The organism is Kitasatospora sp. NPDC087314, assembly GCF_044744365.1.
Classification (GTDB): domain Bacteria; phylum Actinomycetota; class Actinomycetes; order Streptomycetales; family Streptomycetaceae; genus Kitasatospora.
Genome location: NZ_JBIUYE010000024.1, coordinates 1 through 57491, shown reverse-complemented (window position 1 = coordinate 57491; position 57491 = coordinate 1). Strand labels below are relative to the sequence as shown.

At 72.3% G+C, this 57491-nt stretch carries 48 protein-coding genes, 1 pseudogene and 1 riboswitch (1 of these 50 running past the window's edge); of the genes and pseudogenes, 36 read left to right on the top strand and 13 right to left on the bottom strand.

Features of this window, described 5'->3' with window-relative positions; translation table 11 throughout:
* On the bottom strand, positions 1 to 208 hold the beginning of the coding sequence (locus ACIO5E_RS37210) for a methyltransferase domain-containing protein (RefSeq protein WP_400676587.1). It extends 638 nt beyond the left edge of the window; 208 of the gene's 846 nt are visible here — the first part of the coding sequence; the start codon lies at positions 206 to 208; its stop codon lies off the left edge, out of view.
* Between the two features lie 186 nt (positions 209 to 394).
* On the opposite strand from ACIO5E_RS37210, the gene ACIO5E_RS37205 reads away from it, so the two are divergent.
* From ACIO5E_RS37205 to ACIO5E_RS37195, 3 genes are read left to right on the top strand one after another with little or no spacing between them, the layout of a single operon-like run.
* The gene (locus ACIO5E_RS37205) at positions 395 to 1663 is read left to right on the top strand and encodes a cytochrome P450 (RefSeq protein WP_400676585.1); all 1269 of its coding nucleotides are present in this window, start codon (positions 395 to 397) and stop codon (positions 1661 to 1663) included.
* A 29-nt stretch (positions 1664 to 1692) separates the two neighbouring features.
* The gene (locus tag ACIO5E_RS37200) at positions 1693 to 2958 is read left to right on the top strand and encodes an LLM class flavin-dependent oxidoreductase (protein WP_400676584.1); all 1266 of its coding nucleotides are present in this window, start codon (positions 1693 to 1695) and stop codon (positions 2956 to 2958) included.
* Positions 2955 to 3902 carry an LLM class flavin-dependent oxidoreductase gene (locus ACIO5E_RS37195; RefSeq protein WP_400676582.1) on the top strand — a complete coding sequence of 316 codons (948 nt, stop codon included), beginning with the start codon at positions 2955 to 2957 and terminating at the stop codon, positions 3900 to 3902. Before ACIO5E_RS37200 ends, ACIO5E_RS37195 begins: the two co-directional genes overlap by 4 nt.
* A 63-nt stretch (positions 3903 to 3965) precedes the next feature.
* Here the strand turns inward: ACIO5E_RS37195 and ACIO5E_RS37190 are convergent, their stop codons facing one another.
* Genes ACIO5E_RS37190 through ACIO5E_RS37180 form a run of 3 tightly spaced genes read right to left on the bottom strand, consistent with a single transcriptional unit; the run spans position 3966 to position 7021 of the window.
* Positions 3966 to 4766, bottom strand: a complete 801-nt coding sequence (locus ACIO5E_RS37190) for a tyrosine-protein phosphatase (protein ID WP_400676580.1) — start codon at positions 4764 to 4766, stop codon at positions 3966 to 3968.
* Positions 4763 to 6187 carry a carboxylesterase family protein gene (locus tag ACIO5E_RS37185; protein ID WP_400676578.1) on the bottom strand — a complete coding sequence of 475 codons (1425 nt, stop codon included), beginning with the start codon at positions 6185 to 6187 and terminating at the stop codon, positions 4763 to 4765. Before ACIO5E_RS37185 ends, ACIO5E_RS37190 begins: the two co-directional genes overlap by 4 nt.
* A 21-nt stretch (positions 6188 to 6208) precedes the next feature.
* Positions 6209 to 7021: a class I SAM-dependent methyltransferase gene (locus tag ACIO5E_RS37180; protein WP_400676576.1), complete on the bottom strand. Its 813-nt coding sequence runs from the start codon at positions 7019 to 7021 to the stop codon at positions 6209 to 6211.
* 205 nt (positions 7022 to 7226) lie between these two features.
* On the opposite strand from ACIO5E_RS37180, the gene ACIO5E_RS37175 reads away from it, so the two are divergent.
* The 3 genes from ACIO5E_RS37175 (at position 7227) to ACIO5E_RS37165 (ending at position 10334) form a co-directional block, all read left to right on the top strand.
* Positions 7227 to 8348: a CaiB/BaiF CoA transferase family protein gene (locus ACIO5E_RS37175; protein ID WP_400676574.1), complete on the top strand. Its 1122-nt coding sequence runs from the start codon at positions 7227 to 7229 to the stop codon at positions 8346 to 8348.
* Entirely contained in the window at positions 8345 to 9451 is a 1107-nt protein-coding gene (locus tag ACIO5E_RS37170) for a phenazine antibiotic biosynthesis protein (protein ID WP_400676572.1), read from the top strand. Before ACIO5E_RS37175 ends, ACIO5E_RS37170 begins: the two co-directional genes overlap by 4 nt.
* A 136-nt stretch (positions 9452 to 9587) precedes the next feature.
* Positions 9588 to 10334: an alpha/beta fold hydrolase gene (locus ACIO5E_RS37165; RefSeq protein WP_400676570.1), complete on the top strand. Its 747-nt coding sequence runs from the start codon at positions 9588 to 9590 to the stop codon at positions 10332 to 10334.
* Here the strand turns inward: ACIO5E_RS37165 and ACIO5E_RS37160 are convergent.
* Both ACIO5E_RS37160 and ACIO5E_RS37155 read right to left on the bottom strand, forming a co-directional pair.
* Positions 10328 to 10786 (bottom strand): hypothetical protein, encoded by a 459-nt coding sequence (locus ACIO5E_RS37160; protein WP_400676568.1) that lies wholly within the window; start codon positions 10784 to 10786, stop codon positions 10328 to 10330. The two genes, ACIO5E_RS37165 and ACIO5E_RS37160, sit on opposite strands and share 7 nt — an antisense overlap.
* A 744-nt stretch (positions 10787 to 11530) precedes the next feature.
* Complete coding sequence (locus tag ACIO5E_RS37155; protein WP_400676566.1) at positions 11531 to 12178, bottom strand: response regulator transcription factor; 648 nt, start codon at positions 12176 to 12178, stop codon at positions 11531 to 11533.
* 648 nt (positions 12179 to 12826) lie between these two features.
* On the opposite strand from ACIO5E_RS37155, the gene dnaE reads away from it, so the two are divergent.
* From dnaE to ACIO5E_RS37130, 5 genes are all read left to right on the top strand, one after another.
* Positions 12827 to 16429, top strand: coding sequence for a DNA polymerase III subunit alpha (gene dnaE, locus ACIO5E_RS37150; protein WP_400676624.1), 3603 nt, complete (start codon positions 12827 to 12829; stop codon positions 16427 to 16429).
* Entirely contained in the window at positions 16426 to 16809 is a 384-nt protein-coding gene (locus tag ACIO5E_RS37145) for a DUF6300 family protein (protein WP_400676564.1), read from the top strand. Before dnaE ends, ACIO5E_RS37145 begins: the two co-directional genes overlap by 4 nt.
* A 192-nt stretch (positions 16810 to 17001) precedes the next feature.
* Positions 17002 to 17937: a LysR family transcriptional regulator gene (locus ACIO5E_RS37140; RefSeq protein WP_400676562.1), complete on the top strand. Its 936-nt coding sequence runs from the start codon at positions 17002 to 17004 to the stop codon at positions 17935 to 17937.
* 260 nt (positions 17938 to 18197) lie between these two features.
* Positions 18198 to 20387 carry a DUF4157 domain-containing protein gene (locus ACIO5E_RS37135; RefSeq protein ID WP_400676560.1) on the top strand — a complete coding sequence of 730 codons (2190 nt, stop codon included), beginning with the start codon at positions 18198 to 18200 and terminating at the stop codon, positions 20385 to 20387.
* A 99-nt stretch (positions 20388 to 20486) separates the two neighbouring features.
* Positions 20487 to 21050, top strand: coding sequence for a YbaK/EbsC family protein (locus tag ACIO5E_RS37130; RefSeq protein ID WP_400676558.1), 564 nt, complete (start codon positions 20487 to 20489; stop codon positions 21048 to 21050).
* A gap of 31 nt (positions 21051 to 21081) precedes the next feature.
* On the opposite strand, the gene ACIO5E_RS37125 is transcribed toward ACIO5E_RS37130, so the two are convergent.
* Positions 21082 to 21924 (bottom strand): response regulator transcription factor, encoded by an 843-nt coding sequence (locus tag ACIO5E_RS37125; protein WP_400676556.1) that lies wholly within the window; start codon positions 21922 to 21924, stop codon positions 21082 to 21084.
* A gap of 396 nt (positions 21925 to 22320) precedes the next feature.
* On the opposite strand from ACIO5E_RS37125, the gene ACIO5E_RS37120 reads away from it, so the two are divergent.
* From ACIO5E_RS37120 to ACIO5E_RS37065, 12 genes are all read left to right on the top strand, one after another.
* Positions 22321 to 23913: a nitroreductase family protein gene (locus ACIO5E_RS37120; protein ID WP_400676554.1), complete on the top strand. Its 1593-nt coding sequence runs from the start codon at positions 22321 to 22323 to the stop codon at positions 23911 to 23913.
* A 45-nt stretch (positions 23914 to 23958) separates the two neighbouring features.
* Positions 23959 to 25152, top strand: coding sequence for an acyl-CoA dehydrogenase family protein (locus tag ACIO5E_RS37115; protein WP_400676552.1), 1194 nt, complete (start codon positions 23959 to 23961; stop codon positions 25150 to 25152).
* Positions 25145 to 26641, top strand: coding sequence for a class I adenylate-forming enzyme family protein (locus ACIO5E_RS37110; RefSeq protein ID WP_400676550.1), 1497 nt, complete (start codon positions 25145 to 25147; stop codon positions 26639 to 26641). Before ACIO5E_RS37115 ends, ACIO5E_RS37110 begins: the two co-directional genes overlap by 8 nt.
* Positions 26638 to 26946 (top strand): phosphopantetheine-binding protein, encoded by a 309-nt coding sequence (locus tag ACIO5E_RS37105; RefSeq protein WP_400676548.1) that lies wholly within the window; start codon positions 26638 to 26640, stop codon positions 26944 to 26946. Before ACIO5E_RS37110 ends, ACIO5E_RS37105 begins: the two co-directional genes overlap by 4 nt.
* Positions 26943 to 27971, top strand: coding sequence for a hypothetical protein (locus tag ACIO5E_RS37100; RefSeq protein WP_400676546.1), 1029 nt, complete (start codon positions 26943 to 26945; stop codon positions 27969 to 27971). The genes ACIO5E_RS37105 and ACIO5E_RS37100 overlap by 4 nt, the downstream gene beginning before the upstream one ends.
* On the top strand, positions 27968 to 28726 hold the full coding sequence (locus ACIO5E_RS37095; protein ID WP_400676544.1) for a 4-hydroxy-tetrahydrodipicolinate reductase: 759 nt from the start codon (positions 27968 to 27970) through the stop codon (positions 28724 to 28726). The genes ACIO5E_RS37100 and ACIO5E_RS37095 overlap by 4 nt, the downstream gene beginning before the upstream one ends.
* Positions 28723 to 29460 carry a 4'-phosphopantetheinyl transferase superfamily protein gene (locus tag ACIO5E_RS37090; RefSeq protein ID WP_400676543.1) on the top strand — a complete coding sequence of 246 codons (738 nt, stop codon included), beginning with the start codon at positions 28723 to 28725 and terminating at the stop codon, positions 29458 to 29460. The genes ACIO5E_RS37095 and ACIO5E_RS37090 overlap by 4 nt, the downstream gene beginning before the upstream one ends.
* A 56-nt stretch (positions 29461 to 29516) precedes the next feature.
* Positions 29517 to 31451 (top strand): AMP-binding protein, encoded by a 1935-nt coding sequence (locus ACIO5E_RS37085; protein WP_400676542.1) that lies wholly within the window; start codon positions 29517 to 29519, stop codon positions 31449 to 31451.
* On the top strand, positions 31451 to 37198 hold the full coding sequence (locus ACIO5E_RS37080; protein WP_400676541.1) for an SDR family NAD(P)-dependent oxidoreductase: 5748 nt from the start codon (positions 31451 to 31453) through the stop codon (positions 37196 to 37198). The genes ACIO5E_RS37085 and ACIO5E_RS37080 overlap by 1 nt, the downstream gene beginning before the upstream one ends.
* Positions 37191 to 38084, top strand: a complete 894-nt coding sequence (locus ACIO5E_RS37075; protein ID WP_400676540.1) for a 3-hydroxyacyl-CoA dehydrogenase family protein — start codon at positions 37191 to 37193, stop codon at positions 38082 to 38084. Before ACIO5E_RS37080 ends, ACIO5E_RS37075 begins: the two co-directional genes overlap by 8 nt.
* A 77-nt stretch (positions 38085 to 38161) precedes the next feature.
* Complete coding sequence (locus ACIO5E_RS37070) at positions 38162 to 38428, top strand: acyl carrier protein (RefSeq protein ID WP_280680428.1); 267 nt, start codon at positions 38162 to 38164, stop codon at positions 38426 to 38428.
* 25 nt (positions 38429 to 38453) lie between these two features.
* Complete coding sequence (locus ACIO5E_RS37065) at positions 38454 to 39638, top strand: acyl-CoA dehydrogenase family protein (RefSeq protein ID WP_400676539.1); 1185 nt, start codon at positions 38454 to 38456, stop codon at positions 39636 to 39638.
* A 34-nt stretch (positions 39639 to 39672) separates the two neighbouring features.
* Here ACIO5E_RS37065 and ACIO5E_RS37060 read toward each other — a convergent pair whose 3' ends face one another.
* A complete protein-coding gene (locus ACIO5E_RS37060; protein WP_400676538.1) occupies positions 39673 to 40878 on the bottom strand; it encodes an RNA-guided endonuclease InsQ/TnpB family protein in 1206 nt (401 codons plus the stop codon).
* 170 nt (positions 40879 to 41048) lie between these two features.
* Here ACIO5E_RS37060 and ACIO5E_RS37055 point away from each other — a divergent pair, with 170 nt between their 5' ends.
* The 3 genes from ACIO5E_RS37055 (at position 41049) to ACIO5E_RS37045 (ending at position 43738) form a co-directional block, all read left to right on the top strand.
* Complete coding sequence (locus tag ACIO5E_RS37055; protein WP_400676537.1) at positions 41049 to 42128, top strand: HAD-IIIC family phosphatase; 1080 nt, start codon at positions 41049 to 41051, stop codon at positions 42126 to 42128.
* Positions 42125 to 42979 (top strand): thioesterase II family protein, encoded by an 855-nt coding sequence (locus tag ACIO5E_RS37050; RefSeq protein ID WP_400676536.1) that lies wholly within the window; start codon positions 42125 to 42127, stop codon positions 42977 to 42979. Before ACIO5E_RS37055 ends, ACIO5E_RS37050 begins: the two co-directional genes overlap by 4 nt.
* Before the next feature lie 105 nt (positions 42980 to 43084).
* Complete coding sequence (locus tag ACIO5E_RS37045) at positions 43085 to 43738, top strand: LysE family translocator (RefSeq protein WP_400676535.1); 654 nt, start codon at positions 43085 to 43087, stop codon at positions 43736 to 43738.
* Between the two features lie 56 nt (positions 43739 to 43794).
* Here ACIO5E_RS37045 and ACIO5E_RS37040 read toward each other — a convergent pair whose 3' ends face one another.
* Entirely contained in the window at positions 43795 to 44823 is a 1029-nt protein-coding gene (locus tag ACIO5E_RS37040; RefSeq protein WP_400676534.1) for a helix-turn-helix domain-containing protein, read from the bottom strand.
* Positions 44824 to 45033: 210 nt separating this feature from the next.
* Between ACIO5E_RS37040 and ACIO5E_RS37035 the strand changes: the two genes are divergently transcribed.
* Complete coding sequence (locus tag ACIO5E_RS37035; RefSeq protein WP_400676532.1) at positions 45034 to 45732, top strand: G1 family glutamic endopeptidase; 699 nt, start codon at positions 45034 to 45036, stop codon at positions 45730 to 45732.
* Between the two features lie 92 nt (positions 45733 to 45824).
* Here ACIO5E_RS37035 and ACIO5E_RS37030 read toward each other — a convergent pair whose 3' ends face one another.
* On the bottom strand, positions 45825 to 46853 hold the full coding sequence (locus ACIO5E_RS37030) for a bile acid:sodium symporter family protein (protein WP_400676530.1): 1029 nt from the start codon (positions 46851 to 46853) through the stop codon (positions 45825 to 45827).
* A 158-nt stretch (positions 46854 to 47011) separates the two neighbouring features.
* Here ACIO5E_RS37030 and ACIO5E_RS37025 point away from each other — a divergent pair, with 158 nt between their 5' ends.
* The 3 genes from ACIO5E_RS37025 to gndA all read left to right on the top strand — a co-directional run bounded on the left by ACIO5E_RS37025 (position 47012) and on the right by gndA (position 49842).
* Positions 47012 to 47890 carry a LysR substrate-binding domain-containing protein gene (locus ACIO5E_RS37025; RefSeq protein ID WP_400676529.1) on the top strand — a complete coding sequence of 293 codons (879 nt, stop codon included), beginning with the start codon at positions 47012 to 47014 and terminating at the stop codon, positions 47888 to 47890.
* A gap of 146 nt (positions 47891 to 48036) precedes the next feature.
* Entirely contained in the window at positions 48037 to 48300 is a 264-nt protein-coding gene (locus tag ACIO5E_RS37020) for a co-chaperone GroES (RefSeq protein ID WP_280680438.1), read from the top strand.
* Positions 48301 to 48396: 96 nt separating this feature from the next.
* On the top strand, positions 48397 to 49842 hold the full coding sequence (gene gndA, locus ACIO5E_RS37015) for an NADP-dependent phosphogluconate dehydrogenase (RefSeq protein ID WP_400676528.1): 1446 nt from the start codon (positions 48397 to 48399) through the stop codon (positions 49840 to 49842).
* 76 nt (positions 49843 to 49918) lie between these two features.
* Here gndA and ACIO5E_RS37010 read toward each other — a convergent pair whose 3' ends face one another.
* Positions 49919 to 51022: an NADH:flavin oxidoreductase/NADH oxidase gene (locus ACIO5E_RS37010; protein WP_400676527.1), complete on the bottom strand. Its 1104-nt coding sequence runs from the start codon at positions 51020 to 51022 to the stop codon at positions 49919 to 49921.
* 208 nt (positions 51023 to 51230) lie between these two features.
* Here ACIO5E_RS37010 and ACIO5E_RS37005 point away from each other — a divergent pair, with 208 nt between their 5' ends.
* The 4 genes from ACIO5E_RS37005 to ACIO5E_RS36990 all read left to right on the top strand — a co-directional run bounded on the left by ACIO5E_RS37005 (position 51231) and on the right by ACIO5E_RS36990 (position 55421).
* The gene (locus ACIO5E_RS37005; RefSeq protein WP_400676525.1) at positions 51231 to 51551 is read left to right on the top strand and encodes a hypothetical protein; all 321 of its coding nucleotides are present in this window, start codon (positions 51231 to 51233) and stop codon (positions 51549 to 51551) included.
* Positions 51434 to 51979 carry a cytochrome P450 gene (locus ACIO5E_RS37000; protein ID WP_400676523.1) on the top strand — a complete coding sequence of 182 codons (546 nt, stop codon included), beginning with the start codon at positions 51434 to 51436 and terminating at the stop codon, positions 51977 to 51979. Before ACIO5E_RS37005 ends, ACIO5E_RS37000 begins: the two co-directional genes overlap by 118 nt.
* A gap of 243 nt (positions 51980 to 52222) precedes the next feature.
* Positions 52223 to 52396: riboswitch (cobalamin riboswitch) on the top strand.
* Between the two features lie 173 nt (positions 52397 to 52569).
* Positions 52570 to 54885, top strand: coding sequence for a 5-methyltetrahydropteroyltriglutamate--homocysteine S-methyltransferase (gene metE / locus ACIO5E_RS36995; protein ID WP_400676522.1), 2316 nt, complete (start codon positions 52570 to 52572; stop codon positions 54883 to 54885).
* 365 nt (positions 54886 to 55250) lie between these two features.
* Positions 55251 to 55421, top strand: a complete 171-nt coding sequence (locus tag ACIO5E_RS36990; RefSeq protein WP_400676521.1) for a hypothetical protein — start codon at positions 55251 to 55253, stop codon at positions 55419 to 55421.
* 5 nt (positions 55422 to 55426) lie between these two features.
* On the opposite strand, the gene ACIO5E_RS36985 is transcribed toward ACIO5E_RS36990, so the two are convergent.
* Both ACIO5E_RS36985 and ACIO5E_RS36980 read right to left on the bottom strand, forming a co-directional pair.
* Positions 55427 to 55846, bottom strand: a complete 420-nt coding sequence (locus tag ACIO5E_RS36985) for a VOC family protein (RefSeq protein WP_280680442.1) — start codon at positions 55844 to 55846, stop codon at positions 55427 to 55429.
* A 10-nt stretch (positions 55847 to 55856) separates the two neighbouring features.
* Complete coding sequence (locus ACIO5E_RS36980; protein WP_280680443.1) at positions 55857 to 56276, bottom strand: helix-turn-helix transcriptional regulator; 420 nt, start codon at positions 56274 to 56276, stop codon at positions 55857 to 55859.
* A 134-nt stretch (positions 56277 to 56410) separates the two neighbouring features.
* Between ACIO5E_RS36980 and ACIO5E_RS36975 the strand changes: the two genes are divergently transcribed.
* Both ACIO5E_RS36975 and ACIO5E_RS36970 read left to right on the top strand, forming a co-directional pair.
* Entirely contained in the window at positions 56411 to 56998 is a 588-nt protein-coding gene (locus ACIO5E_RS36975; protein ID WP_400676520.1) for a hypothetical protein, read from the top strand.
* Positions 56999 to 57087: 89 nt separating this feature from the next.
* Positions 57088 to 57491, top strand: a pseudogene (locus tag ACIO5E_RS36970) (hypothetical protein); the annotation flags it as partial.

The window sequence follows — 57491 nt, the reverse complement described above, 5'->3', positions numbered from 1 at the left end:
CGGACTGCGGGGCCAGCCGCTCGATCATCAGATCGGTGAGCCGGTCCGTCGCCACCTCCGGGGGCGCGTCGTCGTTCTCGTCGTGCCAGTACCCGTTGTGCAGGTTACCGCCCCAGCGGTCTCGTATTTTTCCTGCTACGCGAACTTTTCCACTGCCGTTGTAGAAATTCGCGACGTCGCTGTTCGTGCCGGATGGTCCGACCGTCATGGCGTCACTTCCTTGCGAGATCCGGATACCTCTGAGGTCCTTGTAGAATGTAATGACCCCCGGGAGCGACCAGAAGTGGACCTTCGTACACGCGCGCATATATGTACGAAGGTAGTATTCACCCGCCCGCGCGGATCCGATAGAACCGGATGAGGATTCCGGCGTGCCGGGTGGAAGGATGGGGCGATGTCCGAAGAGCGGGCTGAAACAGATTTTGATCATCACTCGGCGGAGTACGCCGCCGACCCCTGGGCCGCGAACATCGCGATGAACACCCATTGTCCGGTGTCCTACAGCCGGAAGCACGGCGGCTTCTGGCTGGTCTCCGGATTCGAGCAGGTGTCCCGCGTCGCGCACCAGCCCGAGCTTTTCTCGTCCGCACACGAACTTCCCAATGTTCCGGGCCGGCCGCAGGGCACCGTCGTCCCGGCGTCGTCGTTCCGCGGTCTTCCGCTCGAAATCGACCCGCCGGAATACACGGAATGGCGCAAGGCGCTCAACACCTTCTTCTCCCCGCCGGCCGCCCGGCGGCTGCGCCCGCGCATCCAGCAGTACGCCACCTGGTGCGTCGACAAGTTCATCGAGAGCGGCGAGATCGACCTGGTGCTCGACCTGTCGAACCCGGTGCCCGCGCTGATCACCCTCGAACTCGTCGGGCTGCCGATGGACGACTGGCGGGTCTACGCCGACGTCCTGCACGCGCTGGTCTACACCCACCCGGGAACCCCGGAGTTCGACCGTGTGGAGGCCGACTTCGCGCGGCTGATCGAAGAGGTGCGGGCCCTGGTCCCGAAGCGCCGCGCCCACCCGGGCGACGACTTCATCAGCTTCCTGACCCAGGTCGAGATCGGGGGGGAGAAGCTCTCCGACGAGGACGTCGTCGGCGTCTGCAACGCCGTCATCCCCGGCGGGGTCGACACCACGACCGCCCTGCTCGCCTCGACCCTCGACTACCTCGACCGCAACCGGGACGCCCGGAAGACGCTCATCGACTCGCCCGAGCGGATCCCCGAGGTGTGCGACGAGTTCCTGCGGTACTTCACCCCGGTCATGGGCGCCGGGCGCACCGCCATGGCGGACACCACGGTGGACGGCTGCCCGATCCGCAAGGGCGAGCGCGTGCTGCTGTCGTGGGCCGCGGCCAACCTGGACGCCAAGGTGTTCCCGCAGCCGGAGGTCATCGACCTGGACCGGGACGCCGGCCGGCAGGCGGCGTTCGGTGTCGGAATCCACCGGTGCATCGGACGCCACATCGCCCGCATGGACTTCGAGGTCGTGATCGGCGAGGTCCTGGCGCGCATGCCGGACTACCAGATCATCGCGGGCGAGGCCGAGAAGTACCCCACCGTGGGGCAGATCCACGGCTACCTGCGGATGCCGGTGCGGTTCACCCCCGGCGAGCGCATCGGCTCGGAATCGGCGACCAACCCTCTGCCGGCGGCACTGTCCAAGTGACCGGCCGGAGAACACCTGCGGGAGGCGACATGGCACGGCAGCCCAGAGTGCTGCGGCTGGGAGCGATCATCGACGGTCCGGGAGGACACATCGCCGCATGGCGGCATCCGTTGACCCGGCCCGACGCCCAGCTCGACTTCGAATTCCACCGCCGCAATGCGCGCACGCTCGAACGCGCGGTCTTCGACTGCCTCTTCGTCCCCGACGTCGTGGCGTTGTGGGGCACCGACGTGGAGCACCTGAGCAGGACCGCGCGCAACGAGCACTTCGAGCCGCTCTCGCTGCTCTCCGCGTTCGCGGCGGTCACCGACCACATCGGTCTCGCCGCGACCGCGACCACGACGTACAACGAGCCCTACGACATCGCCCGCAAGTTCGCCTCCCTCGACCACCTCAGCGGCGGCCGGGCCGGATGGAACGTGGTGACCTCGGCCGCGCCCTGGGAATCGCGCAACTTCGGCTTCGACGAACACATGGAGCACGATCTTCGCTACGTCCGGGCGGACGAGTTCATCTCGGTGACGAACCGGCTCTGGACCAACGGCCGCGAACCGGTGGACCACGCGGGACGGTTCTTCAGCGTGCGCGGCCCGCTCGACGTGCCGTCCCCGCCGCAGGGCCGGCCGGTGATCTTCCAGGCCGGCGCGTCCCCGGTCGGGCGGGACTTCGCCGCCCGGCACGGCGAGGTGCTGTTCACCCGGCACACCAGGCTGGCGGACGCCCAGGAGTTCTACGCCGACCTCAAGAGCCGCGCGGCCGCGTACGGCCGTGATCCCGAGTCGATCCAGATCTGGGTCGGTCTGCAGCCGATCGTCGCCGACACCGAGGCCGCCGCCCGGGACCGGTTGCGGGAGCTGCAGGAGCTGATGCCCGACATCGTCGCGTTGCGGGCGCTCCAGGACCAGCTCGGCGACGTGGACCTGACCGGCTATCCGCTGGACGGACCGGTGCCCGACCTGCCGGTGTCCAACCACTCGCACAGCACCGCGCAGCGCTGGATCGAGCTGGCCAGGCGGGAGAACCTGACGCTCCGTCAGCTCTCCCTACGCACGGCCGGCGACATCGTCGCCGGCACCCCGGAACAGCTCGCGGACCACATGGAATCCATGTTCACCCAGGGAGCGGCCGACGGGTTCATCGTCGACTTCCCCTACCTGCCGGGATCGTTGGACGACTTCGTCGACCACGTCGTGCCGGAGCTGCGCCGGCGCGGCCTGGTGCGTACGGCCTACACCGACGGCACCCTGCGGGACAATCTCGGTCTGACCACCGCGTCACGGGTAGGTGTGAAATGACGATCGCGCTGTTCACCATGCTGCCCTCCGGCCCCGACGGGGGTGGCGGATTCGCTCGGGCGCGCGATCGGGCACGCGCCGCGCAGGACAGCGGCATCGACGCCCTGATCCTGCCGGACCGGCGCTCGGTCGGCCCGGACGGCCCGGACGGCTTCGAGGCGGGCACGCTCGCCGCGGCGCTCGCGGTGGCGACCGAGGGGATCGGCCTGGTCCCCGCGATCTCGACCGAGTACGCGGCGCCGTACCACGTCGCCCGGGTGCTCGCGACGATCGACCAGTTCGGCGGCGGCCGGGCGGGATGGGCGATCGCCCCGCCGGCGGTGGCGGCGGACGCGGCGAACCACCATGCCGACGCTCCCGCCCCGATCGCGGCGCAGCGGGCCCGCGCGGACGAGTTCGCCCGGGTGCTGGCCGGGCTCTGGGACAGCTTCCAGGACGACGCCTTCCTCCGGGACCGCGAGTCGGGCGTGTACTTCGTGCCGGAGCGGCTGCGCAGCCTCGACCACCGCGGCGAGTACTTCGCGGTGGCCGGTCCGCTGAACATCGCCCGTCCGCCGCAGGGACACCCGGTGCTGGTCCGTCGCGTTTCCTGCGCCGAGGACGCCGCCTCCGCCGCCGCGTTCGGCGACCTGGCGATCGTGCCGCTGGAGTTCTCCGACGCCGCAGCGGACGTGGCGCACGCGCTGGACGGCGCGTGCGGTGCCGCCGGGCGGCGCCGGGAGGACGTGCGGCTGCTCCTGGAGCGGACGGCCGACACCCCCGTGGACGAGCTGCTGCGCGAGGCGGAAGCCGGACCGGCGGACGGATTCGTCCTGGTTCCGTCCGCGGACGCCGGGTTCGAGACCGCGCTGGAGACGGCCCGCGCGGTGCGGCAGAAGTTCCCCCAGGGCGCAGGCACCACGTTGCGTGCCCGCCTGGGACTGCCTCGCCCGGCCGGCCGCTGACCGACACGTGGGCCTGACCGCCACCCGGGTGGCGGTCAGGCCCGTCGCGTGCAGGTCCGTCGATCAGTCGAGCAGCCGGCCGGCCAGTGCCCGCTGATCGTCCTGCGTCCAACCGTGGGCGGCGAGCCATGCGCGGACGCCGCCGAACCGGTCGTCGAAGGTCGCGAGCAGATCCTGCAGGTAGGCGGGGCGGGGCAGGAGGCTCGCGAACGGCCGGGAGCTGATGTCGGCTGCGTACAGGGGGTTGTCGCGCAGCCGCTCCACGATCTCGGCCATCTGCTCGCCGGAGCGCACGTAGTCCGCGACGACCGCCTCCCTGCTCACCCCGATCGCGTCGAGGGCCAGTGCGCACACCACCCCGGTCCGGTCCTTGCCCATCGCACAGTGCACCACCGTCGCTCCCGTGCTGTGCGCGATGACGCGCAGCGCCGCCAACACGGAGTCCGGCCGTTCGTCGCAGTAGCGGAGGTAGTGCCCGGTCGATCCGGCGGGCTTGGGCCGACCATCCGCGCCCGCCCGGTTCCAGGGCATCGCCCGCTCGGTGTCCACCCGGTCCGGGCCCTGGGCCGAGCCCGGGGGAGACTCGGCGAGCAGCGACAGGTTGTGGATCGTGACACCGGGCACCCGGGCCAGCGGCCCGGGTGCCTCGCGCCGTACCTCGGCGGTGCTGCGCAGGTCGATGACCTCGCGGACGCCCAGCGTCCGCGTGAGGTGTTCGACGTCCGCCGGGGTGAGTTCCTGGAGGCCGCCCGACCGGATCAGCCGGCCGAACCGGGTGACGCCGTTCGTCGTGGTGGGCAGTCCGCCCAGGTCACGGATGTTCAGCGCGCCCGCCAACGCAATCCGCCGGGTGCCGGAGCTCATCGCGCAACCTCCGCATTCGCGGTCAGGGGCAGCGGCCGCAGGTCGGCGCCGTCCGTGGAACCCGGTCCGATCCAGCGGGCGAGGGGCGCCTGCGGGGTGTACCCGGGCCAGCCCGGATCACCGTCGCGCGCCAGGCGCACGAGCCCGCTCTGCTCCTGCGCCCCGACCGCCCGGTCGGTCTCGGTGCCCTCCGGTCCGTCCGCGTCGCAGAACAGCGCCGCGGTGTCGGCGGCGTGCACGGCGCGGCGGGCGATCCCGGGGTACCCGGCAAGATGCGAGGTGGTCGGGTGGTAGTCGAACACCTGGGCCCAGCAGGGAGCGGTACCGGCGGTGCCCGGGCCCGGCGTGTTCAGCGCGGACAGCAGGCGCTCGGCCGGGCGGACGTAGAGTTCCTCGGACAGCCGGCCGACCTTCTCCTCGCGGGTCCTGCCGTCGGCATCGCCGATCAGCCGGGAGTACTTCGAGTCGACGGCCGCCCCCTCCTCGACGATCTCCAGGATTCCCGCTTCCTCCGAGGTCACCGAGACCAGCACGGGGATCGGGTCCGCGCGATCCGCGATCGCCGGCAGCGGCGGCCGCGGGATCAGGTCGCCGTCGACCACCGCGTGGTACCGCACCTGGCCGGCGCGCAGGGTCTGCGAATGCGCGTACCGCAGCGCCACGTTCGACAGCCCGGCCAGCGCTCCGGCGTCGTTCGCGAGACTGCCCGCGGCGCTCAGGAAACGCTCCGCGAGCCCGGCCGCGTCCTCCCGCGACTGCGCGAGCTCGGCGTTGCCGCTGTAGACGGCGGCCTTGTGGAACAACCCCGCGGCCGAGGGGACGCCCAGCAGGGTCGCCACGTCGGTGCCGCCGGTCGACAGTCCGAAGATCGTCACGTTGCCCGGGTCTCCACCGAAGGAGGCGATGTTGTCACGAACCCAGCTCAGCATCAGCAGCTGGTCGCGCACCGCGAGGTTGGTGCTGTCGGCGAATTCCGGGTCGAGGTCGGCCAGCGACAGCCAACCCCACGGCCCCAGACGGTAGTTGGCCGTCACGATGACCAGGTCGTGCCGGGCCGCGTAGGCCCACGGGTCGACGGTCCGCATCGTTCCGCCGACCATGTGGCGACCGGGGTGGAACCAGACCAGCACCGGCTGGGGATCGGGGCGTTCCGGCCGCGCCGACCAGATGTTGAGGTTGAGGCAGTCCTCGTGTTGCACGGCGTCCGGGTACAGCGGACTCCAGCGCTGCGGTGTCGGGGACATGGGCACCTGCCAGCTCACCGGGCCCCACCGAACGGCGTCGACGGGGTTCCCGGCGGTGGCCGGAAGGGCCGGCCGGAACCGGCCCGGAATTCGTCCGTACGGTATTCCGCGCCAATTCGGGACGCCGCGATCGAGGAATCCGCGGACGGGTCCGGAGGTGGTCTCGATCGCTGACACGCTGTCTCCTAGTCTTCGAACTCACACTCGTCGAGCCAACTGCAGGAATGTGCCCGAAGTGGTGCGGACGGTTCCGCCGCGACTCTCGATCACCTCGCGCACCCCGTCGAACAGGGCGGACCGGTCCGTGGGCGCCATGCGCTGATGGTCGCTGAACGTACCGATCAGCCCGATCCATTCGTCCGCGTTCAGGGCAAGGCTCCAGCGGTAGTTCCGCTGGGCCGCCGCGACGAATTCCGCGCTGTCCGCCAGCGGATCCCGGACACCATCCGTGCTCTTCTGCCGGGCCCCGCCCACCTGGACTCCGGGGGCGTGCTTCCGGTAGACCCCGTCGAGCTCCACGAGCGTCGGATCGTCCAGTACGTGGAAGCTCCAGAAGCGGGCGATGTGCCCGCCGGGCGCCAGTACCTGCGCGGCCTTCCGGGCGCCCTGTGCCGGGTTCACCCAGTGCCAGGCGTCCGCGCTGACGATCAGGTCGAACTGCCGCCCGCCCGGCTCCCAGGCCTCGAACGTCGTGGTCTCGACGGGCAGGCCCCGGCGCCGTGCGACGTCGGCCATCCGGTCGTCCGGCTCGATCCCGGACACCGAGAGCCCCCGCGCGGACAGCGCCGCGGACGCCTTCCCGGTGCCGCACCCGACGTCGAGGACGTCCGTCGCGCGCAGCCGCACGAGGTCGTCGATCAGGTCGACCGGGTACTCCGGGCGGTAACGATCGTAGTGCTCGGCCGTGGCGCCGAACGATTCGGCACGGGCACGGTCGAGATGACGTGTGCTGAAGGACATGGTATGTGTTTCCCCCGCCACGTGGACCGGCTGAAGTTCGGCAGTCAGCATGCCGAGGTTCCCCATGTAACCGGTATCGCTGTGAGAGGTGAAGTGAACCTTCGTGCAGAATCACCGGTGTACCAAGGTCCACTTCACACCGGCGTCGAACGATCGATAGAAGTGGGCAGTGTCCAGTATTCTGCCGACCCCGGAGGGCGATTCGATGCCGGAGCAAGAGTTCTGTCCGGACGGTTCGCCGGCGCCCCTCGCTGATGTGAAGGTCATCGACATCGGGACTTTGTTGGCGGCCCCGTTCGCGGCGGCGATGCTGGGTGATTTCGGTGCCGACGTGATCAAGATCGAGCACCCCACCGGAGATCCGCTCCGCGGGTACGGCTACCAGTGCGACGACGTTCCGTTGCTGTGGAAAGTCGTGAACCGCAACAAGAAGAGCGTCGTCCTGGACCTGAAGGACCCGCAGAACCACGACCGGTTCATCGAATTGGTGGCGGGTGCCGATGTCCTGATCGAGAACTTCAGGCCCGGCACGCTGGAGCGGTGGGGGCTTTCCCCCGACGTGCTGCAGAAGGCCAATCCGGACCTGGTCGTGACGCGAGTGACCGGGTTCGGCCAGGACGGCCCGTACGCGGGCCGGCCCGGATTCGGCACCCTCGCGGAGGCGATGAGCGGCCTCGCGGCGATGTCCGGGGACCGCGACGGCCCTCCGCTGCTCCCCGCGTTCCCGCTGGCGGACGTCATGGCCGGCCTGCAGGCCGCCTGCGCGACCCTGATCGCCCTGCACGCCCGGCAGCGGATCGGACGGGGGCAGGTGGCTGACGTCTCGATCACCGAGGCCATGATCGCGGCGATGGGCGCCCAGGTGATCGCGTACGACAAGCTCGGAGTCAAACCCCGGCGGGTCGGAAGCGGCTCGGACAACAACGCGCCCCGCAACGTCTACCGGTGCGCCGACGGGCGGTGGGTGGCCGTGTCGGCGCCCGCGCGGTCCGTGGCCGAGCGGGTGGTCCGCCTGGTGGGCCGGCCCGAGCTGGCCGACGAACCGTGGTTCGCCTCCGGCCGTGGCCGGGTGTCACGCCGTGAGGTGCTGGACGACGCGCTCGGACAATGGATCGGCCGCTTCCACCGGGACGAGGTGATCGTCGCGTTCGAGGAGGCCGGGGCCGCGGTCGCGCCGATCTACGAGGTGGATGACGTGCTGCAGGACCCGCACTTCCAGGCGAGGCAGGCCACGGTGACCGTACCGGACAGCGAACTCGACAGCGTCCGCATGCCGAACGTGGCATTCCGGCTCTCCGAGACGCCGGGACGGATCCGCTGGACGGGCCCGCAGCTGGGCGAGCACACCGACGACGTCTTGAACGGAGACCACCGATGACCGCGACCGCCGAGGACCAGCGCTGGAAGGTGCTGGACCCGTCATCCGACCCGGCCGACCCCGACGAATACCTGCGGACCGCGGTCCGCTGGCACTTCGGTGCGGAGACCGGGTCCCCGTTCTGGCTGCGGCGCATGGGGCAGCTGGACTTCGATCCGCTGACGGAGGTGCGGACCTACGACGACCTGCAGCGCTTCCCGAACGTGGTGGACGAGCTGCGCAGCGTGCCGGTCGAGGACCTGATACCGCGCGGCTACGGCCCCAACCCGCCCGCCCCTCGGGTCTTCGAGAGCGGCGGGACGACCGGCGCGCCGAAGCGGGCGATCTTCATGCCGGACTGGATCGCCGACTCCGTGGACCGGATGCTGAAGGGCCCCCAGTTCGCGGACCGGGAGCCGTCCAACATCCTGGTGCTCACACCGACCGGACCGCACAAGATCGGCTGTATGTACGACTACATCGCCGAACGCCAGAACACCGTCAAGTTCTGCATCGACATGGATCCCCGGTGGGTCAAGAAGGTCATCGCGAGCAAGCAGGCGGACCAGGCCGAGGCGTACGTCGAGCACATCCTCGACCAGGCGGAGCACATCCTGGCCACCCAGCGGGTCGGGCTCCTGGTGACCACCCCGCCGGTACTGCGCGCGTGCGCGCGCCGGCCGCGGCTGGTCGAGCTCATCAACGCGAAGGTGGAACTGATCTTCTGGGGCGGCGCCCACATGACCGTCGACGAGCGGTTCGCCCTGCGCCACGAACACTTCCCGAACGTGCGCATGATCAGCCGGTACGGCAGCCTGATGATCCTGGAGAGTGCCACCGAGCGCCCGGGGCTCGGCCCGGACGAGGACATCGTGTACGACCCGCGGAGCCCCGTGGTGACCTTCCGCGTCGTCGACCCCGCAACGGGCCGGCCGGTGGAGTACGGCGAACGCGGGCAGATCGTGATGAACCACGTCAGCAAGGGCATGTTCCTGCCCAACAACCTCGAACGCGACACGGTGATCCGCGTTCCGGGACGACCCGGACAGATCGGTGATTCGGTGTCCTCCCCGGCTCCGGTCGACACCTTCGCCGGTGAGAAGGTCATCGAGGGTGTCTACTGACCCCTACCGTGCGCACCGGTTCGGGCGGTCCGACGGCCGAACCGGGGTCCCGGCCGATACGGCGAGGTCCGCCCCTGCCCGGGCACGGGTGAGGGCGGACCTTCGGGATGCCGTCGGTGACACGGCCGATCTTCCGGTGCGTCACTTCCCCGGCCGGGACGGAACCAGGCTCGCGTACCGGGAGTCGGGCGCCGGGCGGCCCTTGGTGCTGTTGCACGGCTTCTTCTCGTCCGGGACCCAGAACTGGGTGCGGTCCGGGTTCTCCGCCGCCCTGGTCGAACGCGGTCACCGGCTGATCATGCCGGACCTGCGGGCCCACGGCGCCAGTGCCGCACCCCGCGACGCCGCCCGCTACCCACCCGACGTGCTCACCGACGACGCCTTCGCGTTGATCGAGCACCTGGAACTCGCCGACTACGACCTCGGCGGATACTCCCTGGGTGCCCGTACGGTCGTCCGGATGCTGGTGCGTGGTGCGGCGCCGCGCCGGGCGGTCATCGCCGGGCAGGGGCTGCGCGAAGTCACCGGTCACGGCGGCACGGTGGCCCGGTACCTGCGGCACGTCTTCGGCAATCTCGGCACGTTCGAACCCGGCTCGGCCGAATGGAAGGCCGAGCAGTGGCTGATCTCGACCGGGGGCGATCCCCGGGCGCTGCTGCACGTCCTGGACTCGGTCGTCGACACGAGCGCCGACGCCCTGACCGGGATCAGGGTGCCGGCGCTCGTGGTGGTGGGTGCCGACGACGATCGTGACGGCTCCGCGGACGCCCTTGCCAGGGCCTTGCCCGACGGAACGCACGCGGTGGTGCCCGGGAACCACACGACCGCGATCACCGCTCCGGAACTGGCGGTCGCGGTCGCGGGGTTCCTCGCGGATCAGTAGCGACGCTCTCCGTTGCCGTCGACCGGCGACCACCACTGGGTGTAGTTCGTCCCGCCGTCGCCGAAGATGCCGCCGTACCCCTCGACCACCTTGCCGTTCTCCCACTTGAGCATCTGCACGCCGGAGATGTCGAGCACGTCGAAGGGGGAGGTGCTGCCCTCCGGCGCACCCTCACGCACGGCGTGGATCTTGTTGGCGTCGATCGAGTAGCCGTCCTCGTTGTTGATGAGCAACGTGACGGGCTGCATGGTCCACGAACCGCCGGACGCCTTGAGCATTTCCTGCACGTAGGACAGGAAATCGTCGAGCCCCACCCGCCAGCCGGATCCGGCGTGGCTGCCCGGAGCGAGGAAACGCAGGTCCTCGGACCAGTACAGTGCGGTCTTCTCCCGGTCGCCGCAAGTCACCGCCTCGTACGCGGCAGCGACCAGTTCCGGCGTAACCTCAGTCATGTATCCTCCGCTTGCATATAGCAGACTTCACGATTTTCGCCGTCGTGCGGTCCGGTCGCGCCGTCGAATCCGATTCGCGCGGCACTGCCGACCGGCACCCACGTGTAGAAATTCCGCCCATCGGGAGCGGATTCTATCGGACCAATTTATACGCAGAAATCTCCCGGGGCGAAAGCTGGACCTTCGTACAGGTGGCCATGGGATATGTACGAAGGTGCACTTCTCCGGCCGAATTCCGGATGATAGAATGCGTGCGGAGGAATTCTCGGTGAATCGTCAAGACCTGTCCAAACCTTGCGGCGGTCTTGGTGAATCGTCATTACTTCGTGGAGTTGCCCGACTTTCCTGAGACCTGTCGGTGCGGGCGATCCGGCCGGCCGCGGACCTCGTGGACGTGGCTGCTCTCGGTTCTTGGGCCATCGACGGGGAGTCGGTGCGTTCGAGCGGGCGACGGATTTCGCGGATGACGTCGTCGTGAATCTGCCGGCCCGGTCGGTCCGGCTCCGGCGGGATTGTCGAGCGGTGCGCGGAAATTCTCACGAGTGCGAGTGGTGGCGGCCGGCCAAGGGTGGCGCGTCCGTCGGTGGGGCTGATCAGGCCGACGTGGCAGGTGCGGGCGGTGTGGTGCGCCCTGCCCGGCAGGACCGGTGCGGCGGTCCGTCGGACTGCGCCTCCCGGCGGTTGCGGCCGTGACGCGCGGCCCGTCCCGGGCGTGGGATCACCGGCTCGGTGCCGGTGTGCCGATCATACGGAGCGGAGGGCACCAACGGGAATGGGCTCCACGTTGTTTTCCGTGCGCTCCCTGAATTCGATGATGCTCCTCACCTTGGGCGCATCGGAAACCGTCGCGTCCTGTGAGGCCTTCTGATAGGCGTACGCGGCGAGCCCGGCCTGGAGTCGTGACTCCACACCAATCTTGCTCATTATCCGGGCGACATGGGCCTTGACGGTCCGCTCGGTGATCCCCAGTTTCGTCGCGATGGTTCGGTTCGAAGACCCCATGCCGAGCAGGAAGAACACCTCGACCTCTCGGGGTGTCAGCAGTGCGGCCCTTTCCGCTTCGCTGTCCCAGGTGCGCGGTTCCATGCCGAGTACGCGGACCTCCGGCTGAACCTCCGACACCTGCCACACCGTACAGGAGAGTTCCTGCTGAATGGTGGGCGCCATCGGGTGCTCGGGCGCGCCGCATATTTCGCGCATGCGCGCATCGATGTTCGCGGGGTGGACCTCGGACCGCTCCAGGGTGTCGGCCAGGTTGGCGAACCCCTTGCTCCGGCGGACGACGTTCAGGAACTTGGCCAGAGCTTCCTTGTCCTCCCAGAGCTCTTGCACGGTGCTGATGATCAGTGACTTCAGATATTCCGACTCGGATACTGCCTCGGCCGTGGTCACACCTGTCCCCCTCCTGGTGATCGGAGGGCCAGCCAATCAACCGACGGCCGTGACTCGCAAGACCCTTGGTCGGGACGCGGCGAGGGTCGTGAGGCCGGATCGACCGGCATATGACATGACAACACCTCAAAGTCCCCGTCCAGCCGCAGTGTCGGGTCACCAGCCCCTCCGGCGCCAGGATGGCCGAAAGGCTGGCCGGCCGATCAGTGTGACGGAGGCTCGAACTGGGAACCGCACCGCTCGAATTTCGGACAGCGGGGGAGGTGAGGTTCGGTCGCTCCGCGCGGTCGTCGGAAGGAAGGACGGGGACGCACGTCCCACAGGCGGAACCGGGTCGACCGCTTCCGCCTGTGGTCATGGCGTGGATCCTTCGCCCGGGCGAGGCGGGCCGCGTCGGTGCCGTCCGCGTCCCGGTGGCTCGCGACCGAGCGCCGACACGGCCGACGCATTTCGGCCGATCTCGTCCGACTTGCTGGTTTCGGCCCCGGGGGACCTCCGCACTGTCCGGATCGCGTCGTTGTAACGTCGGCTCGCTCGCCTCGAGCTGACTATGGATCAGTACGTGCCCCGGGTGCGATCTGGTTCATCGTCAGAAGATCCGGTGGGGCTAAGCTGGGGCCTTCAGCCACGCCCGGAGGTGCCTCAGCCGTGTCGGATTCGTTCGTTCACCTGCACAATCACACCGAGTACTCGATGCTCGACGGTGCGCAGCAGATGAAGCCGATGTTCGAAGAGGTGTCCCGGCAGGGGATGCCGGCCATCGCCATGAGTGACCACGGCAACATGTTCGGCGCCTATGAATTCCAGTCAGTTGCCAAGGGATTCGACGGAGTCAAGCCGATCATCGGCATCGAGGCGTATGTCGCCCCCTCCACGCGGTCGATCCGCAAGCAGGAGTTCTGGGGTCCGGGTGGCCAGCGGGCGATGGGTGACAACGGGGAGGGGTCGAAGGACGTCTCCGGCGGTGGCCGGTTCACCCACATGACAATGTGGGCGGAAAACGTCCAAGGCCTTCGAAACCTCTTCTACCTTTCCACCGAGGCGTCCTACACGGGCCAGTTCCCGTCCGGCAAGCCGCGTATGGACATGGAACTCATCGGTGGACACGCGCAGGGGATCATCGCCACCACCGGATGTCCGTCGGGAGCGATCCAGACCCGTCTGCGTCTGGGGCAGTACGACGAAGCCCGCGCGACCGCCGGCGCCTACCAGGAGATTTTCGGCCGGGACAGCTACTTCCTGGAGTTGATGGACCACGGCCTCTCCATCGAGCGCGATGTGCGGGACGGGCTGCTCCGGCTCGCCAAGGAGCTGAGGATTCCTCTGCTCGCGACCAATGACGCCCACTACGTCCGTCCGACCGATGCGGAGGCCCACGACAACCTCCTGTGCATCGGCGTCGGCAAGAACAAGGACGACCCCAACCGGTTCAAGTTCCAGGGCACCGGCTACTACCTGAAGACGGCGACCGAGATGCGTGAGCTCTTCTCGGAACTGCCGGAGGCGTGCGACAACACCCTGCTGATCGCGGAGCGAATCGGCTCGTACGACGACGTGTTCGACTACGTCGACGAGATGCCGCACTTCCCTGACGTCCCCGAGGGCATGTCGCAGGAGGCCTATCTGCGCCAGGAGGTCCTCAAGGGGCTCGCCATGCGCTACGGCGACCCGATCCCCGATTACGCCATGGAACGGTTCGAGACCGAGATGACCGTCATCGGTCCGATGGGCTTCTCCTCGTACTTCCTCGTCGTCGCGGACATCTGCCGGCACGCACGCGACAACGGCATCCCGGTCGGGCCGGGCCGAGGCTCGGCGACCGGCTCCATCGTCGCCTACGCCACGCGGATCACCGAACTGTGCCCCTTGGAGCACGGGTTGCTGTTCGAACGGTTCCTCAACCCGGAGCGCATCAACCCGCCGGACGTCGACCTCGACTTCGACGACCGCCAGCGTGACCAGATGGTCCGCTACGTCACCGAGAAGTACGGCGACCCGTACACCGCCATGGTCAACACATTCGGCAAGATCAAGGCGAAGAACGCGATCAAGGACTCCTCGCGCATCCTCGGCTACCCGTTCTCCCACGGAGAGCGGATCGTGAAGGCGCTGCCGCCGGACCAGGGCGGAAAGACCATCCCGCTGTCGGGCATCTGGGACTCCTCCCACCCCCGGTACGGCGAAGCCGGCGAGATCCGGGCGCTGTACGAGGGCGACTCCGATGTGAAGAGGGTCATGGACACCGCCAAGGGTGTCGAAGGCCTGATGCGCGGCACCGGTGTGCACGCGGCCGCGGTGATCCTCTCCAAGACCCGCCTGACGGATCGCATTCCCCTGCACATGCGCGCCTCGGACGGCGTGAAGATCACGGGATTCGACTACCCCAGCTGTGAGTCCATGGGGTTGATCAAGATGGACTTCCTGGGACTGCGGAACCTGGGCGTCATCGATCAGGCGATCCAGAACATCCGGGAGAACCGCGGCATCAAACTGGCGACGGTCGATCCGATGGACGGCGACCCGGAGACGGTCGTCATCCCCCTGGACGACGCCAAGACGTACCAGCTTCTGTCGGACGGCAACACCTTCGGTGTGTTCCAGCTCGACGGCGGCGGAATGCGCGCCCTGCTGAAGCTGATGCAGCCCACTCGATTCGAGGACATCGCCGTAGCACTCGCGCTCTACCGGCCCGGGCCGATGGCCGCCAACGCCCACACCAACTACGCGCTGCGGCAGAGTGGCAAGCAGGAGCCCGCACCGATCCACCCGGACCTGAAGGAAGCACTCGACCCGATCCTGGGATCCACCCACCACCTGCTGGTCTATCAAGAGCAGATCATGGCCATCGCCCGACAGCTCGCCGGGTACACGCTGGGCGGCGCCGACATGCTGCGCCGGGCCATGGGCAAGAAGAAGCCCGAGGTCCTGGCCGCCGAGTGGGACAAGTTCTCGGGCGGCATGCGCACGAACGGCTACGCGGAAGAGGCGATCAAAGCCGTCTGGGACGTCATGCTGCCGTTCTCCGGCTATGCGTTCAACAAGTCCCACACCGCAGGCTACGGCTTGGTCTCCGCCTGGACGGCCTACCTCAAGGCCAACTACCCGGCCGAGTACATGGCGGCGCTGCTGACATCGGTCGGGGACGACAAGGACAAGGCCGCCGTCTACCTGGCCGATGCCCGCGCGAACGGAGTCCGGGTCCTCCAACCCGACGTCAACGAGTCGACCGCCGAGTTCACCGCCGTCGGCGACGACGTGCGGTTCGGCATGCGGGCCGTGCGCAACGTCGGCGACGCGGTGATCGAGGCGATCGTCGACGGACGACGCTCCAAGGGCAAGTTCCTCTCATTCGCCGACATGCTGGACAAGTGCGAGCTGCCGGCCCTGAACAAGCGGGCCATCGAGTCGCTGATCAAGGCTGGTGCCTTCGACTCCCTCGGGCACTCCCGGCGCGGTCTGGTCGAGATCCACGAAGCCGCGATCGATTCCGTCGTGCCCGTCAAGAAGGCCGCCTCCTACGGGCAGGACGACCTGTTCGCCGGACTGGGGGGGAGTGAGGACGAAGGCTCCGCGCCCGGGTTCGGTCTCGACTTCTCCGTGGAGGAACAGGAGTGGCCCCGCTCCCAGCTCCTCGCGGTGGAACGGGAGATGCTGGGCCTCTACGTGTCGGCCCATCCCTTGGACGGCGCCGAGCACATCCTCTCCGGAGCCAGGGACACCACGGTCGCCGAACTCCTGGCATCAGGACGTACGAAGGGCGATGTTCAGCTGGCCGGCCTGATCACCGGCGTCCAGCGGAAGATGACCAAGCAGGGCAACAACTGGGCCATCGTCAACTTCGCCGACCGTGACGGGTCCATCGAAGTGCTGTTCTTCCCAGCGGTCTACCAGCTCGTCTCCCACGTGCTGACCGAGGACACCGTCATTTCGGTGAAGGGCAAGATCGAGGACCGTGACGGCACCCTGAACATCTTCGGCAGGGAGCTTTCGGTGCTGGACGTCTCCAGCGCCGAGCACGGTGGCAAGCCTCCGGTGCGCCTGGCGCTGCCCTTCCACCGGGTGTCCGAACAGGCCGTCGCGGATCTGAAGCGCATCCTGCACGCGCATCCCGGCGACAGTCCCGTGCACCTCAGCGTGCGCGGTCCGCAGAAGACGACCGTCTACGCCCTGGCCGCACAGGTCGACGCTTCCTCGCTGGCATCCGATATCAAAGGCACCTTCGGGCCGGATGCCTGGAGCGGTGTGGCATGACGGAGGAGAGCCCGACGACTGCCGCTTTCGCGCTCGTCAGTGACGACGAGTTATGCATCGCCCTCGCCGATGTGCCGGCATGCCTGGCGTGCGGCATTCCAGGGCTGCTGCTGGTCCGCTACCAGCACTCATGGAAGAACCAGAGCGGTGACGACGTGGTCGGGATCCGCGAGACCTTGCTCTGCCCGCAGTGCTCCGCCGGCAACATGGCCGCAGCCGAGTTGATCGCGTTCTTCGCCGTAGAGGAAAGGACGGGTCTCGACAACGTCGATGTCTTCGGTGACATGGTCGCCGCGTGGGTTGAGTCGCTGCGCCGGGCACCCGTCGATGAAGAGCTCCTGACGGCTGAGTACGACCAGTGGCTGCGAGGGGCCCTCTGATCGTCTTCCACCTGCGCGCAGCGGCGTCACCACCACCGCCGCCGCTCTGCGCCACAACACCCGAGACCCGCGACGCCCGCTCGCCCTCCTCGGCCTCATGCGGACACAGAATCAGACATCACGGGATCACGCCGAAGCCCTGGCCGTTCCACCAGTGCGTTCGCTTCGACGGTCCGTCTAAGGTGTATCGCCGTGGACCTCGAAGCAGTGCGCACCTTCGTCGCCGTCGCGGAATCGGGCCAGTTCCAGAAAGCCGCCGCCGACCTGTCGATCACCCAGCAGGCCGTCTCCAAACGCATGGCCACGCTGGAACGCGACCTCGGCGTGCGGCTGTTCACCCGCGCCCCCCGCGGTGCCGAGCTCACCATCGACGGGCAGGCGTTCCTGCCGCACGCGCGTGAGCTGTTGCGCGTCGCCGAGCGCGCGGTCGCGTCCGTGCGCCCCGGTAGCCGTTCGCTGCGCGTCGATGTGATCAACTCGCGCGGCGGGGCGTCGGGCCTGATACGCGGCTTCCACCGCGCGCACCCCGAGATCGACCTCGACGTGGTGATGCTGTTCGACATCGAGACGGCCGTCACCGCCATCCGCTCCGGCGCGATCGACGCGTCCTTCCGCGCCGTCGCCGCGCCCGGCCGGCCCCTGCCCGAGGAGATCGAGTCCGTCCGGGTGCTCGACGAGCCGCTCCAGCTCCTCACCGGCCCCGCCCACGCGCTGGCGGGCGCCCGGTCGGTGACCGTCGCCGAACTGGTCGGGCACCGGATCTGGATGTCCGGCATCGTCCCCGGTACCGAGTGGGGCGCCTACTACGACGACCTCGTCGCCGAGTTCGGCCTCACCATCGAGGCGACCGGGCCCGACTTCGGCTCCGACGCGCTCCTCGACACCATCGCCGACACCCCGGCCCTGGCCACCCTCATGGGCGAGCACACCCGCCTCATCTGGCCCGCCGACCACGGCCTGCGCCGCATCCCGGTGACCGACCCGACGCCCGTCTACCCGCACTCGCTCCTCTGGCACCGCGACAACCCCCACCCGGCGCTGGCCACCCTCCGCGCCCACCTCGCCGCCGCAACGGCCGGCCACGACGCCGCCGGAACCTGGACACCGGACTGGGTGATCCCGCGCTGAAGCCGCCACACCCGGCTGCGCGCCGACGGCTTCGACATCCGGGACGGGGAGGTCGCGTGCAACATCCCGATCTCCCAAGCCCGTTCGCTGACCCCGAGCATCAGCGTCGCCGCCACTCCGATCCCGGCGGGCTGCCCGATCGGGCAGCCCGGATTGCGCCGCCGTCTGCCCGCTGCGCTCTTCCGTCGCGATGCTTCCTGCGGCACGGTCGCTTCCAACTCCCCAGGAGATGCAAGAGATCTCGTTCGAACGGATCCTTCATGCGGCAGACCACCGAGTCCCAACGGAACGCCGGTTCCGACCGCGAACGGGCCGAGCCCCGCGGTACCGGTCGGACGGCCGGTACACGGACGGCCGGCACGGCCGCCGCCGGACGCGGCAGGCCGCTGCGGGCGGGTGCGCCGGGTGCCCTGCAAGGGTCGATCGGGAACGCGGCCGTCGCGCGCATGGTCGAGCGCGAGCGGCACGGGCACGGTGCCGACCCCGGCCACGGCGCCGTGCAGCGCTCCGGGGGCGGCGAGGCGGGCGGGGCCGACGCCGTGCGGGAGGCCGCGAGATCGGCCGGGCGCGGCGGCCACCGGCTGCCGGGCGATGTGCGCCGGACCATGGAGAACGCCTTCGGCGCCAAGCTCGACCACGTCAGGGTCTCGGTCGACGAGCAGGCCGCCGCGGGCATCAACGCCAAGGCGTACACCGTCGGCGACAACATCGTCGTCCAGAGCGCGAGCGTCCTGCGCGACGTCGAGACGATGGCCCACGAGATCCACCACACCACCCAGCGCGACGCCCCCGCCGGCCTCGGCGACCCCGACGACAGGTGGGAGCGCGAGGCGGCCGACGTCGGCGCCAGGGTCGCCCGCGGCGAGCGCGTCCAACGCCGCGCCGCCGACGGCGCGGAGCACGACGGCGCCGGGACGGGCGCCGCGATCCAACGCCGCGTCGGCTTCGAGTTCGAGTCGCAGTGGCGGGTGCGCGACCACGAGAACCTCACCGACGAGGACGAGCAGGCGTACCAGGACGAGGTCGCACGGCGTGACGGCCTCCTCGGTGCGAAGATCCTCATGAACATGGCCCGCAAGCAATACGGCGATCTCCTGGACAGGACCGAACTGACCAGGACCCCCGACGAGCTCCAGAACGAGTGGCTCACGGCCCTGCCGCGGACGGGGCCGACCGACGCCCCTCGGTTTGCGGCCACCGCCGCGGGCCGGGCACGGCTGGAGCGGGCGCAGCAGGAGAAGCCCACCGAGTACGCGAAGCGCGTGGAGGACGCCGCCTACCCGCTGATGGCGAACGGCGAGATCCGGGAGACCCCCATCCGCGGCCGTGACGTCCCCAAGATGGGTGTCGTCGGCCGGGGTGCGGACTACAAGCTCACCTCGGACGTCAGCCCGACGGGCGGCTCGGCCCTGGAATGGGTGACCGAACCGCTCACCACGAAGGACGAACTCCTCCAGGTGATGGGCGAGATCACCCGGGTCTCGGCGGCCCTGGACGCCAGGAAGGACCAGGAGTCCTTCCCGCTCCAGGACGTGGAGCTCGGGGGCTTCACGGCGGACCCCGGGATCACGGTGTTCCCGCTGCGCGGTGAGATCGTCTACGCGCCGCAGATGACCGGCGGTTTCAAGCTCGACGAGCTGCCCCGGCTGCTGAAGTATCTCAGCGTGCCGGCCAAGCGCCCCTGGCACACCTCGGGCTCCTCCTTCGACCGGCGGAAGGAGGCCGGCGAGGACCTGCACGTGGACACCCTCGTCGAGGTCGACCGCGTCCGCCAGCAGGCCGAGAAGCAGGCCAAGGGCCTCGGCAAGGAGGTCACCGGCGGTGAGCCCACGGCCGCGCTGGTCGGACTGACCACGCTGGTCGGCAGCTACCTGGTGTACGGCAGCAAACTGGGGCCCAGGTCGAACTCGAAGTCGATCGCGGGCGGTCTGATGTCCCGCACGTCCTTCGCCCACAACTTCACGCTGCTGCCCCGTCCGTTCCGGATCCACTACCGCGAGCACCCGGAGGAGTTCGCCGCGTTCATCCTGCGGGCGGCCGGCTTCGACCCGACCGATCGGCAGGCCCGGGTGTACCCCGAGACCGTCGAGCACGGGGACGCCGGCGATCGCCGGGAACGGGCGATCCCGCTGACCCGCCACCAGTGGCTGATGGGCATGCCGGCCGGCAAGGACCTGCTGCGGAAGTACACGCACCTGACCGAGGTGGAGAAGGCCGAGGTCACCGAGGAGGACTGGGTGCACATCCACGGCTCCCTCGGCGCGCTGGGTTCGGTGGACGACCAGGTGGGCGGGCTCGGCAAGGAGGAGACCGCCCTGGTGGCCGAGCTGCGCCGGATGAAGGACGAACTGCGCACCCCGAACCTCATGCCGCTCGCGGTCGCGGCCTTCGATCTGGTCCAGCGGTTGAACGAGGGGAAGTCGCTCACGTACCAGAAGGAGAAGCGTTAGCGCCGGCCGTCCGGGGAGTGGGACCGGGCGGTGTCGCCGCTCGGCCGCCGGCCGGGGCGGATTCGGGTGGGGGAGGCGGGAGTTCGCTAGAGTCGGCCCATGAGTGACCACGTGAACCCGCCGTTCGGGAACTTCCCGCTCGCCCGCCTGGCGTTGGACGCCTGTGCCGAACTCGCCGCGCCGGTGGTCGACGCGCTCAAGAACTGGGACGCGCGGGAGGCGGCCCGGTCGGTGGTCTACGTGGACACCGATCCCGAGAAGGCGGACACGGCGGCGTTCTGCGAGGCCTACGACGCTCCGCTGGAGTTCTCCGCGAACTGTGTGGTGGTCGCCGCCAAGCGCGGCGGGGAGGTCACCCTGGCGGCCTGTGTGGTGCTCGCCACCACCCGGCTGGATGTGAACCAGGCCGTCCGGAAGCACCTCGGGGCGCGCAAGGCGTCGTTCGCGCCGATGGACACGGCCGTCGCCGAGACCGGCATGGAGTACGGCGGCATCACCCCCGTCGGGCTTCCCGGTAGCTGGCCGCTGCTGATCGACGCGGCGGTGGCCGCCGCCCCGCACGTGCTGGTGGGCAGCGGGCGGCGCCGGGGGAAGCTGATCCTGCCGGGCGCCGCGCTGGGCCGGCTCCCGGGGGCCGAGGTGATCGAGGGCCTGGCGGGCTGAGAGCCTGGCCGGTCGAGGCTCCGGGCGTCGGTCAGTCGGGTGGCCGGGACAGCCAGCCACGCGACTGGACGGCCATCCCCGCGCTGAACCGGCTGCTCGCGTCGAGCTGTTCGTAGAGCGCCGCGACGATCCGCCGCATGGTGCGGGAGGAGACCCCGATCTCCCGGGCGATCGCCTCGTCCTTGTACCCCAGCCGCATGAGCCGCAGCACCTCGTACTGGCGCCTCGTCGGCTGCCCGGGGCGGGAGGTGGTGGCGCTCTCGGCCGGGCGGGCGCCCTGCCAGCAGAACTCGAAGAGCTGCTCGAAGAGCCGTACCAGATCGGGGCTGCGCACCACGCCCACCGCGGGCTCGGTCCCCTCGTCGTTCCCCAGGGCCGGGACGAGCGCCAGGCTGGAGTCCAGCACGAGGAGGCGGTAGGGCAGGGTGGGGGCGGTGCGGATCTCGGCGCCCGCGGTGCGCAGCGCGTTCAGGTGGGCCCGGCCGCGTGGCACCCGGAGCATCGACTCGCTGTGGATCGTCCGGATCGCCACCCCCCGGCCCAGCGCCTCCTCGCCCCGGCGCTGGTCGGCCGCGAGGAGCGGGGCCGGTAGCGGTGTGCCGGGATACATGCTGAGGATCCGGTTGGTCACCATCGCGGTGGCGTCCTGCAGGAGGACCCGCACGTCCGCCGCGCCCCGGAAGACCTCCACGGCCTGGCTGCCCTGACGGTCGAGCTGCGCGGGCATCGCGTCGGCGTGGAAGCCGGCCAGCTCGCGGTCCAGTTCGCTGACGGTGCTGGCGAGTTCGTGGATGGTCCGACGCGCCGAGTCGAGGATTCTGCCCATCCGCGCCTCGGGTATCAACGGCTCGCGCCGCTCGTGTTGTACCTGCACGCGTCCCCCCAATCCCTCGAGAATCCCGCGCCGCACGCCGTTCGGGCCGGAGGGATTGCCTACGGTCGGGATTCCCTCCGGTACGGACTGCGACCCCATCGTCCGTCAGGACCCCCTCGTCCGGAAGCCCGCATCTCAGCCAGCGGACGCGATCATGCCAGGCGCCGCGCCTCCCCGGCCGCCGGTCGCCGCCGGTCGCCGCAGACCGCGCGGCCCGCGTCGGCCGGGCGAGGCCATGGCCGGAGTGTGCCAATGGCATTTGCTGGACAGGCCCGACGGTCGGCTGATTGCTTTGCGATTGTCGGCGATCAGACCTCTGATCCGGGCCGACCTCCCATTTCCCGAGATCTCCCGCCCCGATCCGAGAACGCGAGAGGACCTATGGGTGTCGAAGAGTTGACCAATCCTCTGCTCGCCAACTTCTGGAACGAGACCCGCCTGCGGTCGAACCTGGCGACCGTCCCCAGCCCGGCCGACGCGCCGGATCCGGGCGTGAGCATCGTCTGGAGGCGGGTCGCCGAGGTCCTCGGGCTGGGGTACGGGGAGCGCTCGGGCGCGGTGATCACCAAGGGGAAGACCCTGATGCGCGCCCGGACGACCCCGTCCGCCGGCGCGCTCTACCCCTTCGAGGTGCTGGTGGCCTTCCGGGGGGCCCACGACTACGTGCTCTACCAGTACGACGTGGCCGGCTGCAGCCTGCGCCGGATGACCGCCGTCGACCGCCGGGAGATCGCCGCCGTGCTGGCGGCCGGCGCGCCGGCGACCGACGAACTGCCCGCCGCCGTGGTGGCCGTGGTGGGCCGACCGTGGCACGCCATGCGCAAGTACGGCCGGCGGGGCTACCTCTACACGCACCTGGACGGCGCCCATGCCGCGACCAACATCGCGCTGGCCGGTGCCGATGCGGGGTTCGCCGCCGTCGTCCGGCTGCGCTTCGACCGCGGCGAGGTCTCCCGGGTGTTCGGGCTGGAGGACCTGTGCCGGGAGCCGCAGGCGCTGGTCACCCTGGACGCCTCGGCGCGGAGCGGGTCGGCGGGCAGCAGGCCCGCGCAGGGCGGGTCGGGCGGCGTCCGGACCGCGAACCCGTTCGCGCTGCCGATCTGGCGGCACGACAGCGGCTCGCACCTGGAGGAGCCGGACCCGTCCGAGCGCGAGGCCTGGGGCCTGGTCAGTCCCGTCAGCACCTACCACCAACCCCGGGCGCTGCCCCTGCGGTTCGGCCGCACCGCGTCGGTGCGGCCGAGCGGCGGACTCCCGGGCGACGCGTCGCCAGGCGGTGCGGTCGACGGGTCCGCTGCGCCGGTGGCCCTGGCCGGGCGGGACGGGGGCCTCCCCGAGGACCTCGGCCCGGTCGTCCTCGGCCGGCAGTCGGCGAAGGGCTTTCTGGCGAAGCCGCTCGACGCCGACGCGCTGGGCCGGGCGCTGGCGGCCGTGCGCGGCGGGGTGACGGTGGACTGCGCGGACGGGCCGCTCGCGGGCCTGCGCCTGCTGGTCCGCAGCGTGGACGGCGTGCCCTCGGGCGCCTACGAGTACGACGCCGAGGGCCACCGCCTGCTGCCGGTCGGCGGTGACGGCGGATCGGAGCAGGCGGTCGTCGCGTCGTGCATGAACCAGGGCGTGGCGGCGAACTGCGCGGTCGTCCTGGCCCTGCACGCCCCGGTGGGCCAACTGCTGGGCGAGCGCGGTCAACAGGGCCTGGCCGAACTCCACTTCCACGCCGCGAGCATCGCGCAGCGGTTGTCCCTCGGGGCCGCCGCACAGGACTTCGGCATCAGCTGCCTCGGCGGGTTCGACGCCGGGCGGATCAGTGACCTGGCCCGGCTGGGGGCCGAGGAGGAGGTCATCTACGTCCTGGTGGCCGGAACGCCCGACGAGAACGCCGTCAAGTGGGACCGGGCGCCGATCGCCTACAGCCACCGGAGCGTGCACAGCCCTCAGAACGTCGACCACAGCCCTCAGCGCACCCGCGGCCCGCAGCAGCCGAGCTGAACGCCGAGCCGAGGCCCGACCACAGGGAGCAGCGTGGATTCCATCGTGAGCAACAGCGTCCTGTCCGCGCATCTGACGGACAGTCACCGTGATCTTCAGGCCCGGGCGGTGGGCTACTTCACCCCGGAGTGGCTCGACAAGTGGCGCACCACCGCCGGCGGGCCGCTCCGCCGGGAGGCCTGGCGGGAGTTGGCGGCGAGCGGCTACCTGGGCGTGTCGGTCCCGCGCGAGCGGGGCGGGCAGGGGTTGGGCCTGCTCGGCTCGCTGGTGCTCGGGGAGGCGCTGGCCGGCGTCCGCGACGGCGGCATCGCCCTCGCGATGCACGTCCAGAACGAGATCGCCTGCGACTGGCTGGTCTCCGCCCGGGATCCCGCGCTGCGGGACCGCTACCTCCCGGGGCTGCTCTCGGGCGAGCTGGTGGCCTGCCAGTGCGACACCGACCCGTCCGCCGAGGAGCCCGCGACCGCGACCACCGAGGGGGCGGGGCTCGTCCTCCGGGGCCGCAAGAAGTTCGTGATCAACGGGGCGACCGCCGACCTGTGCTTCGTCAGCGCCCTCCTCGACGGCGCGCCCGCCATCCTCGCGGTGGAGAAGTCCGCCCCGGGCGTGCGGGTGGCCGAGGTGTACGACAAGTTCGGTACCCGTGCCGTCGATTCGGCCCTGGTGGAGTTCGACGGCGTGCGGCTCTCCATCGACCAGGTGGTGGCGCGCAGCGGGGTCAGCCAGCTGATGCGGTGGAACCGCGTGATGTCGCGGATGCGCCTGCTGATCGCCGCCGACGCCTTCTTCACCCACCGCGCGCTGCTGGAGCACATCACCGGGTACGTCCGCGGCCGTACCCTCGGCGGCCGTCCGCTGGGCGCCTGGCCGGTCAACTCCCATGCGCTGGCCCGTGCCCGGGCCCGCCAGGAGCTGATGGAGGCGGGCATCGCGGACGCCTACCTGCGGGTGACGTCCGGTGGCAGCACGGTGCCCGAGATCGCCGAGCTCAAGTGGTTCTGCGTCGAGAAGGCCAATGAACTGGCCGCGCTCTGCACCGACTTGGAGGGCGGCGCGGGCTACATGTGGGACAGCGTCTCGCTGCGGGCCCACGCCCAGGTGCGCGGCTTCCGGATGTCGGGCGGGAGCCAGACGACGATGCTGACGATCGCCAACCACAGCCTGGCCTGCCGGGCGGAGCTGGAGCTCGACCCCGCCGGCCGCGCCGGCCATGCCGGGGAGGGGGTGCGCCGTGGCTGACGGACGTGCGCTCGGCGAGGTGTTCCTGGCGGCGTGCGCCGAGCACGGCGACCGCCGGGCCGTGGTCGGCGGCGGTGCGGAGCTGACGTACGCCGGCTTCGCCGCCCTGGTCCGCGAGCGGGCCCGGACGCTGGACGCGCTGCTCGGACCCGGCCTGGTCAACGTCGGGCTGTACGCCGCCAACAGAGCGGAGTACCTGGTCTCCTATTACGCCCTGCTGGTCGCCGGGCGGCTGCCCTTCCTCGCCGACGCGAAGTTCGGCGCCGCCGAGCTGGCGGGCATCCGGACGAGCTGCGGCGTCTCCGCCTTCCTCCACGACGGGGCCGGGCCGTTCCCGCTCGAGAACCGGGCGACGGCCGTACCGGGCAGCTCGCTGACCCTGGCCCTGCTGCCCGCGACGGCCACCGGGGCCCCCGCGCCCCGGGCGGCCACCGCGACCTGCCGCTTCACCTCCGGCAGCACGGGCCTGCCGAAGTGCCTGGAGTTCACCGCGCAGGCCGTCGTCTCGGCGGCCCGCACCTGGGTGGCCGGCACCGGGCTCGGCCCGGACGACCGGGTGCTGTGCCTGGCCGGGTTCACCAACGGGCTCGCGTTCAACACCTCGCTGCTGCCGGTCTTCCTGACCGGTGCCGAACTGCACCTCTACCAGGGCGTGCCCACCTCCGGCGGCATCTCGCGCGCCGTCGCCCGCGCGGCGGCGACCCGGCTGGTCGCCTTCCCGCTGGCCTACCGGCTGCTCGCGACCGCGCCCCGGCCGGACCTCGGCGCGTTCGGGACCGTGACCCGGGCCGTCTCCGCGGCGGCGGTGCTCGACCCCGGTGTCCGGCGGGAGTTCGAGGCGCGGTACGGCGTGCGCATCGCCGACTACTACGGTGTCGCCGAGACGGGCCCGTGCACGTACGAACGGGATCCCGGCCGCACCGAGGGGCTGGGCAGCGCGCTGCCGGGCGTCTCGGTCACGGTGGTGGAGCTGCCCACCGGCGAGTCCGAGGTGCGGGTGCGGACGGCCTCGATGGCGGCCGGCTACCTCAACGCGCCGGGGGCGTTCGCACAGCGGCTGGACGCCGACGGCTACTACCGCACCGGCGACCTCGGGCGGCTGGCGGACGGCCGGCTGTTCATCACCGGCCGGCTCGGCGGGCCGATCAACCTGGCCGGCCGGAAGATCGACCCGACCGAGGTGGAACGGATCCTCCTCGCGCTCGACGCGGTGGCCGACGCCGTGGTGTTCGCGGACGCCGACGCCAACGGCGAGACGGTGCTGCACGCCGCGCTGACCGCCGCCGGGCGGATCACCCGGACCGAGGTCCTGGACGCCTGCCGGGCGGACCTCGCGCCCTTCAAGGTGCCCGGACGGGTGACGTTCCTGCCCGCGATCCCCCGGTCGACCGTCGGCAAGGTCCGGGTGACCGAGCTGCGGCGCCTGGTCGCGGACGCCCGGGCCGGCGGAGCCGACGGCCATTCCCCTGAACTGGAGAGCAACGGATGAGCACAGTCAACGACGCCGCCCAGGTCGACCCGGGCCTCCCGGACTTCCCGGACCTGCGCGAGCAGATCGAGCAGATCGTGGAGACGGCCACCGGACGGGTCGTCACCGTCGCCGACCTGCGGGCCGCCGGGGGCGAGCTGGACCGGGCCGGGGTCAACTCCATCGGCTACATCAACCTGTTGGAGGTGCTGGAGCAGCGGTACGGCGTCGTGCTCGACCCCGAGGCCGACCCGGAGCACCTCACCTCGGTCGACTCCATCGTGCGCTTCGTGAGCGCGCGGCTCGCCGAAGGGGGCGGCGCATGAGCCCCGAGCTGCGGGCCCTGCACGGGCTGCTGACCTGCCGCGGCCTCGACCTTCCCGCGGGCGGCGTCGCTTCGGGCGGCATCGCCTCGGGCGGCGTCGAGGAGGCGCTGGACGCGGTCTGGCAGCGGCACCCCTTCGCGCTGGCGGCGGCGCTGACCGAGCACGTCCACGGGGCTCTGCCGCTGCTCGACGCCTTCGACGCCGTCGACGCCCCGGAGGAGGCCGACGGCGTCCGGACCGGCCGACTCACCGCGGCCCTGGGCCTGTTCACGCCGAACGCCCTGTTCAGCCTCGCCGCGCCCACCGTCCGGGCCACCCGCCCGGTCGCCGAGGACGGCGGCCGGGTCGTCCTGCACGGCCGCTACCGGTACGCGACCGAGGACGCCGATCTGTCGGTGGTCGGCGTCGCGCTGGACGGGGAGGCCCGGCTGGCGCTCGTCCGGCACGACGCCCCGGGCGTGCGGCTGCACGGCGCCGGCCGGGCCACGGGCTGGGGCTGGGCGGATCTCGACGGGGTCGCCCTCGCCCCGACGGCCCTCTCCCGGCCCGTCGACTGGTCCCCGACCGGCCGGCCGGCGGCCGTCCTGGACGGCTACGCCTGGGCGTTCGTCCGCCGGGCCCCGGCCTGGCCGGCACGCGTCGTGGCCGACCTGCGCCGGGTGCTGGCGACGACCGGCGAGGGCGTCGAGGCGCTGTCCACCTCGCAGGAGCTGGCCCACGAACTGAGCCGGCTGGAGATCGAGATCTCCCTCGCCGCGACCGCCGCCCGGTTCGGGCCGGGCTTCAAGGCCGGGCAGCCGGGCGGCCAGGCCGCGCTCGCGGTCCTGCTGAGCTGTGTCGACCTGGCCCGCCGGGCGGCCCGGTTGGCGGAGGACCTGGCGACCGAGCTGGGCCTCCCGAACACCCCGGTGGACGCCGCCGACTGGCCCGCCGACGCCGTCCAGGCCCTGTTCGGCGGCCGACGCGTCGTCGAGGGCGAACTGGCCCGGCGGATGGGCCTGATCCCGGCGGAGGCCGCGTCGTGACCGTTCCCGTGGTCGTCTCCGGTCTGACCGGGCGGATGGCGGGCCTCGTCCGCCAGGCCGTCCTCGGCGCCCCGGACCTCGACCTCGCGGCCCGGTTGTCGCTGCGCCCCGGGGCCGGCGGCGGCCCGGGCGAGGGCGGGGCCGGGGACGTGGGCGCCCCGGTGGTGGGCCGGCTCGCGGACGTCAAGGACGCGGCCCCCGTCGTGGTCGACTTCACCGCCGAGGAGGCGACCGCCGACCTGCTCGACCAGGCCCGCTCGGTGCCCTGCGCGCTGGTCATCGGCACCAGTGGCCTCGGCGACCGGCACCACCGGCTGCTGGCGGAGGTGGGGCGGCAGCGGTCCGTCGTCGTGGCGGCCAACTTCAGCCTCGCGCTGCTCGCCGTCACCCGCTTCGTCCGGGACCTGGCCGCGCTGACGGACGAGGGCTGGGACGCGGGCGTCACCGATCTGCACTTCGTCGGCAAGCGCGACCGCCCCAGCGGGACGGCCCGCCACCTGGCCGCGGCCTGGCAGGGCGCCCGCGCTCCGGGGGCGCCCGCCCCGGACATCGCGTCCTTCCGTCTGGGGGACGCCGTCAGCGAGCACCGGCTGGTGGCGGCGGGCTCCGGCGAGCACGTGGAGGTCCTGCACCGGGTGGCGGACCGGCGGGCGTTCCTCCCCGGCGTGCTGCGCGCGATCCGCTACGCGGCCGCCGCCGGGCCCGGGGTGCGCACGCTGGAGGACGTGGTGCACGGCCACGTCGCGGTGCCGTGAGCGGCCTGCGGCTGCTCTGGGCCCCGGTGCGGCCCGGCGCGGCGGCCGAGGCCGTGCGGGCCGGGCGGCTCGGGGCGGGGGAGTCCGGGCTCGGCGGCTTCGTCGGCCAGGCCCGGCAGGACCAGTGGTACGCGGCCCGCCACACGCTCCGGCGCGGCCTGCTCCGGCTCGGCCTGGTCCCCGCCCTGCCGGGCGCGTACCGGCGGATCGGCCTGGCCGATCCGGACGCGGTGCGGCTGGTCAGCTGGGACGGCGTCGCCCTCCGGCCCGCGGTGCAGTTCTCCGTGGCGCACACGGCCGAGCAGGTGGTGGTCGCCGTGCGGTGGGCCGACCCGGCGCCGGCCGACCCGGCGCCGGCGGGCCCGGGCGGCGGGGCCGGACGCGGGGCGCCGGACGGGCTGGGCGTCGACGTGGAGACCGAGTGGTCCACCGCCGAGCGCGGCCTGCACCGGTTCGGCACGGACGCGGAACTCGCCGTGCTGGGCCGGGCCTGCGGATCCGTCCGCCCGCTGCACCTGTGGTGCGTGAAGGAGGCCCTGGCCAAGGCCTCCGGACTCGGGTTCCGGGTGCCGCCCCTGCGCTACCGGCTACGGCCCGGCACCGGCGCACCGCACCGGCTGGCCGTACGGATCGACGACGGGCAGCCGCGCCCCGCCCGGGTCCGGACCGGCACCCGGGTCGCCGCCGACCGGCCGCCGGCCGCCTGGGCCGTGGTGGACCTGCCGGCGCGGTGAACCCCGCCGGTGAACCCCCTCCCGGGGACCCCCTACCGAGGAAGTGGACAGCGAAGATGACCGTGACCGAGGACGCACCGACCACCGGCCTGAGCCGGTTGATCGCCGACCAGGCGGCGGCCCGGCCGGACGCCGTCGCCCTGCTCGCACCCGACCGGAGCCCGCTCGGCTACCGGGCGCTCGCCTACCGGATCGAGGAGATCGGGCGGGCGCTGAACTCCTTCGGCATCGGCCGCCGGCACCGGGTGGCCATCGTGCTCCGCAACGGCCCCGACCTCGCGACGGCCTTCCTGGGCACGGCCTCGTACGCGCAGAGCGCCCCGCTCAACCCCGCGTACCAGCGGCGGGAGTTCGCCTTCTACCTCGACGACATGCGGGCCGACGCCCTCCTGGTCGAGCGCGGCGACGACTCGCCCGCGGTGGAGGTGGCCCGCGAGCGCGGCCTGCGGGTCATCGAGCTGAGCAGCGAACCCGGCACTCCAGCCGGCGAGTTCACGCTCGACTGCGCCGACCTGGGCGGCCCGCTGCGCGCCGTCGAGGGCGGTCCGTCCGGCACCGACGAGACCGCGCTGATCCTGCACACCTCCGGGACGACCGACCGCCCCAAGCTGGTGCCGCTCACCCACGCCAACCTGTGCGTCGCCGCCCGCAACACCGGCGCGGCGTTCGACCTCGGCGAGGGCGACCGCTGCCTCAACGTGATGCCGCTCTTCCACGCCCACGGCCTGACCAGCACCCTGCTGGCGACGCTCGTCCGCGGCGCGGGCATCATCTGCCCCCCGGGCTTCAGCGACACCGGCTTCTTCTCCTGGCTGGAGCAGTTCGACCCCACCTGGTACACGGCGGTGCCGGCCATGCACCAGGCCCTGCTCGCTGTGGCCGACGACCACCGCGACACCCTCGCCGCGGCCCGGCTCCGGTTCATCCGCTCCGCCTCCGCCCCACTGCCGGGCCCGGTGCTCACCGCGTTGGAGACCACGTTCGGGGCCCCGGTCGTCGAGGCGTACGGGATGACCGAGGCCGGCTCGCTGGTGACCAGCAACCCGCTGCCCCCGGGCCGGCGCAAGCCGCGTTCGGTCGGCCTGCCGGTGGGCGGTCCGGTGGTGATCCTGGACAAGGCCGGCCGCGAGGTGCCGACCGGCGAGGCCGGCGAGATCGCCATCCGGGGCGCCAACGTGATGGCCGGTTACGAGGCCAACCCGGAGGCCAACGTCCTTGCCTTCACCGGCGGTTGGCTGCGCACCGGGGACGAGGGGCGGCTGGACGAGGACGGTTACCTGTACGTCGTCGGGCGCAGCAAGGAGATCATCAACCGGGGCGGCTCCAAGGTCGCGCCGGCCGAGGTCGACGACGTCCTCACCGGCCACCCGGCCGTCAAGACGGCCGTGGCCTTCGCGCTGCCCCACCCCACGCTGGGCGAGGACGTGGCGGTGGCCGTCGTCCCGCGCCCGGGAGCGGAGGTGATCGAGCGGGAGCTGCGCGAGTTCGCGGCGGCCCGGCTCGCCGACTTCAAGGTGCCCAGCCGGGTGTTCGTGGTGGACGACGTCCCGCGCAGCGCGACCGGCAAGGTGCAGCGCCTGCGGCTCGCGGAGCTGCTGGCCCCCGCCCCGGCGGCCGCCGCCGCACCGGCCCCGGCCCCGGCCCCGGCCGCGTCCGACGACCCGCTGGAGCAGCGGATCGCCGCCCTCTGGTCCGAGGTGCTCGGCGCCGAGCGGGTCGGCGTCGACGACAACTTCTTCGACCTGGGCGGCAACTCGCTGCTGCTGAGCCGGGTCGCCGTCCGACTGGGCGAGCAACTCGGCCGGGACGTCCCCCTGCTGGAACTGACCATGCGCCCCACGGTGGGCGCCCTTGCCCGGTACCTCGCCGAGGACGGTGGCGGACCGGCGCAGCCCGAGCCCGGCGCCCGGGAGCGGCACGACCGGGGCCGCAACCGGCTGCGCCGACAGCTCGGCCAACAGCGGGCGGGCGCACGGAAGGAGAACGGCTGATGGAGCGCGACCCCGCCGAGGCGGACGGCACGACCGGCCTGGAGATCGCCGTCATCGGACTCGCCTGCCGCTTCCCCGGCGCCTCCGGCCCGGAGCAGTACTGGGAGAACCTGCGCACCGGCACCGAGTCGATCACCTTCTTCTCGCCCGAGGAACTGGCCGCCGCGGGCGTCCCCGAGGCGCTGCGCACCGACCCGGACTACGTGGCGGCGCAGGGCGTCCTGGCGGACGCGGACCTCTTCGACGCGGACTTCTTCGGGGTGAGCCCGAAGGAGGCCGACCTGATGGACCCCCAGCACCGGGTGCTGCTGCGGTGCGCGTGGGAGGCGCTGGAGGACTCCGGCCACGATCCGCGGTCGGTGCCGGGGCAGGTCGGCGTGTACGCGGGCAGCTACTACAACAGTTACGTCGACCACGTGGACGCCCGGATCGACGCCGCCGACCCGGGCGAGGTCTTCGCCCGCAACGTCGCCAACGAGAAGGACTTCCTGGCGACCAGGATCGCCTACAAGCTCGACCTCTCCGGCCCCGCGCTCACCGTCCAGTCGGCCTGTTCCACCTCGCTGGTCGCGGTGCACCTGGCCGGCCAGGCCCTGCTCAGCGGGGCGTGCGACCTCGCGCTGGCGGGCGGCGCCACCGTACGGGCCCACCAGAGGCAGGGCTACCTCCTCCAGCCGGGCGGGATCTTCTCCGCCGACGGGCACTGCCGCCCGTTCGACGCCACGGCGCAGGGCACCGTCGCCGCCAACGGCGCGGGCATGGTCGTGCTCAAGCGGCTGGAGGACGCGCTCGCCGACGGCGACCCGATCCGGGCCGTGATCCGGGGATCTGCGGTCGGCAACGACGGCGCCGAGCGGATCGGCTTCACCGCGCCCGGGGTGGCGGGCCAGGCGCGCGTCATCCGTGCCGCGCTCACCATGGCCGAGGTCGACCCGGCCACCGTCTCGTACGTGGAGGCGCACGGCAGCGGCACCCCGCTCGGCGACCCGATCGAGGTGGAGGCGCTGACCCAGGTGTTCCAGGGCCTCGCGCCGGGCAGCTGCGCGATCGGGGCGGTCAAGGGCAACATCGGCCACACCCACGCCGCGGCCGGCGTCGCCGGGCTGATCAAGACCGTCCTGGCGCTCCAGCACCGGCAGATCCCGCCGAGCCTGCACTTCGACGTCGCCAACCCGGCCATCGACTTCACCGCCGTGCCGTTCCGGGTCAACACCCGGCTGACCGACTGGCGCGCCGACGGCGGGCCGCGCCGGGCCGGCGTCAGCTCCTTCGGCATGGGCGGCACCAACGCCCACGTCGTCCTGGAGGAGGCCCCCGCGCCCGAGCGGCGGCCCATCGGGCGCGCCCGCCGGCTGCTGCCGCTCTCGGCCCGCACCGCCACCGCGCTGGAGACCGCCACGGACCGCCTCGCCGACCGGCTCGACCGCCCTGCCGAGCGCTCGGGCGGCGGCGCTCCGGACCTCGCCGGGGTCGCGCGGACGCTCCAGACCGGTCGGCGCCACTTCGGCCACCGCCGCTTCGTGATCGCCGAGGACGCCGCCGGGACCGCCCGCGCCCTGCGCGAGCGCGACCCGCGCGCCGTCCGCGGCGGCCACCACGACGGATCGCCCCGCAAGGTCGCCCTGGTCTTCCCCGGCCTGGGCGAGCAGCGGGTCGGCATGGGACGCGAGGTCCACGCCGGCGACCCGGTCTTCCGCCGGGAGCTGGACCGCTGCGCCGAGGGGTTCCGGGCGCACCTCGGCGTCGACCTGCGCGACCTGCTGTACCCCGCGGACGCACCGGACGGCGGGACGGGCGGACCCGACCTGCGCCGGATGCTGCGCCGCGGCACCGCCGACGGCCCGCGCGGCGAACTCGACCGCACCCTGTACGCACAGCCGGCGACCTTCGCGGTCGAGTACGCGCTGGCCCGCCTCTGGGAGTCCTGGGGGATCCGGCCGACGGCCCTGGCCGGCTACAGCATCGGCGAGTACGTGGCGGCCCACCTCGCCGGGGTGCTCTCGCTGGACGACGCGCTGCTGCTGGTCGCCCACCGGGCCCGGCTGATCGAGCTACTGCCCGGGGGCGCCATGCTGGCCGTGCCGCTGCCCGAGGAACGGGTCCTCGGCCTGCTGGACGAGCACCTCTCGCTGGCCGCCGTCAACGGGCCCGCCCTGTGCGTGGTCGCCGGGACCGGCGAGGCGGTCGGGGCGCTGGCGGCCCGGCTCGGCGAGGAGGGGATCGCGGCCCGGCCGCTGCGCACCACCCACGCCTTCCACTCGCACCTGATGGACCCGATCGCCGCGGAGTTCGCCGAGCTGGCGGCGGGCGTGCCGCTCCACCCGCCCCGGATCCCGTACATCTCGAACGTCACCGGCGACTGGGCCGACGCCGGCCTGGTCACCGACCCCGGGTACTGGGTGCGGCACCTGCGCCTGCCGGTCCGCTTCGCCGACGGCGTCCGCCGGCTCTGGGAGGAACCCGGGCGGGTGCTGCTGGAGACCGGCCCCGGCCAGTCGCTGACCAGCCTGGCCCTCCAGCTGCGGCCCCCGTCCGCCGCGGCGGGGGTGGCGGTCGCCTCGTTGCCCGGGGAGTTCGACCGGCAGCCGGAGGAGCGGTTCCTGCTCGGTGCCGCCGGCCGGCTCTGGGTCGCCGGCGTGGACCTGGACTGGTCCGCCGTCAGCGGCGGCAACGACGCGCCCCGGGTGGCGCTGCCGACGTACCCGTTCGAGGAGAACCGGCACTGGATCGATCCGGCACCCCGCACCCCCGCCCGGCCCGCGCCGTCCCTGGCGAAGAAGGCGGACCTGGCGGACTGGTTCCACACGCCGGTCTGGGAGTCGGCGCCGCCCCGGCCGGTGCCCGGTGGCACGGATCAGCCCCGGTCCTGGCTGCTGTTCACCGACGACGAGGGCGTGGGCGAGGCGCTCGCCGCCCGGCTCGTGGCGGACGGCCACCGCGCCGTCACGGTACGGGCGGGCACCGGCTGGCGCGAACTCCCGGACGGTTCCTACGAGATCGCGCCCGGCAGCCTCGCCGACCACCAGCGCCTGGTGGCGCGGATCGGCCCCGACGGCGGCCTGCCCGACCGGGTGGTGCACCTGTGGTCGGTCGGCCCGCGCCGGTCGGCGGCGCAGACGCTGGAGCGGGGCTTCCACAGCCTGCTGTGGCTCAACCGGGCGGCGGCCGACCACGCCCCCGGCGCGCCGCTGGACATCTCGGTGGTCTCCAGCGACGCCTTCGCGGTGCTCGGGACGGAGCCGGTCGCCCCGGAGAAGGCCACCGTCACCGGGCCCTGCCTGGTGCTGCCGCTGGAACAGCCCGGCACGCTCTGCCGGGCCGTCGACCTCTCGCTGCCGGCCGGTCGGAGCTGGTCCCCGGCCGACGGCGAGCAGCTGTACGAGGAACTGCTCGACCCGTCGTCAGGGCCGCTGACCGCGCTGCGCGGCCGGCGCCGCTGGCGGCGCGCGCACCGGCCGGTGCGGGTGGAGGCCGCGCCGGGCGCCCGCACCCCGCTGCGCGAGGGCGGCGTCTACCTGATCACCGGCGGCTTCGGCGGCATCGGCCTCTCGCTCGCCCGCCACTTCGCCACGGCCGCGCGGGCGCGACTGGTCCTGGTCGGCCGCAGCCCGCTGCCGCCCCGGGAGGACTGGGCGGGCCTGCTCGCCGACAGCCCGGCGCCCGGCGAGCCCGCGCCGGACGGTCGGACGGTCGAGCGGATCCGGGCCGTCCTGGAGCTGGAGCGGCTCGGCGCGCAGGTGCTGGCCGCGGCCGCCGACGTGGCCGACTCCGCCGCCATGCACCGGGTCGCCGACCAGGCGCTGGAGCGGTTCGGATCCGTCGACGGGATCGTGCACGCCGCCGGGGTGCCGGCCGCCGGGCTCGCCCAGCTCAAGACGGCCGAGGCCGCGGCCCGGGTGCTCGACCCCAAGGTCCACGGCGGCCTGGTGGTCGACGCGCTGGCCCGCCGGCTGTCGCCCGACTTCACCGTCCACTGCTCGTCCAGCCTCGCGCTGACCGGCGGCGTCGGACAGGTCGACTACGTCGCCGCCAACGCCTTCCTCGACGCCCTGGCGCAGCACGCAGAGGCGACCGGCGGCCCGTACACCGTGTCGGTCGACTGGGACGGCTGGCAGGAGGTCGGCATGGCCTTCCGCACCGTCGGCGCCGCCGACCCGGGCGACGCGGACGGGAACCGGACCGGCCCGGTCGACCACCCGCTGCTGGACGCCTGCCTGCGGGACGACGAGAGCGCCGCGGTGTACTCCGTCTCCCTCGCCGTGGCCACGTCCTGGCTGATCGACGAGCACCGCATGGCGGGCAACGCGGTGGTGCCGGGCACCGGCCACCTGGAGCTCGCCCGGGCCGTCCACGAGCACCAGAGCGGCGACGCCCGGGCCGTGCTGAGCGAGGTCACCTTCCTGTCCCCGGTGGTCGTGGGCGAGGACCAGCGCCGGGAGCTGCGGGTCGTCCTGGAGAAGCGGCACACCCCGGCGCGCTTCGCGGTGGTGAGCCGCCCGGCCGGTGCCGCCGGGGACGGGCGGGCCGAGGAGGAGGGCTGGCAGGTGCACGTGACCGGCGCGGTCGGTCCGGTGCCGGACGGCACCGCCCCGCCGCGGCGGCACGACATCGCGGAGCTGATCTCCGCGGCCGGCATGCGCGACCTGGGCGCCGTCACCCACACCGGGCCGATGGGCTTCGGCCCGCGCTCCCGCTGCCTGCGCCGGGTGCACCTGGGCGAGACGGAGGCGCTGGCGGAGCTGGAACTCCCGGAGGAGTTCGCCGCGGACCTGGAGCGGATCGCGCTCCACCCCTCGCTGCTCGACCTGGGCGCCGGCTTCCACGGGATGAACCTCGCCGAGGAGTTCCGGATCCCGCTCGGCTACGGGAGCCTCACGTTGCTCGCGCCGCTGCCGCGCCGCGTCGTCAGCCACCACCGCTTCCGGGCGGCGGACCGGCGCGGCAAGGAGACCTTCACCGCGGACTTCACGCTGATGGACGCGTCCGGCCAAGAGGTCGCGCGCGTCGAGGACTTCGTGCTCAAGCGGGTCACCGACCTGGAGACCAGGCTGACGGCGCTGCGGGACGGCACCTCCTCCGAGGTCGCCGCCTACCGCTTCCCGCCCGCGGCCCCCCGGCGCGGCGGGCCCGGCCCGCTGCGGGAGCACCTCGACCAGGGCATCCGGCCGGAGGAGGGCGTCGAGGCGCTGCTGCGCCTGCTCGGCGCGGGCCTCGGCCCGCAGGTCGCCGTGGTCGCCAAGGACCTGGACGCGGTGTTCGCCGACATCCACCGGCACCGCGTCGGCGCTCCGCCGGACGGCCGGTCGGATGATCCGTCGGGCGGCGGTCCGCAGGCGGGCGCTGCCGCGGCGCACGGCGTCCACCCGCGTCCGGGCGTCTCCACCGCGTACGCGGAGCCCGGGGACGAGACGGAGGCGGCCCTGACGGCCCTGTGGGCGGAACTGCTCGGCCTGGAACGGGTCGGCGTGCACGACGACTTCTTCGAACTCGGCGGGCACTCCCTGCTCGGGCTCCAGCTCTCGGCCCGGATCCGGCGGCGGTTCGGCGTCCACCTGCCGCTGAACACCCTCTTCGAATCGCTGACCGTGGCGGAGCTGGCCGCCGCGCTCCGGAAGCGGCCGGGCACCACCCCGGACGGCGCCACCCCGGACGGCGCCCCCAGTGACACCGCCCCGAACGACGACACCACCCCCAGCGACACCACCCCGGACGACGGAACCGAGAAGCGGAGTACGGCACATGTCTGAGATCCACACGGTCGGCGTGGTCGGCGCCGGCGTCATGGGCACCGGCTTGGCACAGGCGCTCGCCCAGACCGGCCATCGGGTCCTCCTCGTCGACCGGACCGAGGAGATCCTCGCGGCCGCCGAGCGCACGATCCGCGAGGGCCTGCGGTTCGCGCGGCTGCTGGGCGCGAAGCGACCGGCCCGGCCGGCGGACGACCGGCCCACGGAGGACCGGGAGACCGTCCTCAAGCGCATCACCCTCACCACCGGGTACGAGGGCTTCGAGGAGGCCGACTTCGTGATCGAGAACATCACGGAGGACTGGGGCCTCAAGCAGGGCGTCTACCGGCGCCTGGACGCCGTCTGCCCGCCGCGCGCCGTGTTCGCGGCCAACACCTCCGTCATCCCGATCACCCGGATCGGTGCGGCGACCTCCCGCCCGGCCCAGGTGCTCGGCATGCACTTCATGAACCCGGTGCCGCTCAAGCCGGTGGTGGAGATGATCCGCGGCCACCACACCTCCGCCGAGACGGTGGCGACCGCCCGCACCCTGCTCGCCCAACTCGGCAAGGAGGGGATCCTGGTGGAGGACTCGCCCGGGTTCGTGACCAACCGGGTCCTGATGCTCACCGTGAACGAGGCCGTCTACCTCGTCCACGAGGGGGTGGCGGGAGCGGCCGAGGTCGACCGGATCTTCAAGACCTGCTTCGGCCACACCATGGGCCCCCTGGAGACCGCCGACCTGATCGGCCTGGACACCATCCTGCAGTCCGTCGAGGGCCTGTACGCGGCCTTCAGCGACAGCAAGTACCGCCCCTGCCCGCTGCTCGTCCGGATGGTCGACGCCGGGCTGCTCGGGCGCAAGAGCGGCCAGGGCTTCTACGACTACGCCACCACGGCCGCCTGACCGGCCCCCACCTGGCTCACCCGGTCCACCCGGTCCACCCGATGGTTCACCCGATCGAGAAGAAGGAACCACGCGCCATGACGACGGCCGACCACAAGCCGCAGATCTTCGCCTTCCTCGCCCGCTACTTCGGTGAGCACCGGCTCGCCGAGGACGAGGACATGTTCGCCACCGGATTCGTCAATTCGCTCTTCGTCATGCAGCTCGTGCTGTTCGTCGAGGGCGAGTTCGACATCACGGTCGAGGACGAGGACCTGGAGATCCGCAACTTCAACACCGTGCGGGCCGTCGACGCGCTCGTCACCCGCAAGCTCGCCGTGGGTGCCGCCGACCGGCGCCCGTGACCACCGCTCAGGCAAGGGAGGGCAGATGGCCATCAGAGTGCAGCTGAGCCCGCGCCAGGCCGAGGCGCGGGAGGAGTACGAGTCCTTCGCCCGGGAGGCGGTCGCCCCGTCCGCGAACGGGTGGGACCGCGCCGAGCGGCTCCCCGAGGAGTTCCTCAAGGACTTCGCCGACCGCGGCTACCTGGCGTCCGCCGTACCGCCCGAGTACGGCGGCGCCGGGCTGGACGCGATCACCTTCGGCCTCCTCAACGAGGAGCTGGGGCGCGGGTGTTCGTCCGTCCGCAGCCTCGTCACCGTGCACGGCATGGCCTGCCAGGCCGTCGCCCGGTGGGGGACCGCGAGCCAGCGCGCCGACTGGCTCCCGAAGCTCGCCTCGGGCGAGGCGATCGGCGCCTTCGCGCTCACCGAGCCGGGCGCCGGCAGCGACGTCAAGGCGCTGGCCACCACCGCCCGGCGGATCGGCGACGGCTTCCGGCTCGACGGTGCGAAGCGGTGGATCACCTTCGGCCAACGTGCCGACGTCTACCTGCTGTTCGCCCGCCTCGACGGCCTGGAGACGGCGTTCCTGGTACCGCGCGACGCCCCCGGGCTGGAGGTCCGGCCGATCACCGGCGTCCTCGGCACCAGGGCGTCGATGCTCGCCGAACTGGACCTGGCGGACTGCCGGGTGGCCGGCGACGCGCTCCTCGCCCGCCCCGGCTTCGGACTGAGTGCCGTCGCCGCCGGCGCGCTGGAGCTGGGCCGCTACAGCGTCGCCTGGGGGTGCGTCGGCCTCTCCCAGGCCTGCCTGGACGCCAGCCTCGACCACGCCGACCGCAGGGAGACCTTCGGCGTCCGGCTCCGCGACCACCAACTCGTCCAGCGCATGATCGCCGACATGGCCACCGGCACCGCCGCCGCCCGGCTGCTGTGCCAGCAGGCGGGCTGGCTGCGGCAGGCCCGCTCCACCGAGAGCCTGTACGCCACCTGGCTCGCCAAGTACCACTCCTCCGTCACCGCGTTCCGGTCGGCCTCGGACGCCGTCCAGGTGCACGGCGCTCACGGCTGCGGCGGTGGCTACCCGGTGCAGCGCTACCTGCGGGACGCGAAGGTCATGGAGATCATCGAGGGCAGCACCGAGCTCCAGCAGACCACGATCGCCGAATCGGCCTACCACGCCCGCCCGCGGGCCACGGCCCCCACCAGCCCCACCGGAGAGGCGACGGCTTGACTTCCTCCCCCGGCTGAAGACCGGGGGATTCCCCTCAGCCTCGCGGCTGAGCCGCTGCGCGTGTGCGCTGCGGTGGGACGACTTCCTGCTTCGCCGACGACTGCCCGCCCGGAGTGCTCCGTTGAGGTCTTACACCGTCTCCACAGGCTGTCACCGCCAGTCCGGCGGCCAGGATGTCGCGCGCCGCGTTCACGTCCCGGTCGTGCCGTGCGCCGCAGGCGCATTCCCACGCGCGGACGTTCAGGGGCATCCTCGCGGCGATCACGCCGCAGGCCGAGCACAGTTTCGAGCTGGGGAACCACCGGTCGACGGTCACCAGGTCCCGGCCGTACCACTGGGCCTTGTACTCCAGCATGGACCGCATCTCGGTCCAGCTCGCGTCGCTGATGGCGCGGGCGAGCGTGTGGTTCCCCAGCATGTTGCGGACGGTCAGGTCCTCGATCACGACCGTTTGGTTCTCACGGACGAGTCGGGTGGTGAGCTTGTGCAGGAAGTCCCTGCGGCGGTCGGCGATCCGAGCGTGCACCTTCGCGACCTTGAGCCGGGCCCTGGCCCGGTTGTTGGAGCCCTTGGCCTTACGGGACAGCTCCCGCTGGGCCTTGGCGAGGCGTTCCCGGTCCTTGCGCTCGTGCCGGGGGTTGGTGATCTTCTCCCCGGTGGACAGCGTCACCAGACTGGTGATCCCCGCGTCGATCCCGACCGCCGTGTTCACGGGTGCGGGCATCGTCGGGCGGTCCTCGCACAGCAGCGAGACGAACCAACGCCCGGCGCCGTCCTGCGAGACGGTCACCGTGGACGGCGCCTCGCCCTGCGGCAGCGGCCTGGACCACACAATGTCCAGCGGCTGATCCATCTTCGCCAGCGTCAGCCGGCCGTCCCGGAACCGGAACGCGGAGCCGGTGTACTCGGCGGACCTGCGGGACTTCTTCCGGGACTTGAACGTCGGGTACTTCGCCCGCTTCTGCCGGAAGTTGGTGAACGCCCCCTGCAGGTGCCGCAGCGCCTGCTGCAACGGAACCGACGACACCTCGGACAGGTAGGACAGTTCCCCGGTCTTCTTCCACGCCGTCAGCATCGCCGACGTGGCGTTGTAGTTGACCCGCTTCTGACGCAGCGTCCACGCCTCCGTGCGGGCCTGCAACGCCATGTTGTGGACCTTCCTCACACATCCGTAGGTGCGCGACAGCTCAGCCGCCTGCGCATCCGTCGGATAGAAGCGGTACTTGAACGCCCGCCTCACGTGAGTTTTGATCAAGCGTCACAAACCAGCGTGACTACAGGTAACGATCAAATCTGCGGGTCGGAGCACTGCGGTCCGCCCTGGCGGCGAAGCGCTGCCCGTTGTCCCGCTCCGCAGGAGTTTCGCTTCCTCCCCTGGCTAAAGCCGAGGGCATCCACGAAAGGAATCCGATGACCACGCACGAGACCACCGACCCTGCCGAGCCCGCCCCGACCGTCAAGTGCGTGGTCTGGGACCTCGACAACACCGTGTGGGACGGCATCCTCCTGGAGGACGGCGAGGCGCAGCTGCGCCCCGGGATCCGGGAGGTGATCGTCGAGCTGGACCGCCGCGGCATCCTCCACTCGATCGCCAGCCGCAACGACCACGACGCCGCCGTGGCCGAGCTCCGCCGCCACGGCCTGCTCGACTACTTCCTGTACCCGCAGATCAACTGGAACGCGAAGTCCTCCTCCGTCCGCTCCGTCGCGAAGTCCCTCAACCTGGGCCTCGACGCGTTCGCCTTCGTCGACGACGACGCCGTCGAGCGCGGCGAGGTCGGCTTCGAGATCCCCGAAGTCCGGTGCCTCGACGCCGCGGAGGCCGCCGGGCTCGCCGACCGGCCGGAGTTCTCCCCCCGGTTCGTCACCGAGGACTCGGCCAGGCGGCGCGAGATGTACCTGGCCGACCAGGAACGCAACCGGGTCGAGCAGGAGTTCACCGGCCCGCAGGACGCCTTCCTCGCCACCCTGGGCATGACGCTCACCATCGTCCCGGCCCAGGAGGAGGACCTGTTCCGGGCCGAGGAACTGACCGTCCGCACCCACCAGCTCAACACCACCGGCTACACGTACTCCTACGAGGAGCTCGACGCCTTCCGGCGGGCCGACACCCACGAGTTGCTGGTCGCGCGCCTGGAGGACCGGCACGGGCCGTACGGGACGATCGGTCTCGTCCTGGTCGCCAAGGACGGCGATCTGTGGACCCTCAAGCTGCTGCTGATGTCGTGCCGGGTGATGTCCCGGGGCGTCGGCGGCGTGATGATCAACCACCTCCGCCGGCGCGCCCGCGACGCGGGGGCACGGCTGCGGGCCGAGTACCTGCCCAACGGGCGCAACCGGATGATGCTGGTCACCTACAAGTTCACCGGCTTCCGGCAGCTTCCGGGCGAGGACGGGCCGACGGTCTTCGAGGCCGACCTCGCGGACGTGCCCGACGACCCGTCGTACCTGAAGGTGGAGGTCCTGCCCGGAACGGACCGGGCTCGATGAGCCGGGACGCGGCGGGCGGCAGCGCGTGGGTGGTCCGGCCGGCGCCCAGGCCCGACGCCCGGCTGCGGCTGATCTGCTTCGCCTACGCCGGGGGCGGGAGCTCCGCCTTCGCCGAGTGGCCGCGCGCGTTGCCCGCGGACGTCGAGGTGTGCGCGGTCCGACTCCCGGGCCGCGAGTCGCGGATCTTCCAGCCCGCCTACCGCGACGTCGACGAGCTGGTGCCCGTCCTCACCGAGGTGCTCGCCGAGCACTGCGAGGCTCCGTTCGTGCTGTTCGGGCACAGCATGGGCGCGCTGATCGCCTTCGCGCTCGCGCGCCGGCTCCGCGCCGAGGGCCGGCCCGCCCCCGAACACCTCGTCGTCTCCGGGCGCCGGGCCCCCCAGCTGGTCCACAACCGGCCGCTCATCCACCACCTGCCCGACGGCCAGTTCGTGGAACGGCTCCGGGAGCTCGGCGGCACTCCGGAGGAACTGCTCGCGGACGCCCGGGCGATGCGTCTGGTCCTGCCCGGGCTGCGGGCCGACTTCCAGCTCAACGACACCTACCGCCACCGACCGGAGGAGCCCCTGCCCGTCCCGGTCACCGCCTTCGGCGGCCGGGCCGATCCGCACGTCGACCCGGAGGGCGTCGCGGCCTGGGCCCGCCAGAGCACCGGCCGGTTCACCATGCGGATGTTCGACGGCGGCCACTTCTTCCTGCACTCGGCCCGCCAGGAGGTGCTCCGCGAACTGGGCCGCCTGCTGCGCCGACCCGCCGACCCGATCGCCGATCCGGTCGTCGACATGGCCGCTGATCCGATCATCGACACGGTCGCGCGCCGCACCAACTCCAGTCCGTCTCGGGTGATATGACAGGTATTCGAGTCGTTCTCGGGAAACCGGGCGTCACTGCGGTGGACACCGGATACTGTGCGACCATCGCGACCGCGGAGTCACGGACGAAAGGAATGGGAACCCGTGCCTGCCCTGTCCAACCTGTGGTGGTTCTTCACAGCCTCCCTGGTCCTGCTGCTCATCCCCGGCCCGTCCGTGCTCTACGTGACCGGCCGTACCCTCGACCAGGGCCGGCGGGCCGGACTCCTGTCCACCCTGGGCCTCGCCTGCGGCGACGTGGTCCAGGTGGTCGCGGCCGTGGTGGGCCTGTCCGCCCTGGTGGCCTCCTCCGAGACGGCCTTCTCGGTGGTCAAGTACGTGGGCGCCGCCTACCTCGCCTGGCTCGGCATCAAGCGGCTGCGCACGCCCGACCCCGACCCCTCCGCCGAACGGACCGAGGCGCCGCCCGCCCGCACCGCCCGGATCTTCTCCGACGGACTGGTCGTCAACGCCCTCAACCCGAAGAGCACCCTGTTCTTCCTCGCCTTCCTCCCCGCGTTCATCGACAGCGGCAGGGGAGCGGTCTGGTCGCAGACCCTGGTGTTCGGCCTGATCTTCGTGGTGGTCGGCATGGTGACCAACGCCGGGTGGGCCCTGCTGGGCTCGCTCCTGCACAAGAGCGCCCGGCGCAGCCGCACCTTCCTGCGCGTGGAACGCTACGTTGTGGCCGGGGTCTTCTTCCTCCTCTCCGCCGCCACCCTCGCCACCGGCCTGACCGACCACCGTCGCCCCGCCTGACCGGTCCGGCCCCGCCGGACCCGCCGCCGTCCCGCCTGACCGGTCCGCGGACCGGTTCAGAGCAGGTCGGCGCGGGCGGCCTGGATGCCGGCCTGGAAGCGGGTGCGGGCGCCGAACCGGTCCATCAGCTCCCGTACCCAGCGCTGCACCGTCCGGGTGGAGACGCCCAGTTGGCGGGCGATGCTCTCGTCCGTCAGGCCGGAGGCGAGCAGCGCCAGCAGCCGATGGTGCCGGTCCTCCGGCTCGTCCGCGGCGTCCGGCGCGGGGAAGTGCATCGCGTGCGACCAGTGCAGCTCGAACAGGCCGATCAGGGCGTCCAGCAGCGAGGACGGCCGGACCAGCAGGACGTGTTCCAGCTCGGTGCCCGCGCTCACCGGAAGCAGCGCCCAGCGGGCGTCCACCACCGCCAGCTTCAACGGCAACTCCGGTAGCACCCGGGCCCGTTCGCCGAGCCGGATGAAGGAGCGGATCTCCGCCGTGCGTTCCGGCTCGCGCAGCACCCGGCTCTCGTAGACCGCCCGCATCTCCACCCCGCGTCCGAGCAGGGCGAGTTCGGTCTCCGGGTCGCTGCGCCGCACGTACGGCGGTTTGTCCAGCACCCGCAACTGCTCGCGCACGCCCAGCTGGAGGCTGCGCCAGAGCTCGGCGATCGACCCCCGGCCGGTGATCACCTCGACCAGTTCGGCCATCCCGGCCTCGGCCGGGCTGCGCCGGTAGGTGCGCATCAGCTCGCTGATCCGGCCGCGGGCCCGGCGCAACTCGACCTCGCGCCTGAGCAGCAGCTCCTCCAGTGCGACGTCCGGCGCGGCCGCGGTCCACTGCTTCCGGCCCGGCGGCGGCCGTTCCACCAGGCCCTGCGCGGCCAGCGATTCCAGCGCCGCGGCGGCCCGTTCCGCGGCCAGGCCGCACCGGGCGCCGAGCTGTCTCGCCGAGGCGCCACCGTCGGACAGCAGCCGCAGGTACAGCTCCTCCTCCGCCGCGTCGAGGCCCAATCCGGCGAACCTGCCTGCGCCCGACTCCGGCACCGGGCACCCCCATTCCCGGTCGAGCCGGCGCCGGCCCTGTGCCGGCAGGCCGTCCGTCATCGGACCGTGCCCTCGGACTGTCTGCCATCGGCGGGGTGAAATCAAGGATCCGCCGGAAGACATGTACCCGCCATGGCGGAATCCTGACCGGCCCATAACCTTCCGGGCCCCACCGGCGGCGCGCACGCTGGGGCGACAGCGCGTTGCACGCCGCCGGCCCCACCCGGCGGCCGCAAGGTCATCCCCCATACCCCCCACGGGAGTTCACCCATGTCCGCGTTCCGTCTCGCCCGTACGGCCACGGCCGTCCTGCTCGCCGTCTCGGGTGCCGCACTCGCGGCCGGCCCGGCCGACGCCGCTACCCCCGCGGCCACCAGGGCCTCCGCCCACCACTACGGCCACTCCTACGACGGCGGCGTCTGGGGCGGTTACGTCGCCCAGGGCAGCGGCTTCCGTTCGGTGTCCGGGTCCTGGACGATGCCCCAGGTCCAGTGCAACACCGCCAACGACCTGTTCGCCCCCTGGGTCGGCATCGACGGCTACGGCTCGCAGACGGTCGAACAGACCGGCGTCCAGGTGGACTGTTCCAGCGGCTCGCCCGTCTACTCCGGCTGGTACGAGATGTACCCGGCCCCGCCGCAGTACTTCAACGACCCGGTGGACGCGGGGGACGGCTTCACCGCCGGGGTCGTCGCCAACGGCGGCGGCTCGTACACCCTGACGCTGACCGACACCACCAAGGGCTGGACCGAGACCACCCGCCAGCGGCTCAACGCCCGGAACGTCAGCGCCGAGGCCGTGATCGAGTCGCCCAGCCAGAGCTACCCGTCCTTCAACAGCCTGGACTTCTCCGGCATCACGGTGAACGGCCAGAGCTTCGACGCCTACAGCCCGCAGGCCATCGACAGCGGCCAGTACACCGAGACCGCCCTCCAGAACGGCGCCTTCTCGATCGTCCCGGCGGGCTGACCCGGCCCGGCCCAGCCTCGCCCGGTACGCCGCCGGCCCACGGCCACCGACGTACCGGGCGCCCGGTCCCTGCCGTACGGCGAGGAGAAGGGTCAGCCGGGTGTTCCGGCGTTCGCGGGGTGGTCGAGGGCCGGTGCGGGCATGGTCGGGGCCGGGGCCGGGGCCGGCGCGCCCCAGCGGCGGGCCAGGACGGCGCAGACCATCAGTTGCAGCTGGTGGAAGAGCATCAGGGGCAGCACCATCAGGCCGGCCGCCGCGCCCGGGAAGAGGACGGCGGCCATCGGGACGCCGCTGGCCAGGCTCTTCTTGGAGCCGCAGAAGACGATCGCGATCAGGTCGCCCCGGTCGAACCCGAGCCGGCGGCCGGCCAGCAGCGTGGCGGTCAGGATCAGTGCCAGCAGCGCCGACTCCACCACGAGCAGCGCCGCCAGCCGGGGCAGCGAGAGGGTGCCCCACATCCCGCCCACCACGGCGGCGCTGAAGGCGCTGTAGACGACCAGCAGGATCGAGCCGCGGTCGACCAGACCGAGGACGGAACGGTGGCGGGCCAGCCGGGCGGCGATCCAGCGGCGCAGCAACTGGCCTGCGGCGAAGGGGAGGAGGAGGTGCTCGGCGATCTCCAGGACGGTGCCCGCCGAGATGCCGCCCCTGGTGTGCAGGAGCACGGCGGCGAGTAGCGGGGTCAGGAGGACGCCGAAGAGGCTGGAGAAGGTCGCGCTGCAGACCGCGGCGGCGGTGTTGCCGCGGGCGATGGAGGTGAAGGCGATCGAGGACTGCACGGTGGAGGGCAGCAGGGTCAGGAAGAGCAGGCCCTGGTAGAGCTGCGGCGACAGCACGTCCGGCACCAGCAGGCGGGCGGCCACCCCGAGCAGGGGGAAGAGACCAAAGGTCACCGCCAGCACCGTGCCGTGCAGCCGCCACTGTTTGAGCCCCTCCCAGGCCTCCCGGGCGGAGAGCCGGGCACCGTAAAGGAAGAACAGGACGGCGACCGCGCCGGTGGCGGCGTCCGAGACGGCCGGTGCGGCGGCGCCGCGGGCGGGGAGCAGGGCGGCCAGCGCGACGGTGCCCAGCAGGGCGGCGATGAAGGGGTCGACCCGGAGCCGGGTGGGGCGTCGGGACATGCGGGAGCGCGGTGATCGTTTCGGGCGGGACATGGTTCTCCGCGGTGGCGGTGCGGTCGGGGGACCACCTCAGCCTGCCGCCCGGCCGGGTGATTGTGAATCCCGCTGGCCGTGCTCACTGTCATCATGGTTCGTGATGACGGCGTAGGGTGGGCCGGGTGTTCGATCCGGTCCAGCTGAGGTCCTTTCTCGCGGTGGCCCAGACCGGCGGCTTCACCAGGGCCGCCCAGCGGCTGGGGTTGCGGCAGTCGACGGTCAGCCAGCACGTGCGGCGGCTGGAGGAGGCCGCCGACCGGCGGCTCTTCCTGCGCGACACCCACTCCGTGCAGCTCACCGGCGAGGGCGAGGCCATGCTCGGCTTCGCCCGGACGATCCTGGAGGCGCACGAGCAGGCGGTCGGCTACTTCGCGCAGACGCAGGTGCGCGGGCGGGTGCGGTTCGGCGCCTCGGAGGACTTCGTCCACACCGAGCTGCCGCAGGTCCTGCGGGGCTTCCGGCGGAGCAACCCCCAGGTCGACCTCGAACTCACCGTGGGCCTCAGCGCCGTGCTCTACGAGCAACTGGCCGACGGGCGGCTCGACCTGGTGCTCGGCAAGCGCCCGCCCGGCGGCGGCTCGCAGGGACGGCTGGTCTGGCGGGACGAGCTGGTGTGGATAGGAGCGGAGGACGTCCGGGTGGACCCGGCGGAGCCGCTGCCGCTGATCGTCTACCCGCCGCCCAGCTTCACCCGCGCCCGCGCCCTGGAGGTCTGCGAACGCGCCGGGCGGCCGTGGCGGATCGCCTGCACCAGCACCAGCCTCTCCGGGGTTCGGGCCGCCGCGCTGGCCGGCCTCGGGGTGGTGCCACACGCCCGGAGCCTGGTCCCGTCGGGCCTGCGGGTGCTGCCGGACCAGCCGGGCCTGCCGGATCTCGGCACCACCGAGTTCGCCCTCACCACCGGACGCACCACGGCCCGCGGGCCGGCCCAGGTCCTGGCCCGGGCGGTCCTCGCGGACGCGTTCCGCCTGCAACGCGCGCCGGAGCGGTCGGAGCCGTGACCGGCGGGTGGCGGTACCCCGGCGCGGGCGGCGGTACCTCCATGAGGCCGAAAGTTCCGTCCCACGCGGTGCGGGAATCGCGAACCTCGGCAGAATCGAGGTGTGGGGCGGCCGCGCCGCAGGCGCCTACGTGAGAGGACCATGCCATGCCCGACTTCCATCCGAAGCACGACCGTCTGATCGTCAAGCCGATCGGGGCGCCGACCGCGCAGGACCCGGAGACGTGGAAGGGCGAGGTGGTGGCGGTCGGGCCCGGTCGGCCGCTGGAGAGCGGCAAGCCGCACCCGGTGGACGTCAAGGTCGGCGAGAAGATCCTCTTCAACAGGCGCTCCGGATCGGAGATCGAGGTGGAGGGGGAGTCGTACGTCGAGCTTCCCGAGGACGAGGTCCTGGCACTCTCCGCGGAGTAGCGAGCGGAGCAGGGCCCGGCAAGCGGAGCAGTAGGCGGAACAGCAACAGGACCTCGGCCCCTGAGAACCCCTGAGAACCCCTGGGAGACCCCTGCCATGACCAAGCACCCGCCGGCCCGGATCGGCGTGACCGGACTGGCCGTGATGGGCCGCAACCTGGCCCGGAACTTCGCCCGCCACGGATACCGCGTGGCCGTGCACAACCGCACCCAGGCGCGGACCACGGCCCTGCTGGAGGAGTTCGGGCACGAGGGCGACTTCGTGGCGACCGAGACCACGGAGGGTTTCGTCGCGGCCCTGGAGCGCCCGCGCCTGATCGTGATCATGGTGAAGGCCGGAGCACCGACCGACGCGGTCATCGACGAGCTGGTGCCGTTGCTCGACAAGGGCGACGTGGTGGTCGACGGCGGGAACGCGCACTTCCTCGACACCAGGAGGCGGGAGGCGGCCCTGCGGGAACGCGGGCTGCACTTCGTGGGCAGCGGGATCTCCGGTGGTGAACAGGGCGCGCTGGAGGGACCGAGCATCATGCCCGGCGGTACCCCCGAGGCGTACCAGGTCCTGGGACCCCTGCTGGAGGACATCGCGGCCAAGGTCGACGGCAAGCCCTGCTGCACCCACGTCGGACCCGACGGCGCCGGCCACTTCGTCAAGATGGTCCACAACGGCATCGAGTACGCCGACATGCAGCTCATCGCCGAGGCGTACGACCTGCTGCGGCACGGATCCGGCCTGCAGCCGGACGCGATCGCCGAGGTCTTCCGGGCCTGGAACGGCGGGCGCCTGGAGTCCTACCTGATCGAGATCACCGCCGAGATCCTCGCCCACACCGATGCGGCGACCGGGAAGCCCTTCGTCGACATCGTGCTGGACCAGGCGGAGCAGAAGGGCACCGGCCGCTGGACGGTCCAGAGCGCACTGGAGCTCGGCGTGCCCGTGAGCGGGATCGCCGAGGCGGTCTTCGCGCGGGCGCTGTCCGGCGGTGTGCCGCTGCGGCAGGCGGGGCGGGGGCTGCCCGGCCCCACCGAGACCTGGCTCGACAGTGCGGCGGCCGATCGGTTCGCGGACGACGTCGAGCAGGCCCTGTACGCCTCCAAGATGGTGGCCTACGCCCAGGGCTTCAACGAGATCCAGGCCGGCAGCGCGGAGTACTCCTGGCAGGTCGACCCCGGTGAGATGGCCGCGATCTGGCGTGGCGGCTGCATCATCAGGGCCCGGTTCCTGGACCGGATCAGGGCCGCCTACGAGGTGGACCGGGAACGTCCCACGCTGCTGACCGACGCGCACTTCCAGGAGGCGCTGGGCGCCGCGCAGTCGGCGTGGCGGCGGGTCGTCTCCACGGCGGCCCAGCTGGGCGTGCCCGCCCCCGGCTTCGCGACCGCGCTCGCCTACTACGACAGCCTGCGGGCGGAGCGGCTGCCGGCCGCGCTGGTGCAGGGGCAGCGGGACTTCTTCGGCGCGCACACCTACCGCCGGGTGGACCGGGAGGGCACCTTCCACACCCGTTGGGAGGCGGACGGCCGCCCCGAGGAACGGCGCTGAGCCACCCGCCCGGCCCAGCCCGGCGCCGCCGCCGACGCCCTGGAGTCACCCGCCCGGCCCAGCCCGGCCGGCGGGCCTAGGCGAGGTGGTACTGGTCGGGGGAGGAGACCTGGCCGCCGAGCGTGGCGGCGGCCTGGCGCGCCCAGTACGGGTTGCGCAGGAGCTCGCGGCCGAGCAGGACGGCGTCGGCCCTGCCGGTGGCGAGGATGTCCTGGGCCTGGACGGGATCGGTGATCTGGCCGACGGCCGCCACGGGCATGCCGGTCCCGTTGCGTACCGCCTCGGCGAAGGGCACCTGGTAGTCGGGGCCTGCTTCGATCCTGGCGTCGGGGACGAGGCCTCCGGTGGAGACGTCCATCAGGTCCACGCCGTGGGCCTGGAGTTCCTTGGCCAGCCGGACGGTGTCCTCCGACGTCCACCCCTCGCGGCCGTCCTCCGGATTCTCGGTGAGCCAGTCGGTCGCGGAGACGCGGAAGAGGACCGGCAGTTCCTCGGGCCACTCCGAGCGGACGGCGTCGACGACCTCCAGCGCGAAGCGGATCCGGCCCTCGAAGGAGCCGCCGTACGCGTCGGTGCGGTGGTTGCTGTGGGGGGAGAGGAACTGGTGGATGAGGTAGCCGTGGGCGCCGTGGATCTCGATGGCCTGGAAGCCGGCGTCGAGCGCGCGGCGGGCGGCGGTGGCGAACTGGCCGGCGATGCCACTGATCTGATCCACGGTCAGCTCGTCGGGCCTGGTCCGCGTCGGCGTGAAGGGGATGGCGCTGGGGGCGACCGGCGTCCATCCGTGGGCTTCGCCCGGGGCGAGGGCGCGTCCGCGGTCGACCCAGGTGCGCTCGGTGGACGCCTTGCGGCCGGCGTGGGCGAGCTGGATGACCGGAACGGTGCCCTGCGCCTTCAGGAAGGCGGTGATCCGCCGGAAGGCCGTGACCTGGGCGTCGTTCCAGATGCCGAGGTCGTAGGGGGTGATGCGGCCTTCGGGGCTGACGGCCGTGGCCTCCGTGATGATCAGCCCCGTACCGCCGGTGGCGCGTGCCGCGAGGTGGGCGAAGTGCCAGTCCGTCGGCACGCCGACCGCGTCGCCGTCCGGCGCGGCGCTGTACTGGCACATCGCCGCCATCCAGATGCGGTTGGGGGCGGTCAGCGTCCTCAGGGTGTAGGGGGTGAAGAGAGTGGTGCTCATGGCGGACTCCTGGTGGGGCGAGTGGGCGGTATCCGACCGTGCGGGGGCGGGCGCCGGTCGTTAGGAGTGCGGGAGGTGTGGTGGGACACCTTCGCGAATACTTGCAGGTGCACTTTGGATGACTCGACAATAGTTGCACGCACCGATTAATTGCAAGCGCGGCGTATTGTTCGGGCCGTGCATCGCCCGCGTGTCACCAGGAGGTCCGATGAAGGTCCCAGGTCCCGATCCCCGGCCGGACGGCGGTGTCGGCGCCATCGCGGAGGCAGGTGGGCTGCGCGCCTACCAGCTGTGGCTGCACGCCGAGTACGGTCCCGTGGCGCGGTTCCAGCTGCCCGGCGCCGAGGCGGCCGTGTCGGTCGCTGACCCGGTGCTGCTGGAGGCCACGGCGCACCCGGACGGGCGGCCGGAGTGCCTGTTCGCCTTCCTGGACCCGCGGTCACCGAGGAACTGGACCGCGTGCTCGGCGACCGCGCGGCACCCGGGTATGCGGACCTCCGGCGGCTCCCGTACCTGGAGATGGTCCTGAAGGAGTCTCTGCGCCTCTACCCTCCGGGCCCGTACGGCGCGAGGGAGACCGCCGAACCGCTCGCGGTCGGCGAGTACCGGATCCCGGCCGGGACGGTGGTCTTCTACCCGTTCCGGGCCATCCAGCTGAACCCCGACCACTGGCCCGAGCCCGAGCGGTTCCGTCCCGAGCGGTTCACCCCCGAGCAGGTGGCCGGGCGCGCGCGGCTGGCCTGGGTCCCCTTCGGGCTCGGCCCGCGCAGCTGCGAGGGCGCGGGCCCGGCCATGGTCGAGTGCCGACTGCTGTTGGCCGTCCTCCTCAAGCGTTTCCGCTTCCGCCCCGTGCCGGGCCACCGGGTGGATGCGACCGAGCGGTTCGTCCGCTGGGCGGCCGACGACATCCGCATGGTCGTCACCCCGAGAAAGGCCGGGCCGCCGCCGAGGAGTTGACCCGGACCGTTGACCCGGAGCCGCTGACGCCGCCCGCCGCCCGTCGCCCGTCGCCCGCCGCCCGTCGCCCGTCGCCCGTCGCCCGCCGCCCGCCGCCCGCCGCCCGCCGCCCGCCGGCCCACCGGCCGGCGGGCTCCGTCCGCAGCGCCGCGCGTCTCAGTCCGCGGACACGTTCTCGGATTGGTGTACCAGGACCGCCGGACGCCCGATAGGCTCGCGGTGCAGCTGGTTCGCCCTGCCCGCCAGGCAGGCGCGTCGCAAGAGGGAACCCGGTGGGAATCCGGGACTGCCCCGCAGCGGTGAGTGGGAACGACCGCCGTCATACGCACTGGGCCCGGGACGGGTCTGGGAAGCGACGGCCAGTAGGTGTCCGCCCTTTCGGGGACGGCCGAGCCCGCGAGTCCGAAGACCTGCCTGTTGCCCGCGCGCGACCGATCGCGCGCGGAGATCCCGGTGACCTCGTGGGCGGGTCGGCGTACATACCAGGCGGAGACCGGCACACCTGCGGTCGGCCGCCCGGTTCGTCACCCCTTCGCGCCTTCGTCCCGTCTCCGGGGAACAGAGGAAACAGGCTCGCGAAGGAGAGTCCCTTGACAGCGAAGTCCGCAGCCGCGGCAACCCTCGCCACCGCGTACGGCTACCCCCGCCAGGGCGGCAACCGGGAACTGAAGAAGGCGATCGAGGGGTACTGGAAGGGCGCCGTCACGGCCGAGGCCCTTCTGACCACCGCGGCCGACCTGCGCCGGGAGAACTGGCGCCAGCTCGCCGACGCCGGCGTCGGCGAGGTCCCCACCGGCGACTTCTCGCTCTACGACCACGTGCTGGACACCACGGTGGCCGTCGGCGCGATCCCGGCCCGCCACCGCGCCGCGGTCGACGCCGACCCGCTGGCCGGGTACTTCGCGATGGCGCGCGGCACCCAGGAGGTGGCGCCGCTGGAGATGACCAAGTGGTTCGACACCAACTACCACTACCTGGTGCCCGAACTCGGCCCCGACACCGCCTTCACCGCCGACTCCGCGAAGCCGGTCGGGGAGCTGGAGGAGGCCGTCGCCCTCGGCCACCGGGCCCGCCCGGTGCTGGTCGGCCCGGTCACCTACCTGCTGCTGGCCAAGCCCGCGCCCGGCGTGGCCGCCGACTTCCAGCCGCTCACCCTGCTCGACCGGCTGCTGCCCGTCTACGCGGCCCTGCTGGCCGAGCTGCGCGCCGCCGGGGCCGAGTGGGTGCAGCTGGACGAGCCCGCGCTCGTCCAGGACCGCACCCCGGCCGAGCTGAACGCCGCCGCCCGTGCCTACCGTGAGCTCGGTGCCCTCACGGACCGGCCGAAGCTGCTGGTCGCGAGCTACTTCGACCGCCTCGGCCAGGCCCTGCCCGTCCTGGCCAAGGCCCCGGTCGAGGGCCTGGCGCTGGACTTCACGGGACCTGCCGCCGCCAACCTGGACGGCCTCGCCGCCGTCGGCGGGCTGCCCGGCAAGCGCCTGGTCGCGGGTGTGGTCGACGGCCGCAACATCTGGATCAACGACCTGGAGAAGTCGCTCGCCACCCTGGCGACCCTGCTCGGTCTCGCCGACACGGTCGACGTGGCACCGTCCTGCTCGCTGCTGCACGTGCCGCTGGACGCCACCGCCGAACGGGAGTTGGACCCGCAGATCGCCCGCTGGCTGGCCTTCGCCCGGCAGAAGGCGGCGGAGACCTCGCTGCTCGCCCGCGGGCTGCGCGAGGGCGTCGGCGCGATCACCGCCGAACTCGCCGCCAACCGCGCCGACCTCGCCTCCCGCGCGAACTCGCCGATCACCCGCGACCCCGCCGTCCGCTCCCGCACCGCCGCCGTCGGTGCCCAGGACACCCGTCGCGCCCAGCCGTACGCGGCCCGGGCCGAGGCCCAGCGGACCCGGCTCGGCCTGCCGTTGCTGCCGACCACCACCATCGGCTCCTTCCCGCAGACCACGGACCTGCGCACCGCCCGCGCCGACCTCACCGCCGGGCGGATCGACGCGGCCGGCTACCGGGAGCGGATGGAGGCCGAGGTCCGCGAGGTCATCGCCTACCAGGAGAAGGCCGGCCTCGACGTCCTGGTGCACGGCGAGCCCGAACGCAACGACATGGTCCAGTACTTCGCCGAGCAGCTCACCGGCTACCTGGCCACCCGGCACGGCTGGGTGCAGTCCTACGGCACCCGCTACGTGCGGCCGCCGGTGCTGGCCGGGGACATCTCCCGTCCGCAGCCGATGACCGTCGACTGGTTCCGCTACGCACAGGGGCTGACGGACCGTCCGGTCAAGGGCATGCTCACCGGCCCGGTGACCATGCTCGCCTGGTCCTTCGTCCGCGACGACCAGCCGCTCGCCGAGACCGCCCGTCAGGTCGCCCTCGCGCTGCGCGACGAGGTCGTCGACCTGGAGGCGGCCGGCGCCGCCGTCGTCCAGGTCGACGAGCCGGCCCTGCGCGAGACCCTGCCGCTGCGCGCCGCCGACCGCCCGGCCTACCTCGACTGGGCCACCGAGTCCTTCCGCCTGGCGACCTCCGGGGTCCGCGCCGACACCCAGATCCACACCCACATGTGCTACGCCGAGTTCGGCGCGATCATGACGGCGATCGACGAGCTCGACGCGGACGTCATCTCGCTGGAGGCCACCCGCTCGCACATGGAGGTCGCCGGGGAGCTGGCCGAGGCCGGCTACCCGCGCGAGGTCGGCCCGGGCGTGTGGGACATCCACTCGCCGCGCGTCCCGAGCACCGAGGAGGCCGTCGAGCTGCTGCGCGCCGGGCTCGCGGCGATCCCCGCCGAGCGGCTCTGGGTCAACCCCGACTGCGGCCTGAAGACCCGCGGCTGGCCGGAGACCCGGGCCTCCCTGGAGAGCCTGGTCGGCGCCGCCCGGCGACTGCGCGCCGAGCTCGCCGGCTGACCTGACGGAGACCGGGGGCGGGCGCGGCCCGAGCGCCGTGCCCGCCCCCGGTCACCGGGGCACCCCGCGCGGCCCGCGAGCGGGACGACGTGACCGTGGCGGCCAGCGTGCCGGCCGCCGCACAGGGGCCCCGGGCGGTCCGGGGCCACGAGGTCCGGGCCGCTCGGGTCGAGGACGGGGAGAGACGGCCCTGCGCGATAGCTGGGCCGCCCTCGGTGCACACCCGTCGGATCCTCCCCGGCCGATCGGCCCGTCCGGGTGGCGCCGGACGAGGAGCCGTGGTGCGGCTCGCCCCGGCTTGCGGCTCTCCGGGGCGAGCGTTTGAGTGGGGGTGGTACCGCCGGAATCGGAGACGAGGAGGCGCCATGTCGCACCACAAGTCCAACAAGGACGTCGAGGGGAACCCGGACACCGGCCACGGGCGCGGCCTGCCGCGCCGCCCCGACGAGGAGGAGCTCGAAGAGCGCACCGAGGAGGACCGCGAGGAGGTGGGCCTGCCCCCGGACCCGGACGCCCCGCCCGAGGACAGGCCCTAGCTGGGTCAGCCCTGCTTCCGCGGCTGGCTGAAGCGCACCATGTTGCCCGCCGGGTCGCGGAAGGCGCAGTCCCGGACGCCGTACGGCTGGTCCACCGGCTCCTGCAGGACCTCGGCGCCCGCGGCGCGGATCCGCTCGAAGGTCGCGTCGCAGTCGTCGGTGCGGAAGATCACCCCGCGCAGCAGGCCCCTGGCCATCAGGTCGGTCACCGCCTGCCGGTCGGAGTCGGCGGCGTTCGGGTCGGCGACGGGGGATTCGAGGACGATGTCCAGGTCCGGCTGCGCGGGCGAGCCGATGGTCACCCACCGCATTCCCGCGTAGCCGACGTCGTTGCGCACGTCGAGACCCAGCGCGTCGCGGTAGAAGGCGAGCGCCTTGTCGTGGTCGTCGACGGTGATGAAGCACTGTGCAAGCGTGATGTCCATGCCCATCACGCTACGGACCGGTGGGACCGCCCGCTTCTCCGTTCCTGATCGGTCGGGTGTAGACCTTGGCGACGCAGGCCGGGACGGCGGCGTCCGGCTCGTGGTCCCGGGCCCGGTACGCGCTCGGGGTCTCGCCGACCAGCTGGGTGAACCGTGAGCTGAACGAGCCCAGCGAGGTACAGCCGACCGCCATGCAGACGTCCGTCACGCTCAGGTCGCCGCGCCGCAGCAGCGCCTTCGCCCGCTCGATCCGGCGGGTCATGAGGTAGCCGTACGGGGTCTCGCCGAACGCCGCGCGGAAGCTGCGCGAGAAGTGGCCCGGCGACATCAGGGCGGTCCGGGCCAGCGCCGGCACGTCCAGCGGCTGTGCGTAGTCGCGGTCCATCCGGTCACGGGCCTGTCGGAGCCGGACCAGGTCGGGAAGGGGCACTCGGGACACCTGGGACACGCCTGCCACGGTACCGGCCCGGTCGGACACGGTCACGACGGTGCGGCGGCCACCGCGTGCGGTGGACACGGTACTCGGCGTGTTCGCACGCTCTGGCCTGCCCCTATGCTGTCGCGATGTCCAACAGCACAAACCCGACCCCGACTCTGCTCTTCGTCATCGGCCCGGCCGCGGCCGGGAAGATGACCGTGGGCGGCGCGATAGCCGAGCGCACCGGTTTCAAGCTCTTCCACAACCACCTGACCATCGAGCCGCTGCTGCGGTTGTTCCCCTACGAGTCGCCGCAGTTCCAGCGCCTCAACCACGCCTTCCGCGAGCAGATCTTCGCCGAGGCCGCTGCCAGCGACCTGCCCGGCCTGGTGTTCACCCTCGTCTGGGACTTCGACGACCCCGAGGACGCCGCCCTGGTCGAGCGCTACGCGGCCCCGTTCCGCGAGCGCGGCGCTCGGGTGCTGTTCCTGGAGCTGTCCGCCGACCAGGCCGTCCGGCTGGAGCGCAACGCCGGCGAGTCCCGGTTGGCGGAGAAGGCCTCCAAGCGCGATCTGGAGTGGTCCAACGGCAACCTGGTCGGCATGGACGCCAGGTACCGGCTCAACTCGGTCGACGACTTCGCCCACATCCCCGACGCGCACCTGCTGATCGACAACACCCACCTGGAGCCCGACGAGGTCGCCGAGCGGGCCGTGGCGCACTTCGGGCTCTGACCCGGATCGAGGCCGTTCCGGGCCGGGGCGCAAGGGGGTGTTTTCGAGCATCCCGGCCCGCGCGGCGCGATCAGGGGTCGTATTCGAACTTGTTGCGCACTGTGTGCGGTATCGCGTGGAACAAGGCGGATCGGCGGGTGTTCTCCTCGGCGATGGCGAAGCGGACCACCGATTACGGTCCGGGTGGTGCGGGCGGGATCTATGTGACGGATCTCGCGCGGAAGAAGACGACGTTGTTCGCCACGGTGCCGGACGCGGGGGCGACGGTCCACGGCGGTGGCACGGACGACGCGTTCCTCGATGTGCCGGGGCGGGAGAGTCTGGGCGGTATCAAGGTCACCGATGACGGCGGGGATCTGTTCGTCGTCAATCTGAACGACCGCAGGCTCTACCGCTACGACGCCACCGTGCCCACCGCGGCGGCGCCGAAGGCCTCCTACCCGATCCCCGATCCGGGGTGTCCGGCGGCGGGGGACTGGCGCCCGTTCGGCCT

Excerpts from the sequence above, each read along its gene's own strand:
- ACIO5E_RS37205 (WP_400676585.1), top strand. The coding sequence starts at position 395 with ATGTCCGAAGAGCGGGCTGAAACAGATTTTGATCATCACTCGGCGGAG.
- ACIO5E_RS37200 (WP_400676584.1), top strand. The coding sequence starts at position 1,693 with ATGGCACGGCAGCCCAGAGTGCTGCGGCTGGGAGCGATCATCGACGGT.
- ACIO5E_RS37195 (WP_400676582.1), top strand. The coding sequence starts at position 2,955 with ATGACGATCGCGCTGTTCACCATGCTGCCCTCCGGCCCCGACGGGGGT.
- ACIO5E_RS37190 (WP_400676580.1), bottom strand. The coding sequence starts at position 4,766 with ATGAGCTCCGGCACCCGGCGGATTGCGTTGGCGGGCGCGCTGAACATC.
- ACIO5E_RS37180 (WP_400676576.1), bottom strand. The coding sequence starts at position 7,021 with ATGCTGACTGCCGAACTTCAGCCGGTCCACGTGGCGGGGGAAACACAT.
- ACIO5E_RS37170 (WP_400676572.1), top strand. The coding sequence starts at position 8,345 with ATGACCGCGACCGCCGAGGACCAGCGCTGGAAGGTGCTGGACCCGTCA.
- ACIO5E_RS37160 (WP_400676568.1), bottom strand. The coding sequence starts at position 10,786 with ATGACTGAGGTTACGCCGGAACTGGTCGCTGCCGCGTACGAGGCGGTG.
- ACIO5E_RS37145 (WP_400676564.1), top strand. The coding sequence starts at position 16,426 with ATGACGGAGGAGAGCCCGACGACTGCCGCTTTCGCGCTCGTCAGTGAC.
- ACIO5E_RS37135 (WP_400676560.1), top strand. The coding sequence starts at position 18,198 with ATGCGGCAGACCACCGAGTCCCAACGGAACGCCGGTTCCGACCGCGAA.
- ACIO5E_RS37130 (WP_400676558.1), top strand. The coding sequence starts at position 20,487 with ATGAGTGACCACGTGAACCCGCCGTTCGGGAACTTCCCGCTCGCCCGC.
- ACIO5E_RS37105 (WP_400676548.1), top strand. The coding sequence starts at position 26,638 with ATGAGCACAGTCAACGACGCCGCCCAGGTCGACCCGGGCCTCCCGGAC.
- ACIO5E_RS37100 (WP_400676546.1), top strand. The coding sequence starts at position 26,943 with ATGAGCCCCGAGCTGCGGGCCCTGCACGGGCTGCTGACCTGCCGCGGC.
- ACIO5E_RS37085 (WP_400676542.1), top strand. The coding sequence starts at position 29,517 with ATGACCGTGACCGAGGACGCACCGACCACCGGCCTGAGCCGGTTGATC.
- ACIO5E_RS37080 (WP_400676541.1), top strand. The coding sequence starts at position 31,451 with ATGGAGCGCGACCCCGCCGAGGCGGACGGCACGACCGGCCTGGAGATC.
- ACIO5E_RS37075 (WP_400676540.1), top strand. The coding sequence starts at position 37,191 with ATGTCTGAGATCCACACGGTCGGCGTGGTCGGCGCCGGCGTCATGGGC.
- ACIO5E_RS37070 (WP_280680428.1), top strand. The coding sequence starts at position 38,162 with ATGACGACGGCCGACCACAAGCCGCAGATCTTCGCCTTCCTCGCCCGC.
- ACIO5E_RS37065 (WP_400676539.1), top strand. The coding sequence starts at position 38,454 with ATGGCCATCAGAGTGCAGCTGAGCCCGCGCCAGGCCGAGGCGCGGGAG.
- ACIO5E_RS37055 (WP_400676537.1), top strand. The coding sequence starts at position 41,049 with ATGACCACGCACGAGACCACCGACCCTGCCGAGCCCGCCCCGACCGTC.
- ACIO5E_RS37050 (WP_400676536.1), top strand. The coding sequence starts at position 42,125 with ATGAGCCGGGACGCGGCGGGCGGCAGCGCGTGGGTGGTCCGGCCGGCG.
- ACIO5E_RS37040 (WP_400676534.1), bottom strand. The coding sequence starts at position 44,823 with ATGACGGACGGCCTGCCGGCACAGGGCCGGCGCCGGCTCGACCGGGAA.
- ACIO5E_RS37035 (WP_400676532.1), top strand. The coding sequence starts at position 45,034 with ATGTCCGCGTTCCGTCTCGCCCGTACGGCCACGGCCGTCCTGCTCGCC.
- ACIO5E_RS37030 (WP_400676530.1), bottom strand. The coding sequence starts at position 46,853 with ATGTCCCGACGCCCCACCCGGCTCCGGGTCGACCCCTTCATCGCCGCC.
- ACIO5E_RS37020 (WP_280680438.1), top strand. The coding sequence starts at position 48,037 with ATGCCCGACTTCCATCCGAAGCACGACCGTCTGATCGTCAAGCCGATC.
- gndA (WP_400676528.1), top strand. The coding sequence starts at position 48,397 with ATGACCAAGCACCCGCCGGCCCGGATCGGCGTGACCGGACTGGCCGTG.
- ACIO5E_RS37010 (WP_400676527.1), bottom strand. The coding sequence starts at position 51,022 with ATGAGCACCACTCTCTTCACCCCCTACACCCTGAGGACGCTGACCGCC.
- ACIO5E_RS37005 (WP_400676525.1), top strand. The coding sequence starts at position 51,231 with ATGAAGGTCCCAGGTCCCGATCCCCGGCCGGACGGCGGTGTCGGCGCC.
- ACIO5E_RS36990 (WP_400676521.1), top strand. The coding sequence starts at position 55,251 with ATGTCGCACCACAAGTCCAACAAGGACGTCGAGGGGAACCCGGACACC.
- ACIO5E_RS36985 (WP_280680442.1), bottom strand. The coding sequence starts at position 55,846 with ATGGACATCACGCTTGCACAGTGCTTCATCACCGTCGACGACCACGAC.
- ACIO5E_RS36975 (WP_400676520.1), top strand. The coding sequence starts at position 56,411 with ATGTCCAACAGCACAAACCCGACCCCGACTCTGCTCTTCGTCATCGGC.